Origin of the sequence: Lutispora saccharofermentans (assembly GCF_024363565.1) — a bacterium.
GTDB lineage: Bacteria > Bacillota > Clostridia > Lutisporales > Lutisporaceae > Lutispora > Lutispora saccharofermentans.
The window spans coordinates 1-57,671 of sequence record NZ_JAJEKE010000013.1 but is presented as its reverse complement, the minus strand read 5'-3'; the positions used below and the strand labels follow the sequence as shown (position 1 = coordinate 57,671).

Here is a 57,671-nt window from a genome sequence, read left to right as displayed (position 1 = left end):
GCAAATACCTCAAGGCATGCAGGACATTGTCAAGGATTACTTTTCTTCATTGGAGGACTGATAGTTATTAACATAAATTGTCATTCTGAGAGCAAAGCTCGAAGAATCTGAACATAAGTGTCATTTAGCTGGAAAGATCCTTCGCTGAAGCTCAGGATGACACAGTAGAGAATGGTCTTGACCATTCTGCACTCAATAACAGCGGATAGAGGAGAATAAGAATTATGAATATAGAAGAGAAGGATATTAAAGCGGCCTGGGAAGCTGTAACAAACATGGAAGAAGAAATAGGGAAAGCTATCATAGGCCAGAAGGAAGTGATAAGGCAGGTGATCATAGGACTGCTGTCGGGAGGGCACATACTTCTGGAAGGAGCTCCGGGACTGGGCAAGACCCAATTGGTGAAGACCCTGGCTAGAGTTTTGGATCTCAGCTTTTCCAGGATACAGTTTACCCCTGACCTGATGCCGGCCGATGTGATAGGAACAAATATCCTGGTCAAGGGAGAGGAAGGGCATAGTTCTTTTGAGTTTCATAAAGGCCCCGTTTTCTCAAACCTGGTATTAGCCGATGAAATAAACAGGGCAACGCCCAAAACCCAGTCTGCCCTTTTAGAGGCCATGCAGGAAGGCACGGTAACCGCTTTTAAGAGCACCTATGAGCTTCCAAAGCCCTTTATGGTGATGGCCACACAAAACCCCATAGAGATGGAGGGCACATATCCCTTGCCGGAGGCACAGCTCGACAGGTTCCTTTTCAAGGTAGAGGTTAAATTTCCAAGCCTGTCGGAGCTCAAGGGAATAGTGGATATCACTACCTCCAATTCTGAGATCGATATCAATAAAATGGCAGATGGGGACAAGATAATCGAGATCAGGAAGATAACAAGAGAAATTCCTATGGCTCAGCCCGTTATGGATTATGCTTTGAAAGCGGTGATGTATACCCATCCGGACAATGAAGCTTCACCGGACAGGGCTAAAAAATATATACGGTTCGGGGCCAGTCCCAGAGCCGCTCAGGCCATCATAAGCTCCGCCAAAGTGAGGGCCTTGCTGGAAGGAAGATACAATGTATCCTTTGAGGATATAAAATACGTGGCTTGCCCGTCTCTCAGGCATAGAGTTTTTATGAATTATGAAGGTATAGCGGAAGGCCTGAGCATCGATGAGCTTATAGAAGAAATTCTCAAAAAAGCAGAGGAGCAGGCATGACCATGCAGTATGGAGCATTTGATTCCGAATTTTTGAAAAGGCTTGAAAGGTTATCGCTGAATATGGAAAAGCTTATGGCTTCGGGAAGCGGAGGATTGAGGAAGTCAAAAGCCAAGGGCAGCTCCGTAGAGTTTTCCGATTACAGGGAGTATGCCTATGGCGATGATCTGCGAAGAGTGGACTGGAACGCTTACGGAAGATCCGGCAGGCTTTTTGTAAAGCTTTTTATGGAAGAAAGAGAAGCCATGGTAAATATATTTTTAGACTGCAGCAGGTCCATGGATTTCGGCGAGCCCAAGAAATCGCTGGCGGAAGTTCAGCTTGCAGGAGCGATAGCCTTCCTGGCACTAAACAATATGGACAGGCTGTGCATAAATCTTATGCAGAATGGAAGCTTGAGAAGCTCCGGAATATTCGGGGGAAGAGGCCAATTTGAAGGCTGCGCAGCCTTTTTGGATAACATTGAGTTTAAAGGCATAGCAGATATGGAGAAAGCCATAAAGCAGAAAAAGTTTGGAGGAAGGGGCCTGTCCTTGATCATATCAGACTTTTTTACTCAGGATAAGCCGGAGGATTTTCTTAAGTACCTGCTCTATCACAAGCAGGATATCGTCCTCTTGCACATTTTATCAGCCGAGGAACTGAACCCGAAGCTTCAGGGACAGATCAGGCTGAAGGACAGCGAGACCGATGGAATGCTGGATGTGGATTTGACTCCTTCTGTAATAGATAATTATGAAAGGACCTTGAACAGCTTCATATCGGCCTTGAAGGAATCCTCAAAGAAATATGGAGGGGCCTATGTAAACATAAGCTCCGCCGACAGCTTGGAAAAAGTATTGTTTGAAGATATGATCGCAGCGCAAATAGTCAAATAGGAGTGTTTCATTATGGGCTTTAATAATGCCTACGCCTTATGGTCGCTGCCTCTTTTAGGCCTTATAGTGCTCATGTATATGCTCAAGCAGCAACATGAGGAAATGGAAATATCCAGCCTGTATCTTTGGAAAAAGGCAATGGGGTCATCGGAGGTAAAAAAACCCTGGCAAAGGTTGAAAAATAATATACTGATGCTCATGCAGCTTTTAGCCGCCTTTATGATGATTATGGCATTATCCGGCCCTTATCTCACCAAAGGCAAGGTGCTGGGGGGCAACATAATAATCGCTATAGACAGGAGCGGCAGCATGAATGCCCTATACGGAGAAAAAAGCCGCCTCGATACCGCAAAAGCCATGGCGGAGAAGGCTATCAGAGAAGCCGGCTCATCTTCGGCTTTTACTGTGGTTTCCGTGGACAAAGGAGCTAAGGTGGAGATAAGCGGAACCGGCGATAAAGAAGCAGCGGTAAAAGCCATACGCGGCATAGAGAAGACGGGCATGCAGGGCAGCCTTAAGGATGACCTGTCCCTGATAAAAGCTATGTATAAGCAGTTCCCGTCGGCTCATGTTCTGGTTTACACAGATGAAGCCGTAGCGCTGGAAGATATGGCAGGCGAGATCATTGCATTGGGCGGCAAAGCTGAAAATGCAGGTATAACCCATATATCCTACAGCCGTGACGGTGAGGCCTATACTGTTTTGGTAAGGGTAGGGAATAACGGCGAGGCTGCTGCCGAAAGAGAATTGGCGCTGTATGGAGAGGACAGCCTTCTTGGGCTGACGGAGATAGTCCTGGAGCCCGGTGAATCCTGCAATATCATGTTTGAAGGCATAGAGACGGGCTATAAGTATTTATGGGCAGAGCTCACTGAAGAGGATGCATTGCTTGAGGATAACAGAGCTTATCTGGTGCTTCAGAGCGAGGAATCCAAAAAAGTGCTTCTCTTTTCTGAAGGAAATATATTTGCGGAGAAGGCTTTAAGCTCCATAGAAGGCCTGGAAGTCTACAAGACAGATGACATAAATATATCTGATGATGATTATGATCTTTATATATTTGACGGCATGATGCCATCCTCGCTCCCTCAGAAGGGCTCGCTGTTCTTCATAAATCCCGGCGGGAATAGCCCATATTTCAAAGCAGGGGAGGCGATCGCGGGAGGCAGGGCCGAAATATTGAGCCATGGCTTGAATCAGCATGCTGATGGCTACAGCTTTTATATAGGAAAAATGAGGGATATAGAGAAGCCCTATTGGGCTGATGCCTTGATCAAAGCAGGGCAGAATACGGCTGCGGGAGCCGGTGTTTTTGAAGGGAGAAGAATAGGCTATACGGCCTTTGATATACATGACAGTGATTTTGCGTTAAACACTGCTTTTCCTATATTCATGTACAATATGGCAGCCTATCTGACGGATATGGAGCAGCAGGGAAAGCCTTACTATTACAGCGGTGAAACCATACCTCTGGATTCCGCCGGCGGAGCTGAAGAGGCGGTAATGGAAAACCCGCAAGGCTTAAAGGCAAGCCTGAACAAGGGCTTGCTCTCCTACGGCTATGATGACACAAGGGATACTGGGATTTATAAGCTGTCATATAAGAAGAGCGCCGACAGCGGAGATAAAATATTTGCAGTGAATTTTCCCGGGGAAGAAGCGGCCAATGCCTTTAAAGAGTCCTGGGAAGGCGATAAGAAGCTCGGTGATGCAGGGGGTAATTTACTCTCAGGGCTGAATTTGCGCAGCCTTATCATAATTTTTGTGCTGCTTTTGCTGGCCGGAGAATGGATGGTGTATATTCGTGGTAATTGATTTTGCAAAACCCATATGGCTGATTCTGCTGGTTGCCGTATCGGGGCTGCTCATCGCCACATCCAAGGCCATAAGCAGCAGAGCGAGGGCTAAGAAGGCATTCATATTGACGGCCAGATTTATCACCTTCACATTTTTAGTACTTTCTTTGGCCGGTTTAGGGATCACATGGACTGTGGAAGACACTGCCACCATATTTTTGATGGATGGGTCCGACAGTATGTCCGAGCATATAAAAGAAAGCGAGAGCTTCGTCAGAAGTGCTCTGAAAGAAATGACGGATAAGGATGAAGCAGGAATAATTTCCTTCAGTGAAGAACCTATCATGGAAAACTTTCTTTCAAAGAACCCAACATTTGACTCCATGAGCAGCGATCAAAAAGGCAAGTACACCAATATAGAAAAGGCATTGAATGCGGCATTATCCGTGCTGCCGGACAAGAGCCGGAAGAGGATAGTATTGATAACCGACGGAGAGGAGAATGACGGCAGCAGCAGCAATATAGCAGGCGCTGTAAAGGACAAGGGAGTGGACCTCAAGGTCCTTAAGATAGACAGGGAAAAGGGCAGCGAGGTGTCCGCCGTAAGCCTTACGGTTCCCCAGACCTTGAACATGGGAGAAGAATTCAATATTGGAGTCAATATAAAAAGCAATGTGAATACTCCGGGCAGACTCCTGCTCTTTGACGGCAGCAAAAAGGCGGCTGAGGAAAGGGTAGAAATAACAAAAGGAGATAATAGATTCGTATTCAAGGACAGGGCAGATGCAAGAGGCTTTAAAACCTACAGGGCTGTCATAGAAGCTGATTCGGATACGGAAATGAGGAATAATGAAGTCTCTTCCTTTATCAATGTGCTGGATGAGCCTATGATATTGCTCATCGAGGACAAGGAAGGGGAAGGAGATGAAATAGCAAAAATACTGGAAGGAGCAAAGGCGTCCTTCAAAAGGATAAATGCCCGCTCTGCTCCGGCGGATTTGCAATCCATGGCCCAATACAAGACGATCCTATTGGCCAATGTCTCTGCCGAGAACCTGAGCGATGGCTTTTTAAAAGCCCTGGAGCCCTACGTGCGGGATTTCGGAGGAGGCCTCATAGCTTCCGGAGGAGATGATTCCTTTGCTTTGGGAGGATACTACAAGACCTCCCTGGAAAAGGTGCTCCCCGTGAACATGGAGCTCAAAGGCAAAAAAGCCATACCGGACATGTCCATCATCATGGTCATAGATAAATCCGGCAGCATGTCGGAAGCCAGCGGAGGCATAACCAAGCTGGATCTGGCCAAGGAGGCAGCCGCCAGAGTGCTGGATTCATTGAGAGATAATGATAATATCGGTGTCCTCGCCTTTGACGGCGCCCAATACTGGGTAGTAAAGCCCCAGAAGCCGGGAGACAGAGAAGCCTTGAGAAGCGATATCGGCACCATAAGACAAGGCGGAGGCACGAGCATCCTGCCAGCTTTGGAAGAAGCGGTAAAAACCATGAAAAACCAGAGCAGCAAGATAAAGCATATAATTCTCTTGACTGATGGCCAGGCGGAAAAGACTGGGTATGACAAGCTCCTGGAGGATGCCCGGCAATCGGGCATAACCATTTCAACAGTGGCGGCAGGCCATGACGCAGATGTGCAGCTTCTGGAGCATATATCCAACAAAGCAGGAGGCAGGTCTTATGTGACCAATGAATATTCCAATATACCTACAATCTTTGCCAAGGAAACCTTTATGGCTGCGAAAGCATATCTGAATAACAGGGAATTTACGCCTCGAGTGGCAAATCTGCACCCGGTGCTGGATGAGGTAGTGAGGAAAGGGATTCCGAGTCTCAAGGGCTATATCGCCTCAAGTCCCAAGGATGCCGCAAGCGTGCTTCTGGAAAGCGATGAAGGGGACCCTATACTCACACTTTGGCAATACGGCTTGGGCAAGACCGCAGCATGGAATTCGGACATGAAAGGCATCTGGAGCGGCAATTATGTGAATTGGGATAGCAATCCCGTTCTCTGGAACAACTTGATCAATTGGACTATAGAAAATTACAGCAGCGACGATGTCGAGGCGGAGACTCGAATACAGGGCGGCTATGGGGAAATCAGGCTCAAGCAGAAGAGCAATAAAGAAACCATGGATACAAAGGCTATAATAACCGCTCCCTCTCTGGAAAGCATAGAAATAAAGCTGGATGAAGAGGCCCCCGGACAATATATGGGGCGCTTCAGGATAGAAGATACAGGAGCCTATCTCATCAAAATCGTCCAGAGCAAGGGCGAAGAAATAAAAAGCACCGTAAGCACCGGGCTATCCGTACAATATTCACCCGAATACTCCATGGATGCAAATAGTGATAAGCTGGACCGGCTAGTTATGGAGTCGGGAGGACAATATATAGAGGATGCCGGGGAAGTGTTTAAAGGGCCCATAGCTCCCGTGCAAGGCAGGTTGGATCTGACCTTCCCGATGCTGGTATTGGCGTTGATTGCATTTTTAACAGATATAGCCATAAGACGGCTAAAGCTGCCAATGGATAAGATCACGAGATTGGGCGGGTTGATTGCAAAGAAGATAAAGATAGATAAAAAAGAACAAAAAGCTGAAGATGTAAGGGAAAAGCCTGATGTCATTCCTGAAGAGAAAAAAGCTAAGGAAGCAAAGCAGGCGGAAAACAAAGCTGTTAGTAAAACTTTGGATACGGCTGCACTGTTGAAAAGAAAGAAAAGATGATCATATTAAGGAGTGATAAAACATATGGATGAGCAGGATATAATAAAAGCTGCAGCTTGCTTTGTTGAAAACTCGGAAGGCAATTATATAACAAAGGAAGCCGCTATTTCTGAAAATGTAATGGGAATGAAAATTTATGAGGAGCCGGTCTTCTCCTTCGGCTCTGCAGATGACGAAGGCTTTAAATTGCTGAAAGAAGCGCCGGCAATAGGCGAGCACTTCTTGCTTCCCAGGGAATGGCTGCCGCAGGCGAAAACAGTGATCTCCTTTTTTCTGCCTTTTAGTGAGATTGTGAGAAAAGGCAATAAAAGGGATATGTTGTGGCCTTCGGAAGAATGGCTTCATGGGCGTATTGAAGGCCAAACCTTTTTGAATAATCTATGTATATATTTGAAATCTGAGTTAATAAATGCAGGCTATAACAGCATCGTGCCATCCTTGGATGAAAGATTCTGGTCTAAGGGCAGCCTTAGCGGCAGCTCTCCCCATGATGAAATATCGTTTTCAAGCAATTGGTCTGAAAGGCATGTGGCTTTTGTATGCGGGCTCGGAACATTCGGGCTTTCCAAAAGCCTTATAACTAAGAAAGGTGCAGCCGGGAGGCTTGGCAGCATCGTAACGGAACTGTATTTACCTCCCAGCAATAAAGAATATATAAATATTTATGAGAATTGTTCAATGTGCGGTGCTTGTGTTAAAAATTGCCCGGTCAATGCCATCTCGATAGAAAAAGGCAAGGATCATGTTGCATGCTCTAAATTTCTGGATAAAACCGCCGAAAAATATAAGCCCAGATATGGATGCGGTAAATGCCAGGTAAATGTCCCCTGTGAATGCAGAATCCCAAAGAAAAAACATTAATAAAGCAGTTGAATGCCTGCATGATAAGCCATATAAGCGCAATAAAAGGGCTGAATGATTCATTCAGCCCTTTTTAACTTTTCCATTATCATAGGCCCAAGATTGGTTATGCTTCCGGCTCCCACCGTCATGATCATATCTCCCGGCCTTGCATTATTGGCTACATAATCTGATATATCCGCAAATTCCTTCATGTATATTGTGTTGCCGCTTATCTTGCCGATCTCATTGGCCAGATCCTTAGAATGGATCTCCCCCGTATCCTTTTCCCTTGCAGCATATATATCAGTGATTATAACATGGTCAGCGCCATAAAAAGAGCTTGCAAATTCCTTGAGCAAAAGCTTGGTTCTTGTGTAGGTGTGGGGCTGGAATATGCACCAGAGCTTATTGTGAGGGAATTTCTTTGCCGCATCCAGGGTCACCCTTATTGCGGTAGGATGATGGGCATAATCATCTATTACAGTAATGCCATTTACTGTTCCCAATATATCAAATCGCCTGTGAGTTCCTGAGAACTCCAGCAGACTGTCTCTTACTATCTCTTTCGATATGCCGAAAAAATCGGAAACCGCAAAGGCCGATAGTGCATTCAGCACATTATGAACACCCGGTATTCTTAATTTATAAATACCCATATCTTCGTTACCCTTTATGATTCTGAAGGAAGGATGACCATATTCATCAAATTCTATATCCTCAGCCATATAATCCGCTTTATTATCTATGCCGAAGGTCACAACCCTGCAATTTGCATGAGGCAGGACATCCATTGCATTGCTGTTGTCAGCGCAGACAGCCAGGCAGCCTTCCTTGGGAATGAGCTTCGCAAATTTTATAAAGGTATCCTTTATATGCTGCAGATCCTTAAAATAGTCAAGATGATCTTCATCTATGTTTAAAATCACTCCATAGAAGGGATAGAACTTTAAAAAATTCTCCATATATTCACAGGCTTCCGTGATGAAATACGGACTCTTGCCGATCCTCACATTGCCTCCGATTGCGTCCAGCTCGCCGCCTAACAGCACGGTAGGATCCAATTCCGCATTCTTAAAAATTATGGATACCATAGAGGTGCTGGTAGTTTTTCCATGGCAGCCTGCAACAGCCACTCCATAGGAATACTCCTTCATTATTTTTCCCAGAAAGGCGGCCCTGTCCATGAGGGGAATACCCAGCTCCTTCGCCTTCATTATTTCGGGATTATCATTCTTAACTGCAGAGGTATAGACGGCCAGATCCGCTCCTATGACATTCTCTGCATTATGAGGGATGCTTACGAATGCTCCGTCTCTTTTTAATTTTCCGATGATGGGGCTGTCTTGTATATCCGACCCTTGAATCTTATAGCCCCTATCCAGCAGGATCTCTGCCAGGCCGCTCATGCTTATTCCGCCTATGCCGATGAAATGTACGGTTTTAATATTATCCGATAAAAACATGGTCTTACACTCCCTAAAATTAGTATGTCGGTACTCTATAAAACATCTATTTATTATATTACTATTATAGCCTTTATAATTTGCTTGTATATAAAAATATATCATAAAAATTATAACATATTATGCTTACCGCATGTTACGTTCAACAAATATTTGCGATTAAAGAAGGATTTCTGCAAAAAAAATAGAAGTGAATAAAAAATGCGATACTGGTAATAATATTCGTATTTTAGGGGAGGAAGCACATGGAAAAGTTCAAAAGGAATGAGAGAGTTGCAGGTCTTATAAAGATACTGAGCGATAACCCCAACAATTTATTTTCCTTGAATTACTTCAGTGAATTGTTCACTGCGGCAAAATCCACCATCAGTGAGGATATCGCAGCAGCAAAAAAAATTGTTGAGCAAATATCCTTAGGGCAGATAGAGACTATATCCGGTGCAGCCGGTGGGGTTAAGTACAGGCCATATGTGGAGAATGGCGATGCGATAGGATTTTTGGATGAGTTGTGTGAAAAGCTAAGAGACCCGAAGCGCATCATTCCCGGAAACTATATATATATGTCTGATGTGATCTATGATCCGAGAGTCTCTGCAAAGGTCGGAGAGATATTCGCCACACATTTTATGAACAGCGGGGTCGAATATGTAGTAACAATTGAGACAAAGGGCATCACATTGGCTAATATGACTGCCAGGGCATTGAATGTACCTTTGGTGATACTGAGGAGGGAAAACCGGGTTACGGAGGGATCTACCGTCAGCATAAACTATGTATCAGGCTCCACCAAGAGGATTCAAACCATGTTCGTATCTAAAAGGGCCATACCTGAGGGGAAAAAGGTATTGATAATAGATGATTTTATGAAAGCCGGCGGAACTGCCAAAGGGATTTTGGATTTGATGAAAGAAATAAAAGCGGAAGTATGCGGAATAGGAGTCCTGATGAAGACGATTGAACCAAAGGAGAAGATGGTTCAGGATTATATTTCTCTTTTGGAGGTAGGAGAGGTCGATGAGCACAAAGGATTAATAAATATCTATAAAGATATGCTATTTAGTTAAGAATTATACTTATTTTCAGAAAATTCCAAGCAAAAAGAAGGAAAAATCAAAAACATGGCGAATAAATTATCTATCAGCTGACAAAGCATTTGGACGGGAAGGTGGTGAGCAGTATGAACATAACTGACGTAAGAATAAGAAAGGTGAATGCTGAAGGCAAGATGAAAGCGGTCGTATCTGTTACCTTCGACAACGAATTTGTAGTTCATGACATTAAGGTTATAGAGGGTCAGGAAGGTCTTTTCATAGCTATGCCAAGCAGAAAAACGCCGGACGGAGAGTTTAAGGATATAGCGCATCCCATAAATTCTTCGACCAGAGAAAAGATACAATCTGCAATACTTGAGGAATATGAAAAAGTCAAGGATGCGGAATGATCAATCAGTGCTTGCCATTAAAGTCCTATTCCATTTATATGGGAGGGACTTTTTGCATTTGTAATCGGCTTTGTATCATATTTTACTTCCGATGAATATATATATAATATTGGTATAAATATATTGGGAGGTAATATGATGTCAGATAAAAAATATTACGATCCGGAAGATTATATGCCGGATATGGATATGGACGATATGAGAATGCACCCAATGAATATGCATATGATGCAATGTCCCATGATGCAGTGCCCTATGATCAGCCAGGGGATGATGTGCCCTATGATGCATATGATGGAAGAGCCTATGCAGATGGAAGAACCCATGTATATGGAAGAACCAAAAATGAAGCATAAGGGGCATCAGGCCGATTGGGATATGAAAGATTGGTATGAAGATGACGATGACAGCGATGACAGCAGCGACGACAAGGAAGATTACTACGATAAAAAGAAGAAAAAGGGAAGTTGCGGATGGTGTCCGCATCCATATTACAAGAGGACTTAGGACTCAGAACTCAGGTTTTTGGGTATTCCTTTTGGGTCTTGAAGTATGGAGAACACGGATTTACCACAGTAAAATAGCATCCGTGTATGGATTAAGTATGCTTATATAAAAATTGTCAATGACACTTATGAGTTGAGCCTTAGAAAAGCGTAGGATTTTCTTAGGCCCAGCGAATTAGTGTCATCAATTTTTATATACTATACGTAGCTATACATGGATGCTATTGGTATTACAGTATTTTTTTAGCAAGAAAAGGGAATGATTATATTACTGTTAATACTAAAAATATTATGCTAGAATATAGAGTGAAAATAATGAAAAAAATTGTATAATAGAGGGTGGTAATTTGAGTAGCACATCCTATATGCTGGCAGTCATACTGGCGGCAGGAGAGGGTAAAAGGATGTATTCCAAGAGGCCCAAGGTTTTGCACGAGCTTTGCGGCAAAGCCATGGTTGAGCATGTTGCCGACTGCGCCAGGGGAGCAGGGGCATCTGAGACGGTAGTCGTAGTAGGCCATGGAGCTGCAGAAGTCCGGGATAAGCTGGCCGGGGTCAAATTTGCATATCAGGAGCAGCAATTGGGCACAGGCCATGCTGTGATGCAGGCAGAAAGCTTTATCGCATCCGGGGATGTTCTGGTTCTATGCGGAGATACTCCTCTTTTGACTTCGGAAACCATAAGCAGGATGTATAGGGCTCATAAGCAGGGGAACTGCCATGCTACGGTTTTGACTGCCGACTTCGAGGACCCTTATAATTACGGGAGGATCATACGGGACGCCGAGGGCAAGGTTATTTCCATTGTCGAGGAGAGGGATGCGGATTCTGAGCAAAAGAAGATAAGGGAGATCAATTCGGGCATATACTTGTTTGACGGCCCTTCTCTCAAGGAAGCTTTGAAAGGGCTCAAAAATGACAATGATCAGAAGGAATACTATCTTACGGATGCAATAAAGATTTTAAATGAGAAAAATCTTAATGTGAGGGCTTTTAAGATTGAAGATCCGGAAGAGATAATGGGTGTTAATAATAGATTACAGTTATACCAGGCAGCTTCTATTATGACAAAAAGAATTCTGGAAAAACATATGCTCAGCGGAGTGACGATCATTGATGCTGCCAATACTTATATTGAGGCAGGGGTAAAGATCGAAAGAGACGTTACCATATTGCCGGGATGCATGTTAAAAGGGTCTGCATATATAGAAGAAGATGCAATAATAGGTCCTTATACCACCATATCGGACAGCCATGTAGGCAAAGGAGCCCATATACAAAATTCTGTGGTGCTGGAGAGCCGCATAGGAGAAGGCACTACGGTAGGTCCTTTTGCTTATCTGAGGCCGGGAAATGTGATAGGCAAGCATGCCAAGGTCGGCGATTTTGTTGAAATGAAAAATTCCAACTTCGGAGATCATTCAAAGGCATCTCATCTTACCTATGTCGGTGACGGAGATGTGGGCAGCGGAGTGAATTTAGGCTGCGGAGTAGTATTTGTGAATTATGATGGGAAGAAAAAACACAGAACTAAGGTTGAGGACAACAGCTTTGTAGGCTGCAATGTAAATCTGGTGGCGCCTGTGGTCGTGGGCAAGAACTCATATGTGGCAGCAGGTACGACCGTGACCAGGAGCGTACCGGAAGAAAGCCTTGCCATTGGCAGGGCGAGACAGGAAAATATAGAAGGCTGGGTCAGAAGAAAAGGCCTCATAAAAGAGGAAGAATAAACTAGGAGGGTTTTAATAAAATGATAGCACATGGTGAGTGTATAAAAATTTTCCACTGTAATGCTAATAAGGAGCTTACAAAACAAATTGCAGATATAGTAGGGGTTCCTGCAGGTGATTCCCAGGTAGGGACCTTCAGCAACGGCGAAATATCTGTGAACATCAATGAATCTGTAAGAGGAGCGGATGTATTTGTTGTTCAATCAACCAGTGCTCCCGTTAACAATAATCTGATGGAGCTTTTGATCATGATCGATGCTTTGAAGAGAGCATCGGCAGGAAGGATCACAGCGGTAATACCTTTTTATGCTTATGCGAGGCAGGATAGAAAATCAAAGCCGAGAGAGCCTATCACCGCTAAGCTGGTAGCCGATCTAATAACTACTGCAGGGGCAGACAGGGTGCTTACTATGGATCTGCACGCTCCTCAGATACAAGGATTCTTCAACATTCCAGTGGATAATCTTTATGCCATGCCTATAATCGCCAATTACTTTCTGGATAAGAATTTGCAGGATGTTGTAGTCGTATCTCCTGATGTAGGCGGGGTTACAAGGGCAAGGGGCCTTGCTTCCAGACTCAATGCTCCTTTGGCAATCGTTGACAAGAGAAGGCCCAGGGCAAATGTGGCCGAGGTGATGAATGTCATAGGAGATATAAACGGCAAAAATTGCATTATGATAGACGATATGGTAGATACCGGAGGCTCTATTTCCAACGCTGCCAAGGTTTTGACGGATATGGGCGCCAAAGAAGTCTACGTGGCTTGCACTCACCCGGTGCTGTCGGGACCTGCTTTTGAGAGGATAAATGATTCTGTCATCAAGGAATTGATCGTTACCGATACTATTCCCCTTCCTTCTGACAGGGCCGACGGCAAGATAAAGGTTTTATCGGTTGCACCTCTGTTTGCAGAAGCGATTCACAGAATTTATGAAGGACTTTCAGTAAGCAAGCTTTTTGATTAAAGATGGACAACTCATAGGCAATGGGCACAACATGATGTCTGTTGCCTTGAGCACTAGACTAACCCGCCCTAAATATACCGCTTCTATTAAGATGCTGGTATCAAAGGGCGGGTTAAGTCCAGTATGGACTCAACTAACATTCAGAGAGGATTTCCGACCCCCCCTGAATGAAGTTTCGTTCAATTTTTGGAGGGTAATATGTTTGTAATAGCAGGATTAGGCAATCCGGGGGCAAAATATGCGGATACGAGGCATAATATTGGCTTTATTGCTGTAGATTATTTGTCCCGTCAATTGAATATAAATGTTAATAAGATAAGGCATAAGGCTCTGGTAGGCGAAGGCTATATAGGAGCTGAAAAGGTCGTGCTTGTAAAACCCCAGACCTATATGAATTTAAGCGGCGAAAGCATCATGGATGTGGTTGGCTTCTACAAGCTGTCCAGTGAGAATCTTATCGTGATCTATGACGATATAGATCTTTCACCCGGCGTTTTGCGCATAAGGCCCAAAGGAAGCTCCGGCTCGCATAATGGTATGAAATCAATTATATATTTATTGAATAGAGATGACTTTCCAAGGATAAGAATAGGTATAGGAAAACAGCCCGAGTACATGGATCTGGCTGATTATGTGACGGGAAAGTTCACAAAGGAAGAGATACCTATTATGGCAGAGGCAGTCGAAAAGGCAGCGGATGCAGCACAAGAAATAGTTTTGAAAGGCATTGCGGCAGCAATGAACAAATTCAATGGATAATGTTCTATCACCTCTACAATCACTGGAAGAATATAAATATTTGATCCAATCTCTCCGTGAAAAGACTAAAACAATTGAGGTTCACGGAATTTCTGATGCCCAAAAATCAATGATGGCTGCTTTGGTGAGCAAGGCCTTTGACAGATCGGTTCTGGTCATAACGCATAATGATATTTTGGCCAGAAAGATTTATGAGGATGTTTCTTTCTTCGATCAGGATGCGGCGGTGCTGCTGCCTACTGCTGAGATGATCTTTCATAAGATAGACGCCAGGAGCAATGAGATTGCCATAAACAGGCTCAAAGCCTTGAATAAGCTGGGCAAGGGCGAGAGAGTGGTATTGTGCGCGTCTGTGGAAGCCTTGCTGAACAAAATGCCTGAGCCGGATTATTTCTACTCTAAATTTGTGCAGGTAAAAGTAGGAGAACAAATGCCTGTAGAGGACTTCACCGATTTTTTTGCCACCTCCGGCTATGAAAGAGTGGATATGATAGAAGGCCGGGGACAGTTTTCCGTCAGAGGCGGAATTATCGATTTTTACGGCCCTACGGAAGACTATCCAGTGAGAATTGAACTCTTTGATGATGAAATTGACTCTATAAGATACTTTGATACGGGAACTCAGCGATCCGTAAAGAAGCTGGATTCTGTTCAATTATCACCTATGAGGGAAATGTTATTGAAGGCCGGGGATTTTGCCGGTGCCGCAGAAATGATAGAGAGCGAACTGAATAAGAGGCTGAAGCTCTATGAAGCTTCAGCCAAAAAGAAAGGCCTGGGAGAAAAGCTTAAGGATAAAATAACAGAAGATATAGAGAAAATCAGAAATAATATATACTTTAGAGGCATAGACAGGTACTCTGCATTCTTTTATGAAAAGGATTTATGCATCACCGATTATCTGTCCGATTTCATGGTTGTGGTGGATGAGCCTAACCGGGTGAGACAAAGGTTCGACAATATAAGGCTGGAATATGAAGAACATTTCAAGAGCCTCCTGGAAGAAGGAGAGCTGCTGCCGGGGCAGCTCAATGCATTGCTGACCTACGATGATATCCTGCTCAAGATAAAGAATAAGCAGATATTGTGCTTTAATGCCTTGCTGAAAAGCACAGCGGATTTTAAACCCCAGAGGACCATCAGCTTTATTTGCCGCTCCATGCAGCCCTTTCACGGGAAAATAAACCTGCTCATAGATGAAATAAAGCTGCTCAGGAGCAGGAGATACAAAATACTTATTCTATCGGGAAACAAGGACAGGGGAGAGAGGATAGTAGAGACCCTGAGAGATGATGGGATAGAGGCCTTGTATCAGGACAGCCTGGGCTTTGAGCTGCAGGAGGGCCATATCGTTGTCATTCCGGGAAATCTCAGCGGAGGCTTTGAGTTTCCTTCCATAAAGTATGCAGTGATCACTGATATGGAGGTTTTCGGAGGAGGAAAGAGAAAGGCCCCCAAGAAAAAGGGAAGCGCCGTAAAGTTCTTCAGCGACCTGAAGGTCGGCGATTATGTGGTCCATGAAAACCATGGCATAGGACAATATATGGGTATAGAGAGGCTCAAAGTCAATAACGTGATAAGAGATTATCTGCATATAAGGTATTACGGCAATGATAAGCTTTATATACCGACAGACCAATTTGATCTCATACAGAAATATATCGGAGGAGATAAAGCTCCCAAGATAAATAGACTCTCCGGAGTGGAATGGGCCAAAACGAAGGCAAGAGCCAAGAAAGCCATAGAGGGCATGGCTGACGAACTGCTGAAGCTCTATGCGGAGAGGCAGCAGATGAAAGGCTTCACCTTTTCCAGGGATGGAAAATGGCAAAAAGAGTTTGAAGATGCTTTTCCTTATCAGGAAACACCTGATCAGCTGAGCTGCATAGAGGAAATAAAAAAGGATATGGAGACAGATAAAGCCATGGATAGGCTTTTATGCGGGGACGTAGGCTATGGCAAGACGGAGGTGGCTTTAAGAGCAGCCTTCAAATGCATCATGGATGGAAAGCAGGTTGCTATACTGGTGCCTACCACCATATTGGCACAGCAGCATTTTAATACATGCAATCAAAGGTTTGGCAGCTTTCCCATACGTGTGGATATGCTGTCCAGGTTCAGGGGGCTAAAAGAGCAGAAGCAGACCCTTGAAGCCCTGAGGATCGGGGCTGTGGATCTTGTCATAGGGACCCATAGGCTGCTGCAGGAGGACGTAGTATTTAAGGATCTGGGGCTTCTCATAGTGGATGAGGAGCAGAGATTCGGAGTCGCTCATAAGGAAAAGATCAAGAAGATGCGCCAGAATGTAGATGTCTTGACCCTCACTGCCACACCTATACCCAGGACACTTCATATGTCTTTGATCGGCATCAGAGACATAAGCGTTATAGAAGAGCCTCCGGAAGAGAGATATCCGGTGCAAACCTATGTAATGGAATACAATGATGAAATAGTAAGGGATGCCATCCTGAGAGAGATAAACCGAGGAGGGCAGATTTACTTTTTATATAACAGGGTAAGGACTATCGGCAAAATGGCTGAAAGGCTGAGAGCATTGGTCCCTGAAGCCAGGATAGCGGCAGCACACGGGCAGATGGATGAAAGACTTCTTGAAAATACTATGCTGGACTTTTATAATGGAGAGTATGACCTGCTTTTATGTACTACCATAATCGAAACAGGTCTCGATATACCCAATGTAAATACCATCATCGTATATGATGCAGACAAGATGGGATTGTCCCAATTGTATCAGTTAAGAGGAAGAGTAGGGAGATCCAATAGATTGGCATATGCATACCTTACCTATCAAAGGGATAAGGTGCTGACGGAAGTAGCAGAAAAGAGGCTTCAGGCTATAAAGGAGTTTACCGAATTCGGCTCCGGCTTCAAAATTGCCATGAGGGATCTGGAGATAAGGGGTGCAGGAAATCTTCTGGGAAGAGAACAGCATGGACATATGGAATCCATAGGCTATGATCTCTATACCAAGCTTCTCGAAGATACGGTGAGAGCACTTACCGGAAGGCCGCTTAGGGACACGATTGAGACAACTGTTGAATTTGATATAGAGGCCTATATACCCTTATCCTATATAGAGGATGAGAATCAGAAGATTGAAATCTATCAGAAGATCGCCTCCATCAACGGGGTAGACTCCTTATATGATATTGAGGAGGAAATAGAAGATAGATTCGGGGATATACCGGATTCCGTGAGAAATCTGATGAGGATATCCTTTATAAAGTTCTTGGCTTCTAAGCTGGGAATAATTTTTGTATCACAGAAGCCGGAAGGCGTGCTGTTAAAGTTTAAGAGCGACAAATACATTAAAGCTGAGGCTGCCGTTAAGCTTATGAATGAGTACGGAAACAGGCTGTCTTTTATGGCTAGTGAGCAACCCTACTTTACTTTAAAATTGGGAAAAGGCAATGTCGATAAGCACTTGAAATCTATTTCCGACTTTTTGGAGAATTTAGCTGCATACAATGAGAATTATACCGAACTTGAGAGGAGAGTAAATTAATATGAACCACAAAAAACTATTAGGAGTCACGGCTGTGATTGTTGCATTCATGGTCTTTGCAGCTTCGGGCTGCGGCATGGTAAAGGTAAAGCCCCAGGATGCGGACAAAACTATTGTGGCTACGGTGGACGGAGATAATATCACCAAGGCAGAGTTTGATAAGATATTTGAAATATTTAAGACTCAGGTAGAACTGAATCAGGATCCAAGCATATGGGATAAAGAGTATGAAGGAAAGAAATATATCGATCTGGCCAAGGAGCAGGTGCTGGACCAGATGATAGGCGACCGGGTACAGCTTCGCAAGGCCAACGAATTAGGCATAACCGTATCTGATGAAGAAGTGAATGCGGAAGTGGATAAATGGAAGAAGCTCTTCAACTCTGATGAGAAGTATATTGAATTTTTAACAACCTTGAAGATGGAAGAAGCTTATTTTAAGGATAATCTTAAAAAAGATCTGATGATAAACAAGATGAAGGAAAAGCTCACTCAGAGTGTAGAAATCACTGATACTGAGCTGGCAGACTATTACAACAGCCATATGAACCTGTTTTATAAGGTTAAGGCAAGCCATATACTGCTGGATACTGAAGAAGAAGCCAAGAAGATACTGGAAAGGGTCAAGGCCGGCGAGGATTTCAATGCATTGGCAAAGGAATTCTCAACAGATCCGAGTGCCAAGGAAAACAGCGGCAGTTTGGGCTATTTCAGACATGGAGAGATGGTAGAGCCCTTTGAGCAGGCGGCTTTTGCACTAAAACCGGGTGAAGTCAGCGACTTGGTAAAGAGCGATTATGGCTATCATATAATAAAGGTTGAAGATAAAACCATAGATAAATTTGAAGATGTCAAGGACGAATTGAAGAATACCCTGATAACCGATAAGAAAAACCAAAATTACAGCACCTCCTTAGAGGAAATGAAAAGCAAGGCCAAAATAGAAAAATTTCCGAAAAATCTGTAGGATATGGGCAAATTTGCAAATATGTGTATAAAAGCTTAACCTCCGTAAAATACTAAGGATTACAGACACAGTTGTCAAAAAAAATCGCAAAAGGAGGGGAAAGCGTGAAAGCAACTGGAATTGTAAGGCGTATAGATGATCTTGGAAGAGTCGTCATACCTAAGGAAATAAGAAGAACCCTTCGCATTAGGGAAGGCGATCCTCTTGAGATTTTCACAGACCGAGAGGGAGAAGTCATCCTGAAGAAGTACTCTCCAATAGGGGAACTGAGTGATTTTGCAAAAGAATATGCAGAATCGCTACATAGCTCATTGGAGCATATTGCATGTATAAGTGACCGCGATACAATAATTGCGGTAGCAGGAGCCTCCAAGAAAGAACTTTTGGAGAAAAAAATAAGCCAGTCTGTGGATAAAATTATCGAAGACAAGATGGCCATAATGCTGGATGGTACAAATGGCAATAAAATGATAAATATAACAGCAGAAGAAGAGGGCCCGCCCAAATATACTTCAGGTGTTATAGTACCTATCGTAGCAGAAGGAGATCCTATTGGTTCGGTTATACTGCTCAGCAAGGAGTCAAATGTAAGGATGAGCGATCTGGAGAAAAAGATTGCTGAAACCGCAGCTAGCTTCTTAGGAAAACAGATGGAACAATAGATCAAGATGGCAGCAAAAGAGGCTGCCATCATTTTTTCTTTTATTAGCGCAAAGGGTTCTAATAAGGTTATTGAATGTATATTTTAACTAATAGATGTGATAAAATGTATTTGTCCGGCAGCTCGCAGCTGACATATATAAGTGCTGCTGAGCTTATAATGCTGTTCAACATTGCAGACTTGGGGGTCAATCATGGAAAATAACAAACATTCTTTTGTAAAGGGCGCATTAATACTCACCATAGCAGGAATCATATCCAAAGTATTGGGAGCTATATATAGGATTCCGCTGGGGCAGATAATTACCTCAGAAGGTCTGGCCTATCATCAGACCGCCTATGACCTTTATATCCTCATGCTCACTTTTTCCTCGTATGCCATACCTACGGCCATATCCAAGTTGGTATCCGAAAGGCTGGAAGTGGGGAGAAATGATGAAGCCCATAAGATATTCAGAGTGGCTATGGCGCTTCTGGCCGTCATTGGGCTTGCTCTATCCGTCATATTGTTTTTCAACGCAGAAGCTTTCTCACAAGCTTTTAAAAATCCAGGTTCCTACCTGGCGGTTCTGGCAGTTTCGCCGGCCATATTTACGGTTTCTATAAGCGGTGCCTTCAGAGGATACTTCCAGGGCATGCAGAACATGGCGCCCAGCGCCGTATCCCAGGTAACGGAGCAGATAAGCAGGGTGCTGGTAGGCTTCTTACTGGCCTATATGCTTCTCCCCAAAGGTTATATGGCATCGGCAGCCGGTGCTATTTTTGGAACTACCATCGGGGGATTGGTAAGCTTTTTTACTCTTTACATAATATATGCAAAAAAGAAAAGGGCGATAAAGGCAGAACTTGCACGCTTCAAAGGCAGAGGAACCGAATCCACCGGCAGCATAATCAATAGAATAATTAAATTTTCTTTGCCTATCATGATAGGCGGAAGCATCATGCCCATAATGAGCCTTCTCGATACTTTTATTGTAATGGATAGGCTTCAGGCTGCCGGCTTTGATCAAATGGTGGCTACAAAGCTTTTTGGGCAGCTCAAGGGCATGGCAACCTCCTTCATAAACCTGCCTCAGGTATTTACCATATCATTGGCGGCAAGCCTTGTGCCATCCATATCAGAATCCATGGCAAAGAATGATATGGACTCGGTAAGGCGAAAATCCAGGCTGGCTTTAAAGATGAGCTTGATTTTAGGATTGCCTGCTGCAATGGGGCTTTTTATACTGGCAGGGCCTATAATGAGGATGTTCTACCCCAATGAAGGCGCGAGTCTTGGTATAGCACTGATGTATGTATCGCCTGCAGTAATCTTCCTTACCTTGGTGCAGACCATGACAGGCATACTGCAGGGAATGGGAAAGGAAAAAATACCTGTCACCAATATGGTGGCAGGGGCTTCGGTAAAGGCCGTAGTAAGCTATGTGCTCACTTCCATGCCTGCTTTGAATATAAACGGAGCCGCCATTGGCACGGTATTGGGATATGCTGTGGCAACAGTGCTGAACCTTAATGCCTTGAGGAAGTATCAGAAAAAGGGTTTGGGAATTATATCGATAACCGCAAAACCAGCTATTGCATCCATAGCGATGACCCTTGTCGCATATTTCAGCTATAAGCTGCTGCATGCCTCTATAGAGAGCAAGTATGTTCCAACCTTGGTCAGCATATCCCTGGCGGCATTGGCATATGTGATAGTGCTGGTAGTCATAAGGGGGATCACTGAAGAAGAGCTTGATACAGCCCCGGGAGGCAAAAAACTTGCCAGGATGCTGAAGAAAAAAGGGCTGCTATAAATATGAGTTAGGAATGAGGAATACCCTAGCTTCTGATATCTGAATTAGGAGGCGATTACTATAGGAAAAATAACAATAATAGGACTGGGACCGGGAGACTATGAGAGCCTCACCCTTAAGGCGGAGAATATAATAAAAAATGCGGAGATACTGATACTGAGAACGGAAAAGCATCCTTTGGTAGATAAGATATCCGGCATGGGAATAAAGTTTTCTACCTGCGATGATGTTTATGATTCGGCGGATACTTTTGAGGAAGTATATGAAACCATATGCGATAGGGTTATAAATATTGCATTAGAGGGCAATAATGTAGTATATGCAGTACCGGGACATCCTCTGGCTGCGGAAAAAAGCGTGGAGATGATCCTTGCAAAAGCAAAGGGAAAGGTAGATGTAGCTGTAGAAAGCGCCATGAGCTTTATAGATGCGGTGACTGCCGCATTGAAGATAGATATTTCCTCCGGCTTAAAGATTATTGACGCCTTGAGGCTGGATAAGCAGAAGCCGGATATGAATTGCGGCAATCTTATCACCCAGGTTTACAGCAAATTAGTCTGTTCGGAAGTAAAATTGATACTAATGGACCATTATAAAGATGAGCAAAAAGTATGTATAATAAAAGCAGCAGGTGTCGAAGAACAGGAAAAAATGGAATGGATTGAACTTCATCAATTGGATTCCATAGAATGGGTGGATTATCTCACGAGCATCTACATACCCCCTGCGGAAGAGAACAAAAGGTTTAAAAGCATGGATGATTTGATAAACCTTATGGAATATCTCCGAGGAGACAAAGGCTGCCCCTGGGACAGAAAACAAAACCATAACAGCCTGAAGCCTTACCTTTTGGAAGAATGCTATGAAGTTATCGACGCAATAGAAAGCGACGATATAGATCAATTGATTGAAGAATTGGGGGACGTGCTTCTCCAAGTAGTATTTCATTGTCAGATTGGGAAGGAGGCCGGTGAGTTTCACATCCATGATGTTATCACGTTTTTAGCAGACAAACTGATTTCGAGACATCCCCATGTATTTGGCCAGGTCGAGGCCAATGATGAAAGCGGTGCCTTAGAGAGCTGGGAAGCAGCAAAAAGAAACGAAAAAGGCATGGATACCTATACTGATACTCTGAAAGCTATTCCAAAGGCAATGCCTTCTTTGACCAGAAGCTGGAAGGTCCAGGAAAAAGCTGCTTTGACAGGATTTGACTGGCCTGATGTGGATGGAGCAATGGCAAAGGTTGATGAAGAAGTTTTGGAATTAAAAGAGGTATATAAAACTGCAAAAAAAGACAAAATAGAAGAAGAAATTGGTGATTTGCTTTTTGCAGTGGTAAATGTGGCAAGATTTCTTAAAATGCAACCTGAGCTCGCTTTAACAAAGACCATAAATAAATTCATTCTCAGATTCAGCTATATCGAAGAAATTGCCATGACTCAAGGTAAAAAAATGGAAGAAATGACGTTGGAAGAGATGGATTTGTTGTGGAATAAGGCAAAAACACATAATTTTACTAAAACTGATAAAAACTAATCATAAAAAAGAAGGATTTTTGCCAGAAATAGAGAATATGCTTATAGTACTCATGAACAAAATAATAGGAGGGTTATTTAATGAACAAAGCTGAACTTATTGCCAGCATGGCTGAAAAATGCGAATTGACAAAAAAGGATACTGAAAAGGCTCTAAAAGCATTCATGGATACTGTACAAGAATCACTTGCAAAAGGTGACAAAGTGCAGTTGGTAGGTTTTGGTACATTCGAAGTTAAGCAAAGAGCTGCCAGAGTAGGCAGAAACCCAAGAACAAAAGAAGAAATAAAGATACCGGCTTCAAAAGCTCCATTATTCAAACCAGGCAAGGATCTTAAAGATTCTGTCAACAAGTAAAAGCGCTTAATTACATACGCAGAGCAAAATCAGGTCTATGACCTGATTTTTTTGTAGAATGAGACTTGACTTTGCTTTACTGCAATAACTCATTGATGCATCTATTGTGTTGACTGATAACGATTGCGAAAGCTTCAGGACTAAGAGTTTGTAAGCTTGTATAGGGTTGCGTCAAAACTCGCACAGAGCGTTTGTCATTGCTGTTAAGTCTTAAGTAGGCTATAAGATTTTCTTATTTAACAGCATATAGACTCAAACAGTTGACGCAACTTTTCCTATACTTCGCTAACAAACTCTAAGCCCTTTCACAATGCACTCTTTTATCAGTCAGCACAACTAATAAGACCCAAAAGGAATACATTCACCCTGAGCTCTGAGTTCTATTCTAAGGAGGAGAATATATGAGATTGGATAAATTTCTTAAAGTATCAAGATTGATAAAGAGGAGGACTGTCGCCAAGGAAGCCTGCGAGGGAGATAAGATATATCTCAACGGAAAGATATCAAAGCCCGGAGCGGAGGTAAAGATAGGAGATATAATTGAGATTGTATTCGGAGACAGGAGGATAAGAGCGGAAGTCCTGAGCATAAACGAAAAAGCAGCCAAGGATGAAGCCAAGGAAATGTACAGGATTTTGGAAGGTTAAGACACATATTATGGTTGATCGCGCATATAAATGAATAAAGTTCTCTATTTTAGCAGGTGCGGGAGGTCTATATATGGAAGATATTAAAGGCATAAAAGCTAAACACCATAATATCACTCTTGAAAGCAGGGAAAAGCTTAATATAAGCGGAGTTACGGATGTAGGCAGCTTTGATGAAAGCAATGTGATTGTGAGCACACAAATGGGAGAGCTTGTAATAAAGGGCGAGGATTTGCGCATCAGCAGTCTGGATGTCAATGATGGAAATGTGTCGATCAAAGGCCTTGTACACTCGATAGCATATGAATCAAAGGGAGCATACAAGAACGAAAGAGGGTTTTTTAAGAGTCTCTTCAAATAAAAAGTACGCTGCAGTAATGGAGGTTTTCCTATGGAGACAGTACATTTTCAAGTTTACGTTTTTTCTATTACTGTATACGGCGGGATAATAATCGGACTAGCGTATGATATGTACAGGGCGATCAAGGGTGTCCACAGAACAAAAGGGTTGATCACTTCCCTTTGGGATATATTGTTTTTGCTGATGACCCTTATGATAGCAGTATGGGCCATATTCTCCAGCAATTATGGCGATTTGAGGATTTATGTCTTTATAGGCTTCGTCGTCGGTTTCTTTTTATATGAAAGAATAATCAGCAAAATAGCAGTAGCGTTATTTTCCTATATACTTCAATCCATAAGAGCTGCAGTAAAAAGAGGGAGCCGTCTGATAATTTTGCCTTTAAGGTTTTTATGGTATTTTATTGTACGCCCTTTTTCTATAATAAGGGAATATTTGAAAACAAAAATAATAAAAACTAAGAAAAAAGCATTATTGCCTAAAAAACTATTGAGAGATGCGAAGAAATATTATAAACTGATAATTAAAAGGGATAATCATAAAGAGGATGAAAAACGGCTATAGAAATTTTGGAGGATAAGCATTATGAAGAGTAAAAGAAAAAAGAAAATAATATGGACTAATTTTTTTGTGTTTATATTTATTCTTTATGCTGCCTTCACCATTGCCAGCCAGCAAGTCACCATATACAGGCTGAAAAAATCTCAGCAGGAGATATCCGGCAAGATTCAAGCAGCCCAAAAAGAGAATCAAAAGCTGCAGGACATGCTGAAAGATACCTCAACAAAGGAGTATATCGAGAAAGCAGCCCGAGAGCAGCTTGGATTGGTTAAGCCCGATGAGAGAGTATATGTTGATCAGTCCTCGTCTGATGTCAATTTGCAAGAAGGGGGTAATTAGTTATAGTAATTTTTTTCTAATATCTTCTGGAAATTATTTTTAATTATCACCCATTGCAAATTAAAGGAGGAATTTTTTCAGTATGCCTATAGAGGAAGGTATGATAGTTGATGGAATTGTAGCCAACATAACCAAATTTGGCGCTTTTGTTCAACTATCGGGGGGGAAAACCGGACTGGTCCACATTTCAGAGATTGCTGATACGTATATAAAAGATATAAACAGCTATCTAAAGGAAAAACAAGCGGTCAGAGTGAAGGTATTAAACATAGACCGAGACGGAAAGATAAATTTGTCGATCAAGCAGGCCCAAACCATTAAAAAGTCCACAAAGCCTGCTGAAATAGACTGGCAGCAAGAATTTAAGAAAAACCAAAGCGGAAGCTTTGAGGATAGGCTTTCAAAATTCATGAAGGAGAGCGAGGAAAGGCTTCAGGAATTTATGAAGAATAGAGAGTCAAAGAGAAGCGGCGGTTATAGCCGCAAGGGAGACATCGCCCAGAGATAAAATTATATAATCAATAATACTGTCAGTTATGCTGACAGTATTGTTTTTAAAAACTAACATAAAGGAGATTCATATGAGTAAAATTGCCGCAATAGATTTGGGGACTAATTCTATCAGATTGATGCTATGTGAGGTTGTAGGAGGTAATTTCAAGCGAAAGACTAAAGAAGTTATTACGACCAGGATAGGCAAAGATATGGGACATTCAAGATTGCTTACCGAAAAAGCAATGCAGAAAAACATTGAAGCGATCAAATATTTTATGAAAAAAGCGGAAGACTTTGGAGCGGAAAGAATCACAATAGTTGCTACCAGCGCTATAAGAGATGCAGATAACAGAAAAGATTTCCTGGAAAAGGTGAAAAATGAAACCGGTTTGATCATAAAAGTTTTAGATGGAGAAGAGGAAGCAGCGATAGGCATGTTTGGAGCATCCTATGGTCTCAGGAAGGATGAAAGCCTTCTTGTTGTGGACGTGGGAGGCGGAAGCACCGAACTGGTGCTGGGCGAGGGTGATAATATCCTTTATTCTGCCAGCATCAATGCAGGAGCCGTAAGGATGACAGAAAAGTTTATCAAAACAAATCCGATCCATCAATCAGATATAAATGCCCTGGAAGAAAACCTGGATCTTTTGTTTGGGGATGCTTTATCTTTTTTGGAAAACAAGAAAATAGGCAGAATAGTGGCTATTGGCGGTACTGCGACAACTGCAGCCTCGATTTTCCATCAAATGAAAGTATATGATTGGGAGATAGTTCACAATACTATATTAGCAAGAGAATTTTTAAACAAAATTTTTGAAAACTTGAAGGCTATGACGGTTAAAGAAAGATATGTTGTAAAAGGCTTGCAGAAAGAAAGAGCCGATATCATACCTGCAGGTATTTTTATAACAAAATATATTATGGAAAAGCTGAATGCTGAGGAGATCATCATAAGCGAAAATGATAATCTAGAAGGCATGGTAATAAAATACAGCGGAGTTTTTTAGGGCTTCCAATCCAGGATTTTTTTATATTTCATAAAATTGTTGTTGACGATTGGGGATAAAACATATATAATTATATTTGTCGCTGTACGGTGATAGCCGAGCAGCTGGCCGGAGTGGCGGAACTGGCAGACGCACAGGACTTAAAATCCTGCGGTCCTAAAAGACCGTACCGGTTCGATTCCGGTCTCCGGCACCAGTATTTATCGCGGGGTAGAGCAGTCCGGTAGCTCGTCGGGCTCATAACCCGGAGGTCGTGGGTTCAAATCCCTCCCCCGCAACCAAAATTTAAAAGATGATTGTCATGATGCATTACAATCAGATAACGGCGGCGTAGCTCAGTTGGCTAGAGCATTCGGTTCATACCCGAACGGTCATTGGTTCAAATCCAATCGCCGCTACCATTTATTTTTGAAGCATGAAGATATGGCCCATTGGTCAAGCGGTCAAGACATCGCCCTCTCACGGCGGTAACGGGGGTTCGATTCCCCCATGGGTCACCATAAAGCTTATAATGGTTTAAATACGCTGGTGTAGCTCAGCAGGTAGAGCAGCTGACTTGTAATCAGCAGGTCGGGGGTTCAATTCCGTCCACCAGCTCCATTTGAAACAAAGCTTGCAAAGCAAATAACTTTGCAGGCTTTTTGTAATTCATAGGGAAGTATAGATTTCTTTTGATTCATGATCTTGAAGTATGGTATAAAAAATGCCATAATATTGCTAATAAAGAAGTAAGGGAGATAAAGCTATGTTGCAGATTGGAGAAAAAGCGCCTGATTTTACATTGAATGACAAGGATGGCAATGCCGTAAGCCTTTCTGATTTTCGAGGCAAAAAGGTGGTCGTGTATTTTTATCCTAAGGATAATACTCCCGGATGCTCACGCCAGGCTCAAGCTTTTAAAGCTGCACATGACAGCTTCAATAGCAATGATATTGTGATCATAGGCATAAGCAAGGACAGTGAAAAATCCCACCAGAACTTTGTAGCCAAATATGAGTTGCCTTTTATTCTGCTATCGGACCCGGAGCTCAAGGCAATTCAGGCATATGGTGTATGGCAGGAGAAAAAAATGTATGGCAAAACAAGCATGGGCGTAGTGCGCTCAACTTATATAATCGATGAAGACGGAAAGGTTATGAAGATTTTTCCGAAAGCAAAGCCTGATACCAATGCGGCAGAAATTTTAGAATTTCTCGTAAAATAGAAGATTCAATAAAAAATATCGCAAGTTTTGCGATATTTTTTATTATGCATGGGAAATCCCACATTGAAAGAACTTTAAAGACTTTTTTTAATAAAATGCATTTTATTCATAAAAAATCAAAAAATGTTCTACATATTAATTTGCTAAATAAGCAGAATATCTAATGAAATCAATTTTAAAATGAGGTGAATTGAAAATGACAGTGCAAAGCGATTTAAAGAAAGCCATAGCATCAGCAGAGGCTGCAAAGGGCACTTATTCAATGTCGGCCGAGTCTACTGAAGATCAGACCGCAAAACAAAAATATGAGGAAATGAAGGTAGATATGGATAAGCATCTGATGTATCTGAACAACCGCCTGAACTACCTGAACAGCAGCAACAGCCTGAATCAGCAGCAGCAAAATCAACAGCCCCTCGAGTAATCCGGCGCATATGTAAGAAAATGCGACAGAAGGGATGAGGGGACGGAAACCACTGAAATACACGGAATTTTTCACGAGAAAACAGATCAGGATTTTTATAAAATGTCGTAAAAGCCCAGCGTTGCAGTCATTCTGAGCGTAAGCGAAGAATCTTTCCCAACGCGAAAAGATCCTTCAGTCGTTCCTCCTTCAGGATAACAATAAAGCAGGGTTTTATAGCCATTGTAGTGGAAGATTCCGTGTAAATCCGTGTTCCCCGTAACCTATGACCCCAAAGGAATCCCCTAATACCAGAGACCAGCGGCATAAAAAATACTGCGTATTTTTTATAGATTATGTCATTTCGTTGTTTAACTTGTCACAAATATTTTTTCCCGCCCAAACCTAACTTGACAAATATTTCAGCCAACTTTTGGTAATATAAACTTTACAGGATTAAAAATAAAGACTTCATAGTATTTGCAGCATCATAAAATTGAAGCGGTTGGCACAAAAGCTTGATTTAATAAATAACAGGTGGTGGGTATATTGGTAGATCTGATTGCTCCCGGGAAGAAAGCGATACCCAAGCTGAGGGCTATTGCACAGAGCAGTGGTTTTATGCTGATTGCCGGCGGGGCTTTTTTTGGATTTTTTATGGGGAGGATAGTTATACTGGATTTCTTAAATCCTTTCTCAATGGCTTTATTATGTGCGTCCATGATAAACGGTGTGAGTCCCTATGTCATATGCACCAGCATCCTTGCAGGTTCATTCAGCCTCAATAGTCCCGAACTTTTGCTCAAAAACATTATCCTGGTCTTTGTACTGCTCATTTTTTATTTGATCATAAAGAGGACAAGTCTTAATAAGAAAATGTTTTTCAGCATATTTGCTCCATTGGCCAATCTGGCTGCAGGCATTTTTATTTTTTATATAAAAGATTATTATCTCTATGACATGCTCATGATAATCATAGAATCCGTCATGATGTGCGCATTGATAAATATTTATGACAAGTCTGTATCCTTTTTCATCAACATAAAAAAAAGGACTAAAATATCTGCTGAGGAGATAATCTCTGCTTCATTGCTCATAACCTCGGCTTTTTTGGGAGCCTCAGTACATATCTGGCAGCTGTCGGTTAAAAACATCATATCCATATCAATAATCCTGCTGCTGTCCCATTTCGGCAATATAGGGACCGGAGCTGCATCGGGCACTGTTTTCGGAGTTTTGCAAGCCCTGTCCGGTGATATATACCCTTCTGCAATCGGAGTATACGGAATTTGCGGAGTTTTGGCAGCCGCCTTCAAGCCTTATGGGCGGTTCATGTCGGTGCTGGGATTTATCCTTGGGAATGCCGTCATGACCTTCTATATAAACGGTTCGACGGAGGTCCTCATAAGGCTTGAAGAAATCTTGGCTGCTGCTTTGATATTCATGCTTATCCCTGATAAGAAGATAGAAAAATTATTTTCTCATAAATGGGGATATACTGCCGCTTCTTCCAGGAAAAAAGGAGAAGAGAGCAGAGTAAAGGACTATACTGTAGAGAGGCTGTCCGAGATATCCCAAGTATTCAGAGAGCTGTCTGTTTCCATGAGTGCCGGTCTCGGAGGAAAGGAATATTTCTCTCAATTGGATGCGGCGGAGATCCTGGAAAAGGTGGTAAGGGATGTATGTCACGGCTGCGGTATGTATAATACCTGCTGGAAAAAGGAGTTCTATGGCACCTATCAAAAAATGTTCGATGCTTTGTCCGGAATAGAAAGCGGCAATTATGATGAGAGAGATAAGGATATAAAGATCATAAATAAATGCTTATTTCCTGAAAAAGTGTGGAGCAGGCTTAAATACCATTACGATATATACAGACATACCATTGCATGGAAAAAGAAGGTGGATAGCAGCCGGCATGCATTGAGCCGTCAAATGCAAGAGACCTCAAAGCTCATCAGCGGGCTGGCCAATAAATTCAATGCAAATCTGGAGTTTGATAAAGAACTGGAGGAAGAGATTGCCGTACATATGGATAAGCTGGGCATAGGCCTTGACGATGTGACCGTAGTCGTCGACAAGTACAGCACTGAAATAGATATAAGGCACAAAAATTGCAGGGGGAAAAAGGAGTGCATGAACAAGCTTCTCCCTGAGATAAGAAATATCACAGGCAAGCATTTTGTCAAATATGATGCAGCCTGTGCCCTTTCGGGGAGGGACACATGCACCCTGAGATTAAGGGAAGCTCATAAGTATTGTATTGCCACAGGCATTGCCAGGATGCAAAAGAATTCTTCTTCCGTATCGGGAGATAATTATTCCATGATGGAGCTTAAGGATGGAAAGTTTTTTATGATATTGAGCGACGGAATGGGCAGCGGACCCAGAGCAGCCATGGAAAGCGGGATGACCCTTAATCTGCTCGAGAGGTTTTTGATCGCAGGCTATGATCAGAATACAGCCCTGGAAGCCGTGAATTCGCTTCTGCTGATAAAATCCGATGATGAGAATTACGCCACCGTCGATATGATCATAATAAACCAATACAATGGAGAGGTGGAGTTTTTAAAGGTAGGAGCCGTATCAACCTTTATAAAGTACAAGGATCATGTGGACATAATCAAGAACAGCTCTCTGCCTGCCGGCATACTGGATAAGATAGATGTAGAATTCAACAGGAGGAAGATCGGCGATGGAGATTTTGTAGTCATGATCACAGACGGGGTGCTGGAAGCCAATGATAAGGATTTGGACAAGGAAAAATGGCTGGGGGATATGATATATAATATTGATACCAGAAACCCAAAAAAAATGGCGGATATCATAATGGAGAACTGTCTACAGAAATCCAAGGGCCAAAGGACCGATGATATGACCGTATTGGTAGCGAAGCTCTGGAAATCCGCATAGAATGTGAATATAAACCTCCTTTTTTGGCAATAAGTACAGAAAAAGGAGGTTTTATTATGGATGGAGATTGCGGAATCATAAGACAGATGATCATCATTACAGACGGAAGGTCAAACATAGGCATAAACCCGGTGGAAGCGGCAGCCAAAGCCAAAGCGTCGGGTATCACGGTGAGTGCGATAGGCATAATCGATGGCGAAGGCAGAGATGAGAAGGATGTTATGGAGGTAGAAGCCATATCCAAAGCAGGGGGAGGACTCAGCGATTATTGTTATCCCCGGAATTTGAGCATGACTCTCCAGGCTATGACTCAAAAAACCGTAAACCATACCCTGGAATGCATTGTGAGCAAGCAATTAAAGACTATCATAGGTCAGGATATGACGAATATTGAACCGAAATCCAGGATGAAGGTTGTGGAATTCATAGAAAACTACGGAGAGAGAGTTGATTTGCTTTATGCCATAGTGCTGGACACCAGCAAGAGCATGACCAACAAGCTGGAGCTGGCTAAAAGCTGTATTATTGATTTGATGGAGGCATTGAGCCACCGCAGAGGTGTGAGTAAGGTAGCTTTGATTTCGTACCCGGGAGAAAACAGCCAATCAGCCGGTATAGCCTGTGAATTTACATCTGAAATATCGGTTCTGAAGGAAGGGCTGAAGCTTTTAAAGGCCGGTGGAGGGACTCCTACAGGACCTGCCATTTTGTCCGCCATGGAACTGATGCTGGAAGATGAAGCTCCTGCCCAAGCTCATTATGTATAATATCATAAACAAGGAGATAACCGGCCGCTGGTATAAAAGCAAATATAAAATCATCAGGCTCATAGGCAATGGAGGTGTCGGGGAAATATATCTTGCGGCGCATGAAAAAAGAGGATTGGTTGCTCTTAAAATCAGCAGATCCATGTTGAGCATCACCAGGGAATATGATAATATGAAGAAATGTGAGGGCAAGAATTATTTACCCATGGTTTATGAGCTTGATGATTTTGAAACCCATGGTGAAGCATATCACTTTTTTGCAATGGAATATATTGATGGATATGACCTGTCCAAAGTCATGAAGAGTGATTTGCCTCTGAAGCTGAAATTAGAAATTTTTATAATAATACTCCGCATTATTGAGGATATTAATGAGGAAGGATTGATTTACTCAGATTTAAAGCATGAGAATATAATGGTGGACAGCCGAAATCTTTTCATACGCTTCGTGGATTTCGGAAGCTTAACGCCGATGGGGGGTATTATAAAGGAATATACCCCCTTGTATGACAGGTACTCCTGGAAGATGGGAGACAGGACCGCCGATGCGGCTTATCAGGTATTCAGCGCTGCGGTCTTGCTTATGACACTCATTCTCGGGTACAAGCTTCGGCCGGACAAGAACAATATATTGTCCATCAGGAGGGCTTTAGTGAAAAATAATACCCCTGAAGCACTTGCAGAGTTGATTGAGAAGGCTCTGAAGGGTGAGATAAAAAATTGCAGGCTGTTTTATGAGAAGCTTGTGAATGTGGATATTTCCGTGAAGAAACAAAGCATTAAGCTTAATGCTTTGTTAGATTCCATCATAGCCATATTAATTTTTTTGTTGGGAGTTGTGCTTGTAAATTTGAAAGCTCTGACTCCCATTTCTCTATTCTAGAAAAGAGGATAATCTGCCCGGTTGTAGAATAAACTAAAAAATGATCAATAGCCATGAAAAAGGGAGTTGATATTGCATGAGAGATTTGACTTTGGTCGCAGAAGAGACGATAAGGAAATATAACATGCTGAGCCCCAGGGATTCCGTTGTTGTCGGATTGTCAGGAGGGCCGGATTCTCTGTGCCTCCTTCATGTGCTTTTGGGACTTAGGGAATCCTGGGGTTTAAAGATATATGCGGCACATCTCAATCATCAATTCAGAGGCAAGGATGCGGATGATGATGCTCAATATGTGAAGGATATATGCAAAGAATGGGATGTTGAGGTCTTTGTCCAGGTTTTTAATGTTTCTGCCTATGCAAAGGAAAGGGGATTATCCTCGGAGGAAGCGGGAAGGGAAATAAGATACAAGCTTTTCAGCGATGTCGCAGAGCAGGTAAAAGCCGGCAAAATAGCCGTAGCCCACAATATGAACGATAATGCGGAAACGGTTCTGATGAATTTATTCAGAGGAAGCGGCATAGAGGGCTTAAAAGGGATCGAAGCATCCAGGGGAGAGATCATAAGGCCTCTTATAAACGTGAGCAGAGATGAAATTGAGGCCTATTGCGAAGAAAAAGGCCTGAAGCCAAGAATAGACAAGACAAATCTGGAGCCTATATATGGGAGAAATAAGATCAGGCTGGAGCTCATACCCTATATAGAAAAGAATTTTAATGCAAGCATAATGAGCACCTTGCACAGGCTTTCGGATATTGTTGCAATAGAAAATGATTTTTTGCATAAAGAGGCTAAAATTACATTTTTAGAGATTGCAATTACAGGTGAAAATAGTATAGAATATAATATCAACAAATTGAGCAATATTCATCCCGCCCTTATGCGCAGGGTCATAAGGATAGGCATAGAAGAGCTCTTAGGAAGCCTAAAGGGTATAGAGTATAAGAATATCGAAGGAGTGGTGGACTTACTGGGCAAAAGCACCGGAGCTGCTGTCATACTGCCTAATAATATCAAAGCTTACATATCCTATGATAAGCTGATATTGAAATTTGATAGAGACAATGAAAGCTATAAGTATTATTTGAAGCTTGAAAACGATGCGGACAATATTGCTGAATTTCTCGATTTTACGATAAGCTTGAGGAGTATAGATGCATCCCAGATAGCCGATCTGAAGAAAGATAATAAGCATAAGGCCTATATCGATAAGGCCAAGATAAAGCAAGAACTGGTTTTGAGAAACCGTTTGGAGGGAGATGTTTTTTCTCCTATAGGCCTGAAAGGCACAAAAAAATTGAAGGAATACTTTATTGATGAAAAGATACCGAAGGAAGAGCGGGACAATATTTTTCTCATCGCCGACGGTAAAGAAGTCGTTTGGATATTAGGAAAGAGATTGAGCGATAAGTATAAGATCACAAAGAATACAAAAGAAGCAATTATGATTAATATGATGAGGGGGACCTATGATGAATAACGATATATTAAAGATACTTATAAGCCAGGACGAAATCAAAGAAAAAGTAAAGGAATTAGGGCAGCTTATTACAAAGGATTATAAGGATAAAGATCTTATGGTTATAGGAATACTCAAAGGGTGCATAGTATTTTTATCCGATCTGATAAGAGAGATAAATTTACCTCTTACTATGGATTTTATGGTTGTTTCCAGCTACGGTTCATCTACAAAGTCCTCCGGTGTCGTAAGGATCGTAAAGGATCTGGAAAAGGATATAGCAGGCAAGGATATACTGATCGTTGAGGATATTGTGGATACGGGACTTACATTGAGTTATCTGGTTGAATACCTCAAATCCAGGAATGCCAGCAGCGTAAAGATATGCACTCTTTTGGAGAAACCGGACAGGAGAAAGGCAGAGGTTGATCTGGAATATGTGGGCTTCCACATACCCGATGAGTTTGTCGTCGGATATGGCCTGGACTATGCAGAGCTTTACAGGAATTTACCCTTCGTTTGCGTTCTAAAACCGGAGGTATATTCTTAATTGTAAATTATGGTTCAATATGATAAAATTATTTTGTTGTCTTAAGAATATAGTTTAATCTGTTGTGGCAGCTTGCTGCAAATTAACCTGCAGCACGGCAAACAGAATAGGCTGGCACAACATGTTGATTTAAAAGAATGATAAGAAAGCTTTTCGACTATGTTAACACGGTTTAAAGGAGGGTAATTTTTGAAAAAGTTTTTGAGGGGTATAAGCTTTTACGTGCTTATTTTTATAATAATCATTTTCTTTGCCCAGATATTCAGCAATACCGGTGAAGGAAAGACCAAGCTCACTTATACCCAGTTTATATCAGAGGTTGAGAATAAAAGGATAAGAGAAATATATGTGACAGTTGTGGGTGATACTTCAATCATCAATGGAAAGCTTAGCGATGGTAAAAAATTTGAAACAGCAGTGCCCACTCTTCAATTCAATCAATTGGCCCAGGATTATGCAGAGAGAGGGACACTTAACATAATATATGAAAAGCCTCAGCAGACTTCGGTATGGCTTTCTATTTTGCCGCCGGTCGTGCTGATTCTCCTGTTTATAGTCTTTTTCTTCATATTTACCCAGCAAACCCAAGGCGGGGGCAACAGGGTCATGTCCTTTGGCAAGAGCAGGGCGAAACTCTTGACGGATGATAAGAAAAAAGTTACCTTTGCTGATGTGGCGGGCGCAGATGAAGAGAAGGAAGAATTAGGCGAGATCGTCGATTTCCTCAAGCAGCCCCGGCGCTTTATAGAATTAGGAGCCAGGATTCCTAAGGGTATTTTGCTGGTCGGCCCTCCCGGCACAGGCAAAACTTATCTTGCCAAGGCAGTTGCAGGGGAAGCGGGAGTTCCTTTCTTCAGCATCAGCGGCTCAGATTTTGTCGAGATGTTTGTAGGCGTGGGAGCTTCAAGGGTAAGGGATTTATTTGAGCAGGCCAAGAAAAATTCTCCCTGCATAATTTTCATAGATGAAATAGATGCCGTAGGAAGGCAAAGAGGCGCAGGTTTAGGCGGAGGCCATGATGAAAGAGAGCAAACATTAAATCAATTGCTGGTTGAGATGGATGGATTCAACATAAATGAGGGCATAATAATAATAGCTGCTACCAACAGGCCAGACATACTCGACCCTGCACTGCTCAGACCAGGAAGGTTCGACAGGCAGATAATGGTAGGCATACCAGATGTAAAAGCAAGAGAAGAAATATTGAAGATACATGCCAGAAATAAACCTCTGGTTGAAGGCATAAGCATGGAGACCCTCGCAAAAAGCACTCCGGGCTTTACGCCTGCAGATCTGGAGAATCTTATGAACGAGGCTGCTCTTTTAACAGCCAGGAGAAATAAAAAGCAGATAGAGATGAAAGAGCTTGAAGAAGCGACTATAAGGGTGATAGCAGGGCCGGAGAAAAAGAGCAGGGTGGTCAGCGAACAGGACAGAAAGCTTACCGCATACCACGAAGCAGGCCATGCAGTGGTACAAAAGCTCACTCCCAATGCAGATCCTGTTCATCAGGTTTCTATTGTTCCCAGGGGAAGAGCCGGAGGTTATACAATTTCTCTTCCTCAGCAGGATAAATATTATATGTCCAAGATAGAATTAGAAGATCAGATCGTGACTCTTTTGGGAGGCAGAGTAGCTGAGAAGGTGGTACTCAATGATATAAGCACCGGAGCCAAGAATGATCTTGAGAGGGCAACCACCATAGCGCGAAAGATGGTAACCGAATACGGCATGAGCGAGAAATTGGGGCCGATGACCTTTGGCACCGATCATGACGAGGTATTTATAGGCAGAGACCTTGCCAGAAGCAGAAATTACAGCGAAGAGATCGCAGCCAGCATTGACAAGGAGATAAGAAGCATCATAGAAAGTGCTTATCAGAAGGCAGAAGGAATGCTCAGAGCTAATATCGATAAACTTCATGGCGTCGCTAATGCCTTGCTTGAGAGAGAAAAGCTGGACAAGGAAGAATTTGAAGAAATATTTGCAAATGCATAAGGAATGGTTTAAACCATTCCTTATTAATATAAGATGAAGAATGGAGGTACATATATGAAAACAGACATACAAATAGCTCAGGAAGCTAAGATGAAACCCATTATGGATATCGCTCAGGATGTAGGAATCTCTGAAGAAGAAGTTGAGCTTTACGGCAAGTACAAGGCAAAAGTAAATCTAAGCATCTGGGATAGGCTTAAGGATAAGGCCGATGGCAAGCTGGTTCTGGTCACCGCAATAAATCCTACACCGGCCGGTGAAGGAAAATCGACCACCACTGTCGGTTTAGGGCAAGCGCTGGCAAGATTGGGGAAGAGGTCGGCCATAGCGTTAAGAGAGCCTTCTTTAGGGCCTGTATTCGGTATAAAGGGAGGAGCCGCAGGAGGCGGATATGCTCAGGTGGTGCCTATGGAGGATATCAATCTGCATTTCACCGGAGACATGCACGCCATAACAACTGCCAACAATCTTCTTTCCGCTGCCATAGATAATCATATAACCCAGGGGAATGCTCTTGGAATAGATATGAGACAAATAGTTTGGAAGAGAGTCATGGATATGAATGACAGAGCCTTGAGGGAAGTCGTAGTGGGATTAGGCGGGAAAGCCAACGGCTTTGTAAGGCAGGACGGATTTATGATAACTGTTGCTTCTGAGATAATGGCGATCCTCTGTCTATCGACCGGCATGATGGATCTTAAGGATAGGCTTTCAAGGATCATAATAGGATATAATTATGAGAATAAGCCTGTAACTGCGGGAGATTTAAAGGTCCATGGAGCTATGGCATTGCTGCTCAAGGATGCTATAAAGCCGAATCTGGTGCAAACTCTGGAAAATACCCCTTCCTTTATACATGGCGGACCTTTTGCAAATATAGCTCACGGCTGCAACAGCATAATGGCGACAAAGCTGGGATTGAAGCTTGTTGATTATCTGATCACTGAAGCTGGTTTCGGTGCGGATCTCGGAGCGGAAAAGTTTATGGACATAAAATGCAGATATGCAGGAATTGCACCCTCTGCCGTCGTAATAGTTGCTACAGTAAGAGCCCTGAAGATGCATGGCGGCGTAAAAAAGACAGATTTAGGCCAGGAAAACGTGCCCGCATTGGAGAAGGGCTTTGAAAACCTCAAAAAGCATATTGAGAATATAAACAAATTCGGTGTGCCTGTAGTTGTAGCAATGAACAAGTTTATTACCGATACTGAGGCAGAACTTGCCAAGCTGACGGATCTTTGCAGAATCCAGGGTGTAGAAGCTTCGATATGCGAGGTTTGGGAAAAAGGCGGAGAAGGCGGCGAGGATCTGGCATCAAAGGTTGTTGAAGCCTGTGAAAAGGAAAGCAATTTTAAACTGTTATATGATGCCAATGAAAGCATTAAGGACAAGATCGGCAAGATCGCAAAAGAGATCTATGGAGCCAAGGGTGTGCAATATACGGGGAAAGCGGAGAAGGAGATAAAGCTTCTTGAGGATCTGGGCCTTGACAAATATCCCATATGCATGGCTAAGACCCAGTACTCTCTGTCAGATAATCCTGATCTTGTAGGAAGGCCCGAAGGCTTTGAGATAACGGTCAAAGAGGTGAGGGTATCAGCAGGTGCCGGCTTCATAGTCGCGTTAACAGGGGATATTATGGTTATGCCCGGGCTGCCTAAGATTCCTTCAGCAGAAAAGATAGACATAGATGAGAAGGGTGTAATCACCGGGTTATTCTAATATAATTATATCAACTTGCATATTGACGAAAGGAAGTGTTTATTTTTGAGCAGCTTTAAATGTTTTGAGACTACAATAGCTCAAGTGCATGAGGCTATGCTGGCGGGCAAGCTGACCTGCCGCCAATTGGTAGAATACTATCTTAAGAGAATTGAAGCCTATGACCAAAAAGGCCCGGCGCTTAATTCCATCATCCTTGTAAATCCAAAGGCCCTTGAAGAAGCAGACGCTTTGGATGCTGCTTTAAAAGAGAAAGGGTTGACAGGTGCCTTGCATGGTATTCCCATTATTCTTAAAGATAATGTAGATACCTATGATATGGCTACTACAGCGGGTTCCCTAAGCCTGAAGGGATTTGTTCCCGAAGATGATGCCTATATCACCAGGAAGCTGAGAGAAGCAGGGGCGATCATATTGGCTAAGTCGAATTTGCATGAATTTGCAATATGGGGCGAAACGATCAGTTCAATACTGGGTCAGACTCTTAATCCATACGATCTTACAAGAACTCCCGGAGGCTCATCAGGAGGTACAGGCGCTGCCATGGCTGCAAATTTTGGGCTTGCCGGAATTGGCACTGATACAATAAACTCCATCAGATCACCATCGTCAGCTAACAGCCTTGTAGGAATTCGCCCGACAATAGGTTTGGTCAGCCGCGATGGTATAGTTCCCTACTCATTCACACAGGACACGGCAGGCCCGATATGCCGTACAGTTGCCGATGCCGTTGCAGTGCTTGACGTTATAGCAGGCTATGATAAGGCAGATGATGAAACCGCATGGTGCTGCGGGAAAATTCCTAAGACCTATAAAGCATTTTTGAATAAAGATGGTCTTAAAGGCAAGAGAATAGGCATACTGGAAAGCTTTTTCGGTAAAGATGAAGTCCATAAGGAAGTCAATAAACCTGTTCGTGAAAGCATAGAAATGTTAAAGGAAAACGGCGCAGAGCTGATATCCATAACTGAGGAAATAAATTCAGGCTGGCTGACTTCAAGTGTTAGCGTACATTTGGATGACCTCAAGGATCATCTTAATATTTACCTCAAAGCATTGCCGGATTATGCTCCGGTGCATTCTGTAGAGGAAGTTATGGCTTCCGGAAAATATCATCCGGGAATAAAAGAAAATATGGAAAAGGCTATGGCATTAAGTGTAGGGACGCCTGAATACAATCAAAAGCTTGTATTGCGCGCCCAGACGCAGACAAAGGTGATGAAGCTTATGGCAGACTATGAATTGGATGCTATCGTTTATCCCCATCAGCAGCAATTGGTTTGCAAGACTGGGGGGAGCCAGCAGCAGCGCAATGGTGTGCTTTGTTCGGTGACGGGCTTTCCTTCCATAGCTGTTCCGGCAGGATTCTCAACCCCGTCTGCTGATGCTCCTATCGGTGTTCCGGTTGGCATGGAGATCATCGGAAGACCGTGGAGCGAGCCTGTATTAATAGAGATTGCCTATGCTTTCGAGCAGGCATCTCAGTTGAGAAGAATACCCGCAAGCACCCCTGAACTTTGAACGAGACTTCATTCAGAGGGGGATTCAACCCCCACTGAATGTTAGTCGAGTCCATAGAAGGTGAATTGCCCCACAGGGGCAAGAGAGGCTGCCCTGGGGCACTGGACTTAGCCGCTCTTGGCACCCGCCGCCTATAGAGGCGGGGGTCGCCTGTGCCCTGTGGGTATAGAGCGGGTTAGTTCAGTGATAAAAATAAATAATGGCAGGAGCTCTAAGATGTGGAGGCTCCTGCTCTATTTTTATAACTCAGGAGGCGTATTCAATGATAAATAATATTCATTGAATAATATTAAAAAGCTTTGGATTTTTGGGTATAATACATAGTGTGTGTGAAAAAGTGAGGAAAATGAAATATATAAGGACTATTGTGAAAAATTAAACAAAATTTATAGTACCTTTTAATTTAGAAATGTGATAATATAATCTAAGAAGGAAAACTTGCAGAATTAAACAAAAATGAAAGATATCATTCAAAAATTTCAATAAGGTTTACAAAAAAAGTTGAAATATTGATTGATGTTTGTGTATTATTTACATAGTACCTATATATTAACTCTTTAAAAACAAATATTATTTATTAATATAAGGGAGGCTAAGCATGTTTAACAAAGAAAAGCTTGATGCTCAAAAAGCAGAAAGACAAAATTGGGAAGACAAAAAGATTGCAAAAGTATTAGCAAAGAATCCTGAGAGAAAAGCTAAATTTACGACCACTTCAGGAGTCGAAGTGAAGAGACTCTATGCTCCGGAGGATATAGCCGATTTAGATTACAATGAAGATTTGTCCTATCCCGGCGAGTATCCTTATACGAGAGGCGTACAGCCCACAATGTACAGAGGCAGATTCTGGACTATGAGGCAATACGCAGGCTTTGCAACTGCAGAAGAATCCAACAAAAGGTACAAGTACTTGCTTCAGCAGGGCCAAACCGGCTTGAGCGTTGCTTTTGATCTTCCAACCCAGATCGGCTATGATTCGGATCATTCATTGTCAGAGGGCGAGGTAGGCAAGGTAGGCGTTGCTATCGATTCGCTAAAGGATATGGAGATTCTGTTTGACGGAATACCGTTGGACAAGGTAAGCACTTCCATGACCATCAATGCTCCTGCTTCAGTACTGCTTGCTATGTACATAGCCGTTGCAGAAAAGCAGGGCGTATCGGCAGAAAAATTATCAGGAACTATCCAGAATGACATATTAAAGGAATATATAGCCAGAGGTACTTATATATTCCCGACTGAACCGTCCATGAGACTTATAACTAATATTTTTGAATACTGTGCAAAATATGTTCCTAAGTGGAACACTATATCAATAAGCGGCTATCATATCAGAGAAGCTGGTTCTACAGCTGTGCAGGAGGTTGCATTCACTTTGGCAGACGGTATAGCCTATGTAAATGCTGCCATAAAAGCCGGACTTGATGTAGATGAATTTGCACCGAGACTATCTTTTTTCTTCAATTCCCACAACGATTTACTGGAAGAGGTTGCAAAGTTCAGGGCAGCCAGAAGGTTATGGGCTAAAATCATGAAGGAAAGATTCAACGCTAAGGAACCCAAATCGATGATGCTGAGATTCCATACACAAACCGGCGGATCTACTCTTACTGCACAGCAGCCCGATAACAACGTTGTCAGAGTTGCTATACAGACTTTGGCTGCAGTTTTGGGCGGCACTCAATCCTTGCATACAAATTCAAGGGATGAAGCTTTGGCACTTCCTACAGAGAACTCGGTAAGAATAGCTCTCAGGACCCAGCAGATAGTTGCCTATGAGAGCGGAGTAGCTGACACTGTTGATCCTCTTGCAGGTTCATATTATGTAGAAAGCTTGACTTCCGAGATTGAAAAGAAGGCTTGGGAATATATCTCCAAGATAGATGAAATGGGCGGAGCTGCAAAGGCTATCGAGAGAGGCTTTATACAGCAGGAGATACAGGAGAGCGCATACAAATATCAGAAGGAAATTGAAAAGGGCGAGAGAATAGTAGTTGGCATGAATAAATTCCAGATTGAAGAATCAGCACCGAAGGGGCTTTTGAGAGTCGATCCTCAGGTAGGAGAGCTCCAGAAGAAAAAGCTGCAGGATCTGAGAGCCGGCAGAGATAACGCTAAGGTTGATCAAAGCTTGAATGCTCTCAGAAAGGCTGCATCAGGCGATGAGAATCTGATGCCTTATATAATAGAAGCGGTTAAAGAATATGCTACATTAGGCGAAATATGCGGTATTTTAAGAGAAGTATTCGGCGAATACCAGCAGTCTGTTATTCTGTAAGGAGGTAAATGAGATGAATAGACCAATTAGAGTCTTAGTTGCAAAACCCGGCCTTGACGGTCATGATAGAGGGGCGAAGGTTGTAGCCCGCGCTATGAGAGATGCTGGTATGGAGGTAATATATACAGGACTCAGGCAGACCCCTGAGCAGATTGCAGAAGCTGCTATACAAGAAGACGTTGACTGTGTAGCATTGAGCATACTATCAGGAGCTCATAACCATCTTTTCCCGAAGGTAGTCCAGCTGGTAAATGAAAAAGGCGGGAATGATATCCTTATAGTAGGCGGCGGAGTAATACCTGAAGAGGACATACCCGGACTCAAAGAGGCAGGAATCGCGGAGATATTTACTCCAGGAACTCCAACAGCCGTTACCATAGATTTTATAACACAGAACATAAAGAGAGATTAAGGGTGATTTAGATGGATATAAGAGCAGGCTTGTCCAGCGGCACCAAAAGGGCCGCTGCACGCCTTATCACTATGATAGAAAGCGGCAGCCAAGAGGCAATAGAAATCATAAAGGAATTCTATCATATGACAGGCAGAGCCAGAATTATCGGCATAACCGGTCCTCCGGGGGCAGGCAAGAGTACTGTGACAGACAAGCTTGCAAAGCTGGTAAGAAAGAGAGGCAAAAAAGCTGCTATTATTGCTGTTGATCCCACAAGTCCCTTTAGCGGGGGCGCCATCTTAGGAGATAGAATCAGGATGTCCGACCTCAATACGGATGAGGGAGTATTCATCAGAAGCATGGGTACAAGGGGGGCTTTAGGCGGCCTCTCCAAATCCGTACAGGGTGCTATCAAGGTGATGGACATAGCCGGATATGATTATATCTTCGTTGAAACAGTAGGCGTCGGTCAATCGGAAATAGATATTGTGAAGGTTGCAGATACAGTGCTCATGGTGATGGTTCCCGGACTGGGAGATGATATCCAGGCAATAAAAGCAGGTATAATGGAGATTGGAGACATATTTGCAGTCAACAAATCCGACAGGGAAGGCGCAGAAAGAACTGCCACGGAAATTGAAATAATGCTTGATCTCAACGGCATGACGGAATACAGGCCTCCCGTTAAAAATATTATAGCCAGAGATAATGTTGGTATAGAAGAATTATTTGAAGCTATTGAAAAGCATAATGAATATATGATATCTTCGGGGAATTTCAGCAAGCGCAGAGAAAAAGCGATTGAGACTGAAATATTTGAGATTTTTAAAGAAAATTTGCTTGGCAGGATAATGAAGCTTCAAAAAAGCACAGATTATTTATCAGACCTTATACTAAAAGTTTTAAATAAAGAGATGGACCCATATTCTGCTGCATCAGAACTATCAAATATATTAAACAAAGAGGAGGGGAGAATGAATGGTTAAAAAGGTTGATCATATAGGAATTGCAGTAAATAACCTGGAGGAATCAGTTAATTTCTATGAAGATATCTTGGGGCTTAAGCTCCAAGGCGTTGAAACAGTAGAGGAGCAAAAAGTAAAAGTTGCTTTTTTACCCGTTGGAGATACGGAAATTGAGCTTTTGGAAGCTACAACTCCTGACAGCCCTATTGCAAAGTTTATTGAAAATAAAGGCCAGGGAGTACAGCATATAGCTTTCAGAGTCGATGATCTGGAAAAAGCATTAGAAGAGATGAAAAAACTAGGTATAAGGCTTATCGATGAGAAACCGAGATATGGCGCCGGCGGTGCGAGGATTGCTTTCTTACATCCAAAGAGCACCAATGGTGTACTAGTGGAGTTATGTGAGAGGAAAGGATAGGGAGTGATAAAATGTCAACAGACAAAATACAGCAACTTAAAAAGATGAAAGAGGTCATATCACAGGGTGGCGGAGAAAAGAAAATCAAGAAGCAGCATGAATCAGGCAAGATGACAGCCAGGGAAAGATTAGGCTTATTGTTTGATGAAGGAAGCTTTGTTGAGATCGACGCTTTTGTAAAGCATCGCTGCACAGAATTCGGCATGCAGGAGGTAGATGCTCCCGGAGAAGGTGTTGTATCAGGTTACGGCACAGTTGAGGGGAGACTGGTTTATGCTTATGCTCAAGACTTCACGGTTGTGGGCGGTTCATTGGGAGAGATGCATGCAAAGAAAATATGCAAGGTCATGGACATGGCTCTTAAGATGGGAGCTCCGGTCGTAGGCATCAACGATTCCGGCGGAGCAAGAATACAAGAAGGTGTTGACGCGCTTTCAGGATACGGCAATATTTTCTATAGAAATACAATCGCATCAGGCGTTGTACCGCAGATATCCGTAATAATGGGACCCTGCGCAGGCGGAGCAGTTTACTCACCCGCTCTGACAGATTTCGTATTCATGGTTGACAAGACCAGCCAGATGTTTATAACAGGGCCTCAGGTTATAAAGGCAGTTACAGGCGAAGAGGTTTCTGCAGAAGACCTCGGCGGTGCCATGACACATAATAAGGTGAGCGGGGTTGCTCATTTCATCAGCGCAGACGAGAAGCAATGCATAGAGGATATAAAGAGACTTTTAAGCTTCTTGCCTTCCAACAATATGGAAAATGCACCTGAATTTGCTTGTGATGATGATCTGAACAGGATAGAAGATAAGCTTAACGATATCATACCTGATAATCCTAATAAGGCTTATGATATGAAGGAAGTAATGGCTGCTATCGTTGACAATGGAGATTTTATGGAGGTTCAGCCATATTACGCTATGAATATAATTACAGCTTTTGCAAGGCTTAACGGCAGATCTGTAGGTATCATTGCAAATCAGCCTAAAGTATTGGCCGGCTGCCTTGATATAAATGCATCCGATAAGGCAGGAAGATTTATCAGAACCTGCGATGCATTCAATATACCTGTGCTCAATCTCGTTGATGTACCTGGATTCCTGCCAGGCACCAATCAAGAATATGGCGGAATAATAAGACATGGCGCTAAAATGCTTTATGCATACAGTGAAGCAACTGTACCCAAGGTAACTCTTATAACGAGAAAAGCCTACGGCGGAGCCTATATCGCAATGTGCAACAAGGAATTAGGGGCGGATCAGGTATATGCTTGGCCTACAGCCGAGATTGCAGTAATGGGACCTGAAGGAGCCGCCAATATAATTTTCAGAAAAGACATTGAAGGGGCAGAGAATCCTGCAACGGCAAGACAAGAAAAGATACAGGAATACAAAGATAAGTTTGCAACTCCATATATAGCTGCAAGCAGAGGCTATGTAGATGATGTTATAGAACCTGCAACAACAAGACAAAGACTGATTTCCGCCTTTGAAATGCTGGAGAGCAAGAGGGAAAACAGACCTGCTAAAAAACACGGCAATCTGCCTGTATAGAAAAGGGGGATAATGATGAGCGAATTAGAACAGCTTTCATATGGGCTAATAGTTACATTGGTTGGTATGGGCATAGTATTCTTGGTACTCATTGGTCTTGCTTACATGCTTGGCGCATTAAAGCTCCTGTCCAATAGAGGAACGGCAGAAAAAAAAACTGAAGTTGTTAAGCTAGAAAAGACTGAAGAACCTGCAGAAGTGATAAGTGGACCTGCAGAAGATGAGGAAGAACTCATTGCTGTTATCAGTGCAGCATTGGCGGCTGTAATGGGCAGCAGCAGCAACCTGGTAATAAAATCTATCAACAGAGTGGAAGATAATGCTCCTGTATGGGCTAGAGTCGGAAGACAGGAACAAATGTTTAATAGATTATAGGAGGAATAGAGAAATGAGAAAATTTTTAATAAATGTCAATGGAAACAGCTATGAGGTAGAAGTGGAAGAAGTTAGAGACGGAGCAGCTGCAGCAGCACCCGCCGCACCAAAGGCAGCACCGGCACCTAAAGCAGCACAGGCTCCGGCGCCAAAAGCAGCTGCAGCAGCACCTAAAGCAGCAGCACCTGCAGCAGTACCCGCCGGAGCAGCAACAGTTGTATCTCCGATGCCCGGAACAATATTGTCCGTCAACGTAAAGGTTGGAGAATCAGTGAAAAAAGGACAAGTACTATGCATACTTGAAGCCATGAAGATGGAAAATGAGATAATGGCAGCCGGAGATGGCAAAGTAGCTTCAATAGCAGTAAATGCAGGGGAGTCAGTAAATACAGGACAGGTTTTGATTGTGCTTGAATAGCACGGCAAAGCTTTGAATGGGGGAATTTTGAATGTCATTGATAGAAGCTATACGGGATTTCTATTTTACCATGGGCTTTTCTGCCATAACCTGGCAAGAAGGCGTAATGCTTTTAGTATCTTTTGTTCTAATATATCTTGCTCTTAAAAAGGGCTTTGAACCTTTATTATTGTTGCCCATAGCCTTTGGTATGCTTCTTGCCAATTTGCCTTTGGCAGGATTAAATGCAGAACCGGTATATCAGCTTGTTACAGACCCTGTGACGGGAGAGCATGTCCATAAGATGGTGGATGCCGGCGGCTTGCTGTATTGGCTGTACAGAGGTGTTAAACTAGGAATATATCCTCCATTAATATTCTTGGGCGTTGGAGCTATGACAGATTTCGGACCTCTTATTGCTAATCCTAAGAGCATACTTTTGGGAGCTGCTGCACAGTTCGGTATATTCACTACCTTTATAGGCGCTTTATTGCTGAACTTTATACCTGGGATAAGCTTTACTATCCCGGAAGCGGCTTCCATAGGTATAATAGGCGGAGCAGACGGACCTACAGCCATATATCTTACTGCTAAACTGGCACCTCATCTTTTGGGGCCAATAGCAGTAGCGGCATATTCCTACATGGCATTAGTGCCTTTGATTCAGCCTCCTATAATGAAGGCTTTGACAACAAAGGCAGAAAGAGAAATTGTTATGGAACAGCTAAGACCTGTTTCTAAAGTAGAAAAAATAGTGTTCCCAATACTGGTTACCGTAGTAGTGTCATTGGTGCTTCCGGCAGCAGCATCCTTGGTAGGCATGTTGATGCTTGGCAATCTGCTCAGGGAAGCAGCTACAATGCAGAGCACTCTGCACAGATTGATGAAGACTGCAGAAGGCGAATTGATGAACATAGTCGTTATATTCCTCGGTGTTACAGTTGGTGCTACGGCCAACGGTGCTTTGTTCCTATCTCCTAAGACATTGGCAATAATTGCTCTGGGTCTTGCAGCCTTCTCCATGGGTACAGCTGCAGGAGTTCTATTTGGTAAAGTAATGTGCAAATTGAGCGGCGGAAAGGTAAACCCGCTCATAGGCTCAGCAGGTGTATCAGCAGTGCCTATGGCAGCCAGAGTATCACAAAAGGTAGGCCAGGAGGCCAATCCTTCAAACTTCCTTTTGATGCATGCTATGGGACCTAACGTTGCGGGAGTTATCGGATCTGCAGTTGCAGCAGGCGTTCTCCTTTCAATGTGCGCTATGTAATGAATGAATTTTAAAATACAGGCAGAAATGCCTGTATTTTTGTTATAATATATGTATGAAGCCAGAACTCAGGGTCCAGAACTCAGAGCTCAGGGGCTAGGGCAGGACACTGGGGTCATCTTTCAGTGGTTACTGTCGTCTATATCTCAGCATAAAAAGTAAAAGGAGCAGTATTATGAAAGTCAAGATACTGGAAGAACTGAAGAAGAATAGAGGAAGCTATTTATCCGGAGAGGACTTGAGCAAAAAATTCGGCGTCAGCAGGACTGCCATATGGAAGTATATTAAAAAGCTTAAAGAAGAAGGCTATATAATAGAATCTTTGACCAATAAAGGTTATGCCTTATTGGAAAGCCCGGATATATTATACCCTGCTGAAATAGAAGGGCTTCTGGATACAGAATTTATCGGCCGGGAAATCATATACCTGGATTCTGTAGATTCTACCAATAGCTATGCAAAAAGACTGGGAGAAAAGGACTTCATAGACGGCACCGTTATAATTGCAGAAGAGCAAATATCAGGGCGGGGCAGATTGGGCAGAGATTGGGTCTCACCAAAGAGCAAGGGCATATGGATGACCATATTGTTAAAGCCTGATATAAAGCCTGAGCAAGCCTCTCAGGTAACTCTAATAGCTGCTGTTGCCGTGATGAAGGGGATAAAAGGGGTATGTGACACGGATATAATGATAAAATGGCCTAACGATTTGGTGCACAATGGCCGGAAGCTTTGCGGCATATTGACGGAATTGGGAGCAGAGATAGACAGGATCAATTATCTATGCGTAGGCATAGGCATAAATGCGAATTCTGATGAGAAGGATTTTGGCGATCTCAATACAGCCACTTCAATTAAAATTGCATCAGGCCTTCAGGCAGACAGGAAAAAAATCATTGCAGAGGTGCTGAAGTCATTTGAAAATTATTATTCTCTATTTTTAAAGAACGGCAATATATCTTTCATGCTCGATGAATATAAAAAAGCCTCGGCTAATGTTGGAAAGGAAGTCAGAGTGATCACAAAAGACGGCGAGTTTAAGGCGGTGGCAGAAGATATAAGCTCTAATGGACACCTGCTGGTCAGAAGGGATGGCGGGCGGATTGAGGAAATAACTTCGGGAGAAGTGTCTGTGCGTGGCATATATGAATATATTTGATCAAAAAATATTGCATTGATTATTTAATGATGATAAAATAATTTTGCCGGCATCGTAAAGAGCTGGACTTGTACTAACAAAAATATTATATAATATCGTCCGGTATCCTTTTGGAACTGGAACGGAGGTGCGAAAATGTATAGTGAAAGAGCAAAAAGTATTATGCCAGTAAGAAAGCTTGTGGTCACAGGCATGCTGGCAGGAGTATCCATCCTGTTGGGTAGTACGCCGTTAGGCTTTATACCCATTGGTCCCGCTAAAGCTACCATAATGCATTTGCCTGTAATAATCGGTGCGATTATGGAAGGCCCCTTGGTAGCAATAGGCATAGGTTTGATATTTGGCGTATTCAGCATGATACAGGCAATAATGGCGCCGACGGTCATATCCTTTGTGTTCTTGAATCCGCTTGTGGCTGTATTGCCGCGAATGCTTATCGGACTCACAGCTTATTATACTTACAAAATGACCAAAAGTGCGGCCGCTTCCGCAACTATAGGAACCTTGACCAATACCATAGGCGTGCTGGGAATGATCTATATGCTTTATGGGGCCCAGTTCGCAGCTGCATTGGGTCAGGATCAGGGCAAAGCAGCGGCTCTCATACTCGGTATTGCAACAACAAACGGCATACCGGAAGTCATCGTTGCTGTCATAGTCGTCACTGCAGTCACAGCAGCGCTGAAAAGAATAAGAAAAGCATAAAAGCCAGGCTAAATGCCTGGCTTCAATTTAAGGGCAAGGAAGGTTATATATACATGATACTTGTGATAGATGTGGGAAATACCAATATAGTTTTAGGAATATATGAAGACAAAAAGCTGCTGGAATTCTGGAGAATAGGGACTGAAATTCATAAGACCAGTGATGAGTACGGGATGATGATAAACCAGCTTTTCAGCTTTTCCAACTATAAGCTGTCTTGTATAAGCCAGGTGGTCATATCCTCCGTGGTTCCCACTGCCATGTATACATTGGAGCACATGGCACGCAAATACTTTAAAAGTGAACCTCTGGTTATCGGCCCCGGCGTAAAGACGGGCATCAATATCAAATATGATAATCCAAAAGAAGTAGGAGCAGATAGAATAGTGAATGCGGTTGCTGCATATGAGCTTTACGGAGGACCGCTGGTCATCGTAGACTTTGGTACTGCCACCACATATTGTGCGGTATCAAAAAACGGAGAATATCTGGGCGGTGCGATATCCCCGGGAATACAGATCTCTATGGATGCATTATTCCAGAAAACGGCAAAACTGCCAAAGGTAGAATTGGTGAAACCGGAAACGATGATATGCAAAAATACCGTCAGCAGCATGCAGGCAGGAATAATATTCGGATATGTGGGACAGGTGGATTATATTGTAGAAAGAATGAAAAAAGAGCTGGGAGATGAAAATACAAAAGTAGTCGCTACCGGAGGCTTAGCAAAGCTCATAGCTACAGAGTCGAAAACGATAAGCATAGTAAACGGCTTATTGACTCTGGAAGGTTTGAGAATAATATATGAAAGGAATAGAGAATGATTGGTGGTTCTGTGAAAATAGGGGATATTCAAATCGAAAATGATCTATTTCTTGCGCCTATGGCAGGGGTTACGGATATGGCTTTCAGACTCATCTGCAAGGGCTTCGGCTGCGGGCTGGTGTATACTGAAATGGTCAGCGCCAAGGGCATGTTCTATAAAAGCGAGAACACCGCTGCTCTGACAGCAGTAGATCCTGATGAAAGACCTGCAGCAGTTCAGATATTTGGCAGCGATCCCGGAATAATGGCCTATGCGGCTGCTAAGGTAGAAGAGGATGGAGCAGAGCTGATAGATATAAATATGGGTTGTCCCACGCCTAAGATAGTGAATAACGGAGATGGCTCCGCCCTTATGAAGAATCCAAGGCTGGCAGGAGAAATAATAAATGCGGTAGTAAAGCAGGTCAGGATTCCCGTAACCGTGAAAATGAGAAAAGGGTGGGATGAAAACACTGTGAACGCTGTACAGCTTGCGCATATAGCCGAACAGGAAGGCGCCGCTGCAGTGGCTGTCCATGGAAGAACCCGGGAGCAATTTTATATCGGAAAGGCGGATTGGAATATCATCAGAGAAGTCAAAGCAGCCTTATCCATACCTGTAATAGGGAACGGAGACATATATACTCCTCAGGATGCTGAGAGAATGCTGGAGGAAACAGGCTGCGACGCCATATTGATAGGCAGGGGAGCTCAGGGCAATCCCTGGATATTTGAAAGGACCAAGAAGTATCTGGAGACTGGAGTTTTGCCCGAAGAGCCATCACCTAAAGACAAGGTGGAAATGCTCATCCACCATATGAGCATGCTGGTGCAGCAAAAGGGAGAGCATATAGGGATTAAGGAAATGAGAAAGCATGCTTCCTGGTACCTAAAAGGCCTGCCAGGCTCCTGCACTATAAAAAGCAGGATATTCACAATGACCCAAAAGCAAGAGATAGAGAACCTGCTGAACTCCTATTTAGATTCATTGATCTAAGCGGGAGTTTTTTTATACGGTATAATGCTGCTAATTTTTTTTAATATAAAATTGTATAAATTTTACTATAGTATTAGAATATATATGTAATGATTACATACTAAACAATTATTACGGAGGAGAAAGAATATGAAACATGTCATCAGTGTGAGCATTGGTTCATCAAAAAGAGATCACAAGGTTGAATTGGATTTCAAAGGCGAAAAAATAGTGGTTGAAAGAGTAGGAACAGACGGAGATATACAAAAGGCCATTGAAATAATCAGCAGCTTGGATGGTAAGGTTGATGCTTTTGGCATGGGCGGGATCGATCTGTATCTGAGAGCAGGGAATAAGAAGTACATAATAAAAGATGCGATACAAATAAAGAATGCAGCCAAGATTACTCCTATGGTTGATGGCTCCGGATTGAAGTCAAGCCTGGAGAGAAATCTTCCCGGATACATCAACGATAATATAATGCCACTTAAGGGTAAGACCGCCTTTATATTGACTGCTGTTGACAGATATGGCATGGCAGAAGGCTTTGACGAAGTGGGATGCAGCTTGATTTTAGGTGATGTCATGACAGCTCTGGGGTTTAATATACCCATATATTCTCTGAAAAGGCTGGAGCGGATTGCCGGCATAATAGCGCCCATAGCCTGCAAGCTGCCTTTTGAAATGTTATATCCCACAGGCAAGGCTCAAAACAAAGAAGAAAATTTTGCAGGGAAATATGATAAATATTTTGAAGCATCAGATATCATTGCAGGAGATTTTCACTATATAAGGCGTTATCTTCCCAATGATGCCAAAGCTAAGCTCATCGTTACCAATACGGTCACAAAGGAAGATGTGGCATGGCTTAGAGAGAGAAATGCAGGCATGCTTGTAACCTCTACTCCAAATCTCTCGGGGAGATCTTTCGGCACCAATGTTATTGAAGCATTGGCGGTAGCAATACTCAAGAAAAATCCTGATGATATCAAGGACCAGGATTATTTGAATGTATTGGAGGATATAGAATTCAAGCCTCATGTGGTCTATCTCAATGATACGATGGCCTTTAAGGCTCAAGGCGTAGGCAAATAATTAGCATATATTCATCCTGCCCATAATATTAATATTCAAAGGGAGACGGAAACCACTGAAAGACACTGAAACTTTACAGAAAAACACTGAAGGGTTTTAAACCTCTGTGAAAATCTGTGACTATCAAAAAAGACTCCAAAAGAATTGAAATATCTGATGAACTAAGAATATTGTTAAAATGGAGATGGGAGGATGAAGAGGGCTGCTATAATCGTATATGGAGACAACTCCGGGAAAATAAAGTTTTGGCTTTTAGGCAAACCTTCTGAGATTGGAAGGATCAACATTGAGATTGGCGGAGAAGCCTATGAAATATTTATATTTGAAGTTCCGCACACAAAAGAAATCAAGCATAAAATCAAAGAAAAGAGGATAATCCACAAATTCTGCGGAGAGAATAATATACAGTTTGTTTTTCCTGTTGATGAAATGGATGAAAAGCTGAATAGCATCTGGCTCAGCATAAAAATTTTATGCATTTTAAGAGAAGTTGGGATAATAAGGGGAGAGGATGTCTTTAGCCAAAGCTTTGGAATTATAAGCGGTACCTTGAACCCGATATTAATGGAAGCGATATCGGAGGAAGCATCCAGCATTATAGTACTGAAGACCGGTTCCAATGATGCGTCTATGAAAGAACTGCACAAAAAGATAATGGAAGAGAAAGGTCTTTCCATTGCTTTTGTAAATGATATAGAATTTCTGCTCAATCAATCAAAGATAATATTATGGGATGGGTTGATACCTGCCGAGAGATATAAAAATGCATTGATGTCAGCATGCATAGATATGGGAAGGGTTTTGATTTTGCCGAAGCATAGCGGTCCCCTGCAGCCGGATAGTGTGCTGATAAGGTTTGAGGATGAAATTACAAAGGCTATAATTAAATTTGCGCCAGGCACGGACATATGGAAAACAGTCTCATACTTTCCTTTTGTATGCTTTCTGGATGAGCAGGGAAATCCCGTGGATAAAGAGCGGATCAGAAGACTTCTCCTAAGAAGCAATAAAGCCTTGACAATACAAAAGTGCTAATTTATAATTAACAAATAACATGATAAGCAAGCACTGGAAAGGTATTCCTGCAGTGCTTGCTATGTTAATACCATAGGGGTTAAGCAATCAATACCAGGATAAAAAAGTAATAAGGACATATATTATTCACATCAAAGCCATAATTATATATTTTTGAAGGGGAGACGTATAAATGTCAAACAACAATAAAGAAAACTTATTAACCTTATCAGGTTTAGCCAAACTTGAGGAGGAATTAGAGTATTTACGAGCGACAAAAAGAGCTGAGGTAGCTCAAAGAATCAAGCAAGCACTTGCCTTTGGAGATATATCAGAGAACTCGGAGTATGACGAAGCCAAAAATGAGCAAGCTTTTATTGAAGGAAGGATTGCTCAGCTTGAAAATATATTAAAAACAGCCAAGGTTATTGATGATGAAGATATAAATACTGATATTGTGAATGTCGGAGCTAAGGTTTTATTGAAAGATGAAGACTTTGAGGATGAAATGGAGTATACTATAGTAGGCTCCGCTGAAGCCGATCCCATCAATTTAAAGATTTCAAACGAATCGCCTGTAGGAAAAGCCCTTATTGGCAAAAAAGTGGGAGATGTGGTAGAAATCCAAGTACCTGACGGTATTCTTAAATATAGGATTTTGCATATCAAGAAGTAGGGGGAATAAAAATGGCAAATGAAGAATTAAATCTTAATGAAATACTTAGGGTTAGGAGAGAAAAACTGAAATCTCTCAAGGAATCCGGCAAAAATCCTTTTGATATTGTGAAATATGATGTAACACATCATTCTGATGTGATCAAAAATAATTTTGATACTATGGAAGGCCAACTTGTATCTATTGCCGGAAGAATTATGTCCATGAGAGATATGGGCAAAGCATCCTTCTCCGATATCCAGGACAGAAACGGGAAAATTCAGGTTTACATAAAAACCGATGATGTTGGAGAAGAGAGCTACAAGCAATTTAAAACTTATGATATGGGAGATATCGTAGGAATAAAGGGCACGGTTTTCAAGACTAAAAGAGGAGAGATATCTATTCATGCACAGGAAGTCACTCTCCTTACAAAGTCGCTTCAGCCGCTTCCGGAAAAGTGGCATGGATTAAAGGATACAGATATAAGATACAGACAAAGATATGTAGATCTCATCGTAAACCCGGAGGTAAGGGATACCTTCATAAAGAGAACCAAGATACTGCAATGTGTAAGAAAATTCTTTGATGACAGGGGATTTTTAGAGGTTGACACTCCTGTCCTGGCTACTATTGCCAGCGGCGCTGCAGCAAGACCATTTAAAACTCACAGCAATGCCCTGGATATTGATCTATACCTGAGGATTGCTACGGAGCTGTACCTGAAAAGGCTTATAGTAGGCGGCTTCGAAAGAGTATATGAGATGGGCAAAGACTTCAGAAATGAAGGCATAAGTGTCAGGCATAATCCGGAATTCACGATGATAGAACTGTACCAGGCCTATGCGGATTATAACGATATGATGGAGCATTGCGAGCAATGTATAGCTTACTGTGCACAGGAGGTCCTGGGAACCACAAAGATAACATATCAAGGAACTGAAATTGATTTGACCCCTCCGTGGAACAGGATAACCATGATCGATGCGGTTAAAAAGTATTCAGGGGTTGATTTCAGGGAAGTCAAAGGCGATGAAGCAGCCAGAGAAATGGCAAAGAAGCTTAACATAGAAGATGAATTGAAAAAGGATTTGAAATATTGCACTTGGGGCGATATCTTAAATGCCGCTTTTGAGGCATTTGTAGAGGAGCATTTGATACAGCCTACATTTGTAATAGACTATCCCGTGGAAATATCACCGCTTACAAAAGCCAAAAAGGATGATCCGACAATCACGGAGAGGTTTGAAGCCTTCATCTTTGGCAGAGAAATCGCTAATGCTTATTCTGAGCTTAATGATCCCATAGTGCAAAAGGAAAGATTCCTGCAGCAGCTTAAAGATAGAGAATATGGAGACGACGAAGCTTATGCCATGGACGAAGACTTTGTAAATTCTCTTGAAGTAGGCATGCCGCCAACAGGAGGCATGGGAATAGGAATAGACAGGATCATAATGTTCCTTACAGACTCTTATTCCATAAGGGATGTAATACTTTTCCCGACAATGAAGCCATTGGCAGAATAATGAAAAGAAGCATGGAAATCAACTCCATGCTTTTCCTATTCTCTGCTTTTCATTATTTCTTTTTCAATGTTTTTCATATATTCGATAGAAGAAGGCGATAACATTTTAAATAATTCTTCCCTGCATCGCTTTGCCACGTCTGTTCTTACTTCTTTTCTATTTTGGGCAAAATCAATCCAGCTGATTTTTTTCCTTCCGTGATAGACATCATAATCACAGATCCTTGTATTATCTGATGAAATTTCAAGGCCGAGCAATATTTTCTTTATGTGCTTTGGTTCATATAAGGTAAAAAACCTTATGCTGTATACACCTACGGACATCAGCAAAACCGCATAGTCCTTTGACCAGCTTTCTCCGAGCACAAGCCCCAGCTCCAGATTTTCAAGCACATGCATAAGTCTCCTGTAATGAAGGTGATAAGCGTTATATATGTCATATATCCTTATCTCTACCTCATACCAGTTCTTATTTTCCAAGCCTTCATTGAGATACCTTAATGCATTTACCTTCAAATTTCTGTATAGTCCTTTGGTTGGATGCCCGATGACTATGCATTTTTCGCACAGATCATCGAGCCCAAGATTGTTGATCAAAGGCTTATCCGTAAAGGTGATAACGCTGGAGGGCAAATCAAGATTAAAGAAGGTTTCCTTCAGATCCCTTATTTCTCCTTCATAGTCTTTCAATATGGAATATATTATTTTGCTGATATTGCCGAAGTATCTGAAAATCAATAATCTGGGAGCCAGCTTAAGGCTTTTTATCAAATGATTATTTTTTTCATTGACTATTCTGCATAAAATATGATCTAAATCCTGGGGCAGCATATATACCGGACTCTCTTCGCTTATTACGGAAGGCTTATTTATGTCATCTGTAATATATATAACTGTGTAGTCCTCATTTGTTTTCGCTGATACGGTATAGATATTGTCCTTAAATGCTTTTAAGCTTGTGATAAGGTAATCCTCCATGGCAGCCAAATCATAGGTTTCAATTATCAAGTATTTTGTACTTTTTCTTACTAATGAAATCATTTATTATTCCCCCTTCTGGTTACAGCCCGATTTTTCCTTTCATCAGCCTTGATTCGTTAGTGCCGTAAGGGTATTGAAGATAAAACAGTCTTTTGGTTTTTTCAGTGAGTATATTTATAGTGGAGATTCCGTTCAGATATATTCTGTTGTTGACCATATCATTCCCTATAGAAATATCATGTCCGAAAAAATTATAATCTGCCGGGTTCTGTACGATTTTATAAGGATAATGGCTTAACGCAACCTTTGCATTGAATATTTCTATATGGCAATGCTCTTCTATTATAGTGCTCTTTTTTGCATATTTGCGCAGCAATTCTATATTATCATGATTGCCTGCGCATATGTATAATTCCTTTGCATTCGAGCTCTCAAGCATATCCATTATTGATTTTAAGTGATACTCGTATTTAGGGAGCCTTTCTTTGTACATCTCAAGCTTTATATTATCGACCATATCACCGGTATGTATTATTATATCCGGCGAAAGCTCTTTCAATAGCTTACCGAGGGCACTGAAAAAAATCACAGGAGTATCTGATATATGAAGCAGCTTTCTCTCTTTTATATTCTTTATGCTATCGGGCACATATACATAACCCATTAAGTTGTAATAAATTAATTTAAATCTTTCATGCATTCCATCGACCTCTCAAAAATCGGGCGGCTTTGAATAATTTGTTCATTCGCTGTATATAATAAATTTTACCTGAGTCAAACCATAAATTAAAGTATATAAAGAACAAAAAGAGCTTAAAAATTTGTATTTACATAGTATAATTCCTATGATATTATTTATAATGCACTTTTGAAAACAACCAAAAACAAACAGGAAATAATATATTGACAGCTCTAATAATTCATGATAATATATAATTCCTGCTGGAGCGCAGGACAAAATCACAGCAAGCGGTCTGTTGAAAAAAACTAAAAATCATATTGACACGTTTTAAATGGACTGCATGAACTTACTTCGTGACTACAGATGAAAGAATAAATAATAAAAATCATATTGACAGTTCGTTTAATGC

The 57,671-nt window shown here is 42.3% G+C and carries 53 protein-coding genes and 5 tRNA genes (1 of these 58 running past the window's edge); 55 read left to right on the top strand and 3 right to left on the bottom strand.

Features of this window, described 5'->3' with window-relative positions; translation table 11 throughout:
- The 6 genes from LJD61_RS13810 to LJD61_RS13785 all read left to right on the top strand — a co-directional run.
- Positions 1 to 61, top strand: the final stretch of a protein-coding gene (locus tag LJD61_RS13810; RefSeq protein WP_255228133.1) for an SMC family protein. The gene continues 1,502 nt to the left of window position 1, outside the view; the window shows 61 of its 1,563 coding nt (coding positions 1,503-1,563); the start codon falls outside the window, past its left edge; its stop codon occupies positions 59 to 61.
- A gap of 163 nt (positions 62 to 224) precedes the next feature.
- Positions 225 to 1,214, top strand: a complete 990-nt coding sequence (locus LJD61_RS13805; protein WP_255228132.1) for an AAA family ATPase — start codon at positions 225 to 227, stop codon at positions 1,212 to 1,214.
- Between the two features lie 2 nt (positions 1,215 to 1,216).
- On the top strand, positions 1,217 to 2,092 hold the full coding sequence (locus LJD61_RS13800; RefSeq protein ID WP_255228131.1) for a DUF58 domain-containing protein: 876 nt from the start codon (positions 1,217 to 1,219) through the stop codon (positions 2,090 to 2,092).
- Positions 2,093 to 2,104: 12 nt separating this feature from the next.
- The gene (locus LJD61_RS13795) at positions 2,105 to 3,907 is read left to right on the top strand and encodes a vWA domain-containing protein (RefSeq protein WP_255228130.1); all 1,803 of its coding nucleotides are present in this window, start codon (positions 2,105 to 2,107) and stop codon (positions 3,905 to 3,907) included.
- Positions 3,897 to 6,629, top strand: coding sequence for a VWA domain-containing protein (locus tag LJD61_RS13790; RefSeq protein ID WP_255228129.1), 2,733 nt, complete (start codon positions 3,897 to 3,899; stop codon positions 6,627 to 6,629). The genes LJD61_RS13795 and LJD61_RS13790 overlap by 11 nt, the downstream gene beginning before the upstream one ends.
- A 24-nt stretch (positions 6,630 to 6,653) precedes the next feature.
- Positions 6,654 to 7,490, top strand: coding sequence for a DUF362 domain-containing protein (locus LJD61_RS13785; protein WP_255228128.1), 837 nt, complete (start codon positions 6,654 to 6,656; stop codon positions 7,488 to 7,490).
- A 59-nt stretch (positions 7,491 to 7,549) separates the two neighbouring features.
- Here LJD61_RS13785 and murC read toward each other — a convergent pair whose 3' ends face one another.
- Complete coding sequence (gene murC / locus LJD61_RS13780; protein ID WP_255228127.1) at positions 7,550 to 8,935, bottom strand: UDP-N-acetylmuramate--L-alanine ligase; 1,386 nt, start codon at positions 8,933 to 8,935, stop codon at positions 7,550 to 7,552.
- Positions 8,936 to 9,180: 245 nt separating this feature from the next.
- On the opposite strand from murC, the gene purR reads away from it, so the two are divergent.
- From purR to lysS, 49 genes are all read left to right on the top strand, one after another.
- Complete coding sequence (purR, locus tag LJD61_RS13775; RefSeq protein ID WP_255228126.1) at positions 9,181 to 9,999, top strand: pur operon repressor; 819 nt, start codon at positions 9,181 to 9,183, stop codon at positions 9,997 to 9,999.
- Positions 10,000 to 10,112: 113 nt separating this feature from the next.
- A complete protein-coding gene (gene spoVG / locus LJD61_RS13770; RefSeq protein WP_255228125.1) occupies positions 10,113 to 10,376 on the top strand; it encodes a septation regulator SpoVG in 264 nt (87 codons plus the stop codon).
- A 138-nt stretch (positions 10,377 to 10,514) separates the two neighbouring features.
- Positions 10,515 to 10,883 (top strand): hypothetical protein, encoded by a 369-nt coding sequence (locus tag LJD61_RS13765; RefSeq protein ID WP_255228124.1) that lies wholly within the window; start codon positions 10,515 to 10,517, stop codon positions 10,881 to 10,883.
- Between the two features lie 364 nt (positions 10,884 to 11,247).
- On the top strand, positions 11,248 to 12,612 hold the full coding sequence (gene glmU, locus LJD61_RS13760) for a bifunctional UDP-N-acetylglucosamine diphosphorylase/glucosamine-1-phosphate N-acetyltransferase GlmU (RefSeq protein WP_255228188.1): 1,365 nt from the start codon (positions 11,248 to 11,250) through the stop codon (positions 12,610 to 12,612).
- A gap of 20 nt (positions 12,613 to 12,632) precedes the next feature.
- Complete coding sequence (locus tag LJD61_RS13755) at positions 12,633 to 13,580, top strand: ribose-phosphate diphosphokinase (RefSeq protein WP_255228123.1); 948 nt, start codon at positions 12,633 to 12,635, stop codon at positions 13,578 to 13,580.
- Between the two features lie 198 nt (positions 13,581 to 13,778).
- On the top strand, positions 13,779 to 14,339 hold the full coding sequence (pth, locus tag LJD61_RS13750) for an aminoacyl-tRNA hydrolase (protein ID WP_255228122.1): 561 nt from the start codon (positions 13,779 to 13,781) through the stop codon (positions 14,337 to 14,339).
- Positions 14,332 to 17,865 (top strand): transcription-repair coupling factor, encoded by a 3,534-nt coding sequence (gene mfd, locus LJD61_RS13745; RefSeq protein ID WP_255228121.1) that lies wholly within the window; start codon positions 14,332 to 14,334, stop codon positions 17,863 to 17,865. The genes pth and mfd overlap by 8 nt, the downstream gene beginning before the upstream one ends.
- Position 17,866: 1 nt before the next feature.
- Positions 17,867 to 18,832, top strand: a complete 966-nt coding sequence (locus tag LJD61_RS13740; protein ID WP_255228120.1) for a peptidylprolyl isomerase — start codon at positions 17,867 to 17,869, stop codon at positions 18,830 to 18,832.
- Positions 18,833 to 18,936: 104 nt separating this feature from the next.
- On the top strand, positions 18,937 to 19,494 hold the full coding sequence (gene spoVT / locus LJD61_RS13735) for a stage V sporulation protein T (protein ID WP_255228119.1): 558 nt from the start codon (positions 18,937 to 18,939) through the stop codon (positions 19,492 to 19,494).
- Between the two features lie 192 nt (positions 19,495 to 19,686).
- Positions 19,687 to 21,288 carry a putative polysaccharide biosynthesis protein gene (locus LJD61_RS13730; protein ID WP_255228118.1) on the top strand — a complete coding sequence of 534 codons (1,602 nt, stop codon included), beginning with the start codon at positions 19,687 to 19,689 and terminating at the stop codon, positions 21,286 to 21,288.
- 60 nt (positions 21,289 to 21,348) lie between these two features.
- The gene (gene yabN, locus LJD61_RS13725) at positions 21,349 to 22,827 is read left to right on the top strand and encodes a bifunctional methyltransferase/pyrophosphohydrolase YabN (RefSeq protein ID WP_408615505.1); all 1,479 of its coding nucleotides are present in this window, start codon (positions 21,349 to 21,351) and stop codon (positions 22,825 to 22,827) included.
- Between the two features lie 80 nt (positions 22,828 to 22,907).
- Positions 22,908 to 23,183, top strand: coding sequence for an HU family DNA-binding protein (locus LJD61_RS13720; protein WP_255228117.1), 276 nt, complete (start codon positions 22,908 to 22,910; stop codon positions 23,181 to 23,183).
- 401 nt (positions 23,184 to 23,584) lie between these two features.
- Positions 23,585 to 23,830, top strand: a complete 246-nt coding sequence (locus LJD61_RS13715) for an RNA-binding S4 domain-containing protein (protein WP_255228116.1) — start codon at positions 23,585 to 23,587, stop codon at positions 23,828 to 23,830.
- Positions 23,831 to 23,903: 73 nt separating this feature from the next.
- Positions 23,904 to 24,191: a sporulation protein YabP gene (yabP, locus tag LJD61_RS13710; protein WP_255228115.1), complete on the top strand. Its 288-nt coding sequence runs from the start codon at positions 23,904 to 23,906 to the stop codon at positions 24,189 to 24,191.
- A 30-nt stretch (positions 24,192 to 24,221) separates the two neighbouring features.
- Positions 24,222 to 24,755 carry a spore cortex biosynthesis protein YabQ gene (gene yabQ, locus LJD61_RS13705; protein ID WP_255228114.1) on the top strand — a complete coding sequence of 178 codons (534 nt, stop codon included), beginning with the start codon at positions 24,222 to 24,224 and terminating at the stop codon, positions 24,753 to 24,755.
- A 21-nt stretch (positions 24,756 to 24,776) separates the two neighbouring features.
- The gene (ftsL, locus tag LJD61_RS13700) at positions 24,777 to 25,091 is read left to right on the top strand and encodes a cell division protein FtsL (RefSeq protein WP_255228113.1); all 315 of its coding nucleotides are present in this window, start codon (positions 24,777 to 24,779) and stop codon (positions 25,089 to 25,091) included.
- A gap of 82 nt (positions 25,092 to 25,173) precedes the next feature.
- Entirely contained in the window at positions 25,174 to 25,599 is a 426-nt protein-coding gene (locus LJD61_RS13695; protein ID WP_255228112.1) for a S1 domain-containing RNA-binding protein, read from the top strand.
- Between the two features lie 73 nt (positions 25,600 to 25,672).
- The gene (locus tag LJD61_RS13690) at positions 25,673 to 26,593 is read left to right on the top strand and encodes a Ppx/GppA phosphatase family protein (protein WP_255228111.1); all 921 of its coding nucleotides are present in this window, start codon (positions 25,673 to 25,675) and stop codon (positions 26,591 to 26,593) included.
- A gap of 107 nt (positions 26,594 to 26,700) precedes the next feature.
- A tRNA-Leu gene (locus LJD61_RS13685) sits at positions 26,701 to 26,789 on the top strand.
- Between the two features lie 8 nt (positions 26,790 to 26,797).
- Positions 26,798 to 26,874, top strand: a tRNA-Met gene (locus tag LJD61_RS13680).
- A 43-nt stretch (positions 26,875 to 26,917) separates the two neighbouring features.
- A tRNA-Met gene (locus LJD61_RS13675) sits at positions 26,918 to 26,994 on the top strand.
- A gap of 24 nt (positions 26,995 to 27,018) precedes the next feature.
- Positions 27,019 to 27,093 (top strand) — tRNA-Glu (locus LJD61_RS13670).
- Between the two features lie 24 nt (positions 27,094 to 27,117).
- Positions 27,118 to 27,193: transfer RNA gene (locus LJD61_RS13665), tRNA-Thr, on the top strand.
- A 145-nt stretch (positions 27,194 to 27,338) separates the two neighbouring features.
- A complete protein-coding gene (gene bcp, locus LJD61_RS13660) occupies positions 27,339 to 27,797 on the top strand; it encodes a thioredoxin-dependent thiol peroxidase (protein ID WP_255228110.1) in 459 nt (152 codons plus the stop codon).
- Between the two features lie 196 nt (positions 27,798 to 27,993).
- On the top strand, positions 27,994 to 28,221 hold the full coding sequence (locus LJD61_RS13655; protein WP_255228109.1) for a DUF1657 domain-containing protein: 228 nt from the start codon (positions 27,994 to 27,996) through the stop codon (positions 28,219 to 28,221).
- Positions 28,222 to 28,749: 528 nt separating this feature from the next.
- Positions 28,750 to 31,113, top strand: coding sequence for a stage II sporulation protein E (gene spoIIE, locus LJD61_RS13650; RefSeq protein WP_255228108.1), 2,364 nt, complete (start codon positions 28,750 to 28,752; stop codon positions 31,111 to 31,113).
- 56 nt (positions 31,114 to 31,169) lie between these two features.
- Positions 31,170 to 31,880, top strand: coding sequence for a vWA domain-containing protein (locus LJD61_RS13645; RefSeq protein ID WP_255228107.1), 711 nt, complete (start codon positions 31,170 to 31,172; stop codon positions 31,878 to 31,880).
- Positions 31,849 to 32,763 (top strand): protein kinase domain-containing protein, encoded by a 915-nt coding sequence (locus LJD61_RS13640; protein WP_255228106.1) that lies wholly within the window; start codon positions 31,849 to 31,851, stop codon positions 32,761 to 32,763. Before LJD61_RS13645 ends, LJD61_RS13640 begins: the two co-directional genes overlap by 32 nt.
- A gap of 76 nt (positions 32,764 to 32,839) precedes the next feature.
- Positions 32,840 to 34,243: a tRNA lysidine(34) synthetase TilS gene (tilS, locus tag LJD61_RS13635; RefSeq protein ID WP_255228105.1), complete on the top strand. Its 1,404-nt coding sequence runs from the start codon at positions 32,840 to 32,842 to the stop codon at positions 34,241 to 34,243.
- A complete protein-coding gene (hpt, locus tag LJD61_RS13630; RefSeq protein ID WP_255228104.1) occupies positions 34,236 to 34,772 on the top strand; it encodes a hypoxanthine phosphoribosyltransferase in 537 nt (178 codons plus the stop codon). The genes tilS and hpt overlap by 8 nt, the downstream gene beginning before the upstream one ends.
- A gap of 189 nt (positions 34,773 to 34,961) precedes the next feature.
- Complete coding sequence (ftsH, locus tag LJD61_RS13625) at positions 34,962 to 36,770, top strand: ATP-dependent zinc metalloprotease FtsH (protein ID WP_255228103.1); 1,809 nt, start codon at positions 34,962 to 34,964, stop codon at positions 36,768 to 36,770.
- 54 nt (positions 36,771 to 36,824) lie between these two features.
- Entirely contained in the window at positions 36,825 to 38,492 is a 1,668-nt protein-coding gene (locus tag LJD61_RS13620) for a formate--tetrahydrofolate ligase (protein WP_255228102.1), read from the top strand.
- Between the two features lie 96 nt (positions 38,493 to 38,588).
- Positions 38,589 to 40,013 carry an amidase family protein gene (locus LJD61_RS13615; protein WP_408615503.1) on the top strand — a complete coding sequence of 475 codons (1,425 nt, stop codon included), beginning with the start codon at positions 38,589 to 38,591 and terminating at the stop codon, positions 40,011 to 40,013.
- Positions 40,014 to 40,611: 598 nt separating this feature from the next.
- Complete coding sequence (locus LJD61_RS13610; protein WP_255228100.1) at positions 40,612 to 42,291, top strand: acyl-CoA mutase large subunit family protein; 1,680 nt, start codon at positions 40,612 to 40,614, stop codon at positions 42,289 to 42,291.
- 13 nt (positions 42,292 to 42,304) lie between these two features.
- Positions 42,305 to 42,703 (top strand): cobalamin B12-binding domain-containing protein, encoded by a 399-nt coding sequence (locus LJD61_RS13605; RefSeq protein WP_255228099.1) that lies wholly within the window; start codon positions 42,305 to 42,307, stop codon positions 42,701 to 42,703.
- Between the two features lie 11 nt (positions 42,704 to 42,714).
- Entirely contained in the window at positions 42,715 to 43,671 is a 957-nt protein-coding gene (meaB, locus tag LJD61_RS13600; protein WP_255228098.1) for a methylmalonyl Co-A mutase-associated GTPase MeaB, read from the top strand.
- Complete coding sequence (mce, locus tag LJD61_RS13595; RefSeq protein ID WP_255228097.1) at positions 43,664 to 44,068, top strand: methylmalonyl-CoA epimerase; 405 nt, start codon at positions 43,664 to 43,666, stop codon at positions 44,066 to 44,068. The genes meaB and mce overlap by 8 nt, the downstream gene beginning before the upstream one ends.
- 11 nt (positions 44,069 to 44,079) lie before the next feature.
- Positions 44,080 to 45,627 (top strand): acyl-CoA carboxylase subunit beta, encoded by a 1,548-nt coding sequence (locus LJD61_RS13590; protein WP_255228096.1) that lies wholly within the window; start codon positions 44,080 to 44,082, stop codon positions 45,625 to 45,627.
- Between the two features lie 15 nt (positions 45,628 to 45,642).
- Complete coding sequence (locus LJD61_RS13585; RefSeq protein WP_255228095.1) at positions 45,643 to 46,002, top strand: OadG family protein; 360 nt, start codon at positions 45,643 to 45,645, stop codon at positions 46,000 to 46,002.
- 13 nt (positions 46,003 to 46,015) lie between these two features.
- Positions 46,016 to 46,420: a biotin/lipoyl-containing protein gene (locus tag LJD61_RS13580; protein ID WP_255228094.1), complete on the top strand. Its 405-nt coding sequence runs from the start codon at positions 46,016 to 46,018 to the stop codon at positions 46,418 to 46,420.
- A 31-nt stretch (positions 46,421 to 46,451) separates the two neighbouring features.
- Positions 46,452 to 47,666: a sodium ion-translocating decarboxylase subunit beta gene (locus tag LJD61_RS13575; RefSeq protein WP_255228093.1), complete on the top strand. Its 1,215-nt coding sequence runs from the start codon at positions 46,452 to 46,454 to the stop codon at positions 47,664 to 47,666.
- 175 nt (positions 47,667 to 47,841) lie between these two features.
- Positions 47,842 to 48,825 (top strand): biotin--[acetyl-CoA-carboxylase] ligase, encoded by a 984-nt coding sequence (locus LJD61_RS13570; RefSeq protein ID WP_255228092.1) that lies wholly within the window; start codon positions 47,842 to 47,844, stop codon positions 48,823 to 48,825.
- Between the two features lie 135 nt (positions 48,826 to 48,960).
- Positions 48,961 to 49,530, top strand: coding sequence for an ECF transporter S component (locus LJD61_RS13565; protein ID WP_255228091.1), 570 nt, complete (start codon positions 48,961 to 48,963; stop codon positions 49,528 to 49,530).
- 53 nt (positions 49,531 to 49,583) lie between these two features.
- Positions 49,584 to 50,354, top strand: a complete 771-nt coding sequence (locus tag LJD61_RS13560; protein ID WP_255228090.1) for a type III pantothenate kinase — start codon at positions 49,584 to 49,586, stop codon at positions 50,352 to 50,354.
- A gap of 11 nt (positions 50,355 to 50,365) precedes the next feature.
- Complete coding sequence (gene dusB / locus LJD61_RS13555) at positions 50,366 to 51,331, top strand: tRNA dihydrouridine synthase DusB (RefSeq protein WP_255228089.1); 966 nt, start codon at positions 50,366 to 50,368, stop codon at positions 51,329 to 51,331.
- 129 nt (positions 51,332 to 51,460) lie between these two features.
- On the top strand, positions 51,461 to 52,405 hold the full coding sequence (locus LJD61_RS13550; RefSeq protein WP_255228088.1) for a quinate 5-dehydrogenase: 945 nt from the start codon (positions 51,461 to 51,463) through the stop codon (positions 52,403 to 52,405).
- Between the two features lie 192 nt (positions 52,406 to 52,597).
- Positions 52,598 to 53,440 (top strand): hypothetical protein, encoded by an 843-nt coding sequence (locus LJD61_RS13545; RefSeq protein WP_255228087.1) that lies wholly within the window; start codon positions 52,598 to 52,600, stop codon positions 53,438 to 53,440.
- A 172-nt stretch (positions 53,441 to 53,612) separates the two neighbouring features.
- Entirely contained in the window at positions 53,613 to 54,095 is a 483-nt protein-coding gene (gene greA, locus LJD61_RS13540) for a transcription elongation factor GreA (RefSeq protein ID WP_255228086.1), read from the top strand.
- Between the two features lie 11 nt (positions 54,096 to 54,106).
- Entirely contained in the window at positions 54,107 to 55,600 is a 1,494-nt protein-coding gene (gene lysS, locus LJD61_RS13535; RefSeq protein WP_255228085.1) for a lysine--tRNA ligase, read from the top strand.
- 35 nt (positions 55,601 to 55,635) lie between these two features.
- Here lysS and LJD61_RS13530 read toward each other — a convergent pair whose 3' ends face one another.
- Together LJD61_RS13530 and LJD61_RS13525 are read right to left on the bottom strand one after the other, a co-directional pair.
- Complete coding sequence (locus LJD61_RS13530) at positions 55,636 to 56,640, bottom strand: hypothetical protein (protein WP_255228084.1); 1,005 nt, start codon at positions 56,638 to 56,640, stop codon at positions 55,636 to 55,638.
- A 19-nt stretch (positions 56,641 to 56,659) separates the two neighbouring features.
- The gene (locus LJD61_RS13525; RefSeq protein ID WP_255228083.1) at positions 56,660 to 57,280 is read right to left on the bottom strand and encodes a metallophosphoesterase; all 621 of its coding nucleotides are present in this window, start codon (positions 57,278 to 57,280) and stop codon (positions 56,660 to 56,662) included.
- Positions 57,281 to 57,671: the final 391 nt, after the last annotated feature.

Bases quoted from the DNA above. Each gene is read 5' to 3' on its own strand.
- mce (WP_255228097.1), top strand. From the start codon at position 43,664: ATGGTTAAAAAGGTTGATCATATAGGAATTGCAGTAAATAACCTGGAG.
- LJD61_RS13560 (WP_255228090.1), top strand. From the start codon at position 49,584: ATGATACTTGTGATAGATGTGGGAAATACCAATATAGTTTTAGGAATA.
- purR (WP_255228126.1), top strand. From the start codon at position 9,181: ATGGAAAAGTTCAAAAGGAATGAGAGAGTTGCAGGTCTTATAAAGATA.
- LJD61_RS13715 (WP_255228116.1), top strand. From the start codon at position 23,585: ATGAGATTGGATAAATTTCTTAAAGTATCAAGATTGATAAAGAGGAGG.
- yabQ (WP_255228114.1), top strand. From the start codon at position 24,222: ATGGAGACAGTACATTTTCAAGTTTACGTTTTTTCTATTACTGTATAC.
- lysS (WP_255228085.1), top strand. From the start codon at position 54,107: ATGGCAAATGAAGAATTAAATCTTAATGAAATACTTAGGGTTAGGAGA.
- LJD61_RS13805 (WP_255228132.1), top strand. From the start codon at position 225: ATGAATATAGAAGAGAAGGATATTAAAGCGGCCTGGGAAGCTGTAACA.
- LJD61_RS13690 (WP_255228111.1), top strand. From the start codon at position 25,673: ATGAGTAAAATTGCCGCAATAGATTTGGGGACTAATTCTATCAGATTG.
- LJD61_RS13525 (WP_255228083.1), bottom strand. From the start codon at position 57,280: ATGCATGAAAGATTTAAATTAATTTATTACAACTTAATGGGTTATGTA.
- LJD61_RS13640 (WP_255228106.1), top strand. From the start codon at position 31,849: ATGAAGCTCCTGCCCAAGCTCATTATGTATAATATCATAAACAAGGAG.
- LJD61_RS13530 (WP_255228084.1), bottom strand. From the start codon at position 56,640: ATGATTTCATTAGTAAGAAAAAGTACAAAATACTTGATAATTGAAACC.
- bcp (WP_255228110.1), top strand. From the start codon at position 27,339: ATGTTGCAGATTGGAGAAAAAGCGCCTGATTTTACATTGAATGACAAG.
- LJD61_RS13720 (WP_255228117.1), top strand. From the start codon at position 22,908: ATGAACAAAGCTGAACTTATTGCCAGCATGGCTGAAAAATGCGAATTG.
- yabP (WP_255228115.1), top strand. From the start codon at position 23,904: ATGGAAGATATTAAAGGCATAAAAGCTAAACACCATAATATCACTCTT.
- LJD61_RS13585 (WP_255228095.1), top strand. From the start codon at position 45,643: ATGAGCGAATTAGAACAGCTTTCATATGGGCTAATAGTTACATTGGTT.
- LJD61_RS13785 (WP_255228128.1), top strand. From the start codon at position 6,654: ATGGATGAGCAGGATATAATAAAAGCTGCAGCTTGCTTTGTTGAAAAC.
- murC (WP_255228127.1), bottom strand. From the start codon at position 8,935: ATGTTTTTATCGGATAATATTAAAACCGTACATTTCATCGGCATAGGC.
- spoVG (WP_255228125.1), top strand. From the start codon at position 10,113: ATGAACATAACTGACGTAAGAATAAGAAAGGTGAATGCTGAAGGCAAG.
- meaB (WP_255228098.1), top strand. From the start codon at position 42,715: ATGGATATAAGAGCAGGCTTGTCCAGCGGCACCAAAAGGGCCGCTGCA.
- LJD61_RS13795 (WP_255228130.1), top strand. From the start codon at position 2,105: ATGGGCTTTAATAATGCCTACGCCTTATGGTCGCTGCCTCTTTTAGGC.
- tilS (WP_255228105.1), top strand. From the start codon at position 32,840: ATGAGAGATTTGACTTTGGTCGCAGAAGAGACGATAAGGAAATATAAC.
- LJD61_RS13575 (WP_255228093.1), top strand. From the start codon at position 46,452: ATGTCATTGATAGAAGCTATACGGGATTTCTATTTTACCATGGGCTTT.
- LJD61_RS13590 (WP_255228096.1), top strand. From the start codon at position 44,080: ATGTCAACAGACAAAATACAGCAACTTAAAAAGATGAAAGAGGTCATA.
- LJD61_RS13565 (WP_255228091.1), top strand. From the start codon at position 48,961: ATGTATAGTGAAAGAGCAAAAAGTATTATGCCAGTAAGAAAGCTTGTG.
- ftsL (WP_255228113.1), top strand. From the start codon at position 24,777: ATGAAGAGTAAAAGAAAAAAGAAAATAATATGGACTAATTTTTTTGTG.
- LJD61_RS13740 (WP_255228120.1), top strand. From the start codon at position 17,867: ATGAACCACAAAAAACTATTAGGAGTCACGGCTGTGATTGTTGCATTC.
- LJD61_RS13765 (WP_255228124.1), top strand. From the start codon at position 10,515: ATGTCAGATAAAAAATATTACGATCCGGAAGATTATATGCCGGATATG.
- LJD61_RS13545 (WP_255228087.1), top strand. From the start codon at position 52,598: ATGAAGAGGGCTGCTATAATCGTATATGGAGACAACTCCGGGAAAATA.
- LJD61_RS13580 (WP_255228094.1), top strand. From the start codon at position 46,016: ATGAGAAAATTTTTAATAAATGTCAATGGAAACAGCTATGAGGTAGAA.
- LJD61_RS13620 (WP_255228102.1), top strand. From the start codon at position 36,825: ATGAAAACAGACATACAAATAGCTCAGGAAGCTAAGATGAAACCCATT.
- glmU (WP_255228188.1), top strand. From the start codon at position 11,248: ATGCTGGCAGTCATACTGGCGGCAGGAGAGGGTAAAAGGATGTATTCC.
- mfd (WP_255228121.1), top strand. From the start codon at position 14,332: ATGGATAATGTTCTATCACCTCTACAATCACTGGAAGAATATAAATAT.
- pth (WP_255228122.1), top strand. From the start codon at position 13,779: ATGTTTGTAATAGCAGGATTAGGCAATCCGGGGGCAAAATATGCGGAT.
- LJD61_RS13605 (WP_255228099.1), top strand. From the start codon at position 42,305: ATGAATAGACCAATTAGAGTCTTAGTTGCAAAACCCGGCCTTGACGGT.
- LJD61_RS13610 (WP_255228100.1), top strand. From the start codon at position 40,612: ATGTTTAACAAAGAAAAGCTTGATGCTCAAAAAGCAGAAAGACAAAAT.
- LJD61_RS13655 (WP_255228109.1), top strand. From the start codon at position 27,994: ATGACAGTGCAAAGCGATTTAAAGAAAGCCATAGCATCAGCAGAGGCT.
- LJD61_RS13550 (WP_255228088.1), top strand. From the start codon at position 51,461: ATGAAACATGTCATCAGTGTGAGCATTGGTTCATCAAAAAGAGATCAC.
- LJD61_RS13730 (WP_255228118.1), top strand. From the start codon at position 19,687: ATGGAAAATAACAAACATTCTTTTGTAAAGGGCGCATTAATACTCACC.
- greA (WP_255228086.1), top strand. From the start codon at position 53,613: ATGTCAAACAACAATAAAGAAAACTTATTAACCTTATCAGGTTTAGCC.
- LJD61_RS13645 (WP_255228107.1), top strand. From the start codon at position 31,170: ATGGATGGAGATTGCGGAATCATAAGACAGATGATCATCATTACAGAC.
- hpt (WP_255228104.1), top strand. From the start codon at position 34,236: ATGAATAACGATATATTAAAGATACTTATAAGCCAGGACGAAATCAAA.
- LJD61_RS13615 (WP_408615503.1), top strand. From the start codon at position 38,589: ATGCTGGCGGGCAAGCTGACCTGCCGCCAATTGGTAGAATACTATCTT.
- LJD61_RS13800 (WP_255228131.1), top strand. From the start codon at position 1,217: ATGCAGTATGGAGCATTTGATTCCGAATTTTTGAAAAGGCTTGAAAGG.
- LJD61_RS13755 (WP_255228123.1), top strand. From the start codon at position 12,633: ATGATAGCACATGGTGAGTGTATAAAAATTTTCCACTGTAATGCTAAT.
- LJD61_RS13695 (WP_255228112.1), top strand. From the start codon at position 25,174: ATGCCTATAGAGGAAGGTATGATAGTTGATGGAATTGTAGCCAACATA.
- LJD61_RS13570 (WP_255228092.1), top strand. From the start codon at position 47,842: ATGAAAGTCAAGATACTGGAAGAACTGAAGAAGAATAGAGGAAGCTAT.